Origin of the sequence: Microbacterium sp. RURRCA19A, assembly GCF_900156455.1 — a bacterium.
Classification (GTDB): domain Bacteria; phylum Actinomycetota; class Actinomycetes; order Actinomycetales; family Microbacteriaceae; genus Microbacterium.
Genome location: NZ_FTNQ01000003.1, coordinates 54,857 through 111,924, shown reverse-complemented (window position 1 = coordinate 111,924; position 57,068 = coordinate 54,857). Strand labels below are relative to the sequence as shown.

Below are 57,068 nucleotides of genomic sequence, written 5' to 3'. Positions count from 1 at the left end.
CCGGCCGGCACGGGACACGAGCCAGGCGCCCAGCACGCCCACGCCGAGGCACAGCACCGCCAGCCCGACCATCAGCAGTCCGAAGCCGTCGCGGTACGCCGCCACCGCCACGGCGAAGACGTCCTCCGACGGCCGGGTCGCGTCCTTGGCGTAGGTCCCCACGGCGTTCAGCGACGCGGTGATGTCGCTGTCGCTCATGCCCGTCGCACGCAGACGCGAGACGATCCCGCCGATGGTGACCTGGGTGACGACGACGGTGGACAGCGCGGTGCCCAGCGAGTAGAAGAGCTGACCGAACGTCGTCCGCGAACTCGTCACGGGACCGTAGAACTCCGCGGGCGCCTCGCTCAGGATGAGTGTCCCGTACGGCAGTGCCGAGGCCGTCACGCCGAGGGCGATCAGCACCCCCGCCGGGACGAACGCCACCGGGCTGTCGACGTTGCGCGCGAGAGCGCCCGCCAGGAACCCTGCGGCGGAGAGCACCCCGCCCAGCAGCAGCGACGTCCGTGTGCTCATTCCCCGCGTCATCAGTCGCCCGAGCAGGACGGCGCCCGCGATCGAGGTGACCGTGATCGGCAGCTGCCACAGGGCGACCTCGGCCGGCGCCAGGCCCAGCACGTACTGCCAGAGGTTCGTCAGCTGCAGGAAGGATGCCGCGACGCCGAAGTTGAAGACGAACCCGGCGCACAGCGCCGCGAGGAACGACGGACGCCGGAACAAGGACACCGGGAAGAACGGATGGCGCACACGCGTCTGCGTCCACGCCGCGAGGGCCAGCACCGCGATTCCCGCCGCCGTCAGCGCCCAGGTGAGGGGCGAGGTCAGCGACGTGGCGAACTGGGACACGCCGTAGAGGAAGGTGACCATACCCAGGACGAGGAGCACCTGCCCCACGACATCGCGCGGCTCGGAGACGCTGGGGGGCACGACGGGCAGGACGGCCAGGACGGCGAAGATGCTCACGACCGAGAGGAGGGGCACGAGGAGGAAGGCCGTGCGCCAATCGACGCCGGCCAGCATGCCGCCGCCGAAGGTGATCGCGACCGAGGAGGCTCCCGAGACCGCGGCGAAGGTCGCCACCGCGGCGGGAAGACGACCGGGCGCGGCGAGCACCTGGATGTAGGCGAAGGCGGCCGCGTACACGGCGCCCAGACCCACTCCCGACAGGCCTTGGCCGGCGATGTAGACCGCCGGCACGGGCGCGAACCCCACCACCAGCTGGCCGACCGTCGCGAGGGCCAGCGCCCACACCAGCATGCGGCGGCGCCCGATGCGGTCGGCCAGCAGCCCCGTGCTGATGACGGATGCCGCGATCGCCAGGGTCTGCATCGAGGCCGCCAGCGCTTGATCGCCCGCCACCATGTCCAATCCCCGGCTGGCCCCCACCAGCGCGGTCGCGGCCACGTTGGGGGCCGCCCCCTGGATCGCGGCAAGGACGCCGAGCAGAGGCAGACCCCACCGCCTGGCGCGCGAGGAGAGGACGGACGAGGGGGAGGTGGACACGGCGGGCCCTTTCGCGGAGGTCATCAGGCGGAGAACGCCGGAGTACCGGCGATCCGGGTCTCGTGGATGCGGATGTCGTGCCAGCGCTCGGGGTCGGAGCTCCACGGATCGGCGTCGGCGACCACGAAGTCCGCGCGGGCGCCCACCCGCAGGACACCCCGGTCGTCGGCGTGGATCTGCCACGCCGCATCCGTCGTGATCGCGGAGAGGGCCTGCCCCGGCGTGACGCGCTCGTCCGGACCCAGGACACTGCCGTCGGCCTCGAGCCGGCGCAGGACCGCCGTCTGCGCGCTGCGCAGGGGGTCCGCGGTCGTGACGTTGTCGTCGGAGTGGATGCTCGGCCGCAGTCCCGCCCGGAGCGCCGACGCTAGGCGGTCCAGGCGGACGGCGCGGTACGGACCGAGGATCGAGTCCCGGAACGCCGCGCCCCAGTACCGCACGTGGTCCATCAGGAAGCTCGGCGAGACCCCCGCCGCGGCCATCCGGGCCAACTGCGCGTCCGTCGTCACGGAGGCGTGCTCGAGCCGGTGCCGGAGATCGCGCGAGTCCCCCGCGAGGAGACCCTCGAGCGTCGTGAGCGCCAGGTCCACGGCGGCGTCGCCGTTCGTGTGGATCATGAGCTGCCAGCCGTCGTCGAGGCCCGTCGAGAGGGCGTCCCGGAGACCCTCGGCGGTCCAGTTGGCGTGGCCGCGACCGGGGCGACCGGAGCTGTCGTGACCGAGATACGGGTCCTCGAAGAACCCGGAGCGGCCCTGGTTGGACCCGTCGACGACCACCTTCCACGCGTCCGCGCGCACCATGTCGTCTCCGCTGAAGGGCGTCACCCCGGCGGCGCGCCAGGCCGCCGCCGCCTCGCGCGGGGTCGTGAACCCGGGCAGGGCGGAGAACTGCGCGGTCGACACGCGGACGGGAAGCCGTTCGGTGTCGTTGAGCCGGTGCAGGAGGGCGATCTCGCTGACCCCGGCGATCGTCCCGGTCATCGCCTCGCGCACCGAGGTGATGCCGCGGGACGCCCACCCGGTGAGGATCGTGCGCACGCCGCGGTCGATCTCGGCGGCATCCGGTCGAGGCAGCGCGGCCAGGAGCATCGAGACCGCCGGGGCTTCGCCCACCACGCCCGTGAGGCGACCGTCGACGCGCCCGAACGTGCCGCCCGACGGCACCGGTGTGCCGTCGGTGATGCCCGCGGCTTCGAGTGCCCGGCTGTTGGCGTAGGCGAAGTGCATCGAGGCATTCAGCACGACGACGGGTCGATCGAGGGAGACGCGATCGAGGATGTCGCGGGTGAGGTCGGGCTCGCCGGGATACAGGCTGGGGTCGAAGAGCTTCGCGAGCAGGTACTCCCCGGGGGCACCGGAGCCGGCTGCCGTCTTCAGCGTGGTGACCACGTCGTCGAAGGTGGCGCAGCGCGGGTGCGACACGTCGACCCAGTCGAGCATCAGCAGAGACACCCAGACGTGGGCGTGCGGCTCGATGAGTCCCGGCAGCACGACCCCGTCGGGCCGGAGCGTCTTCGTCCCCGGACCGATGAGGCCCTCGACGTCGTCGCGCGTGCCGAGGCCGACGATGCGACCGTCCGCGATCACCATCGCCTCGGCCGTCGGCGAGTCGGCGTCGCCCGTGGAGATCGCTCCGATCACGACGAGGTCGGCGCGGCCGTCGCCGCGAGGACCCGTGTCGCGCGGGGCGCCCGAGATGTGCGTGCCGGATGCCGCGATCGCGGGGGCGATCCGGTCGTGCAGGGCGGGGGTGGAGGCGGAGCAGGCGTCGGTCATGGTTCTCCCGTCGGGGAAGGGCGAGGAGCCGGGTCGTCCGTGGATCTCCTCGCCCGAGCGGATCACAGGGGCAGGTGGCGCAGGACCGCCGCGGCTTCGTTCGCCGCGAGGATCGCGAAGACGACGGTCATCATCTGCGCGTTGTACGCGATCATCTCGGTCTTCGCGCGCTGCAGCGATCGGGTCACCGCGGGGCTGCGGAACAGGGCCACGGCGGCGGGCACGATCAGGGGCAGCGAGCCGCCGATCGCGACCCCGAGACAGAGGATCACCGAGAGGACGATCGAGAGGTGGGCGTCGGCGATGATCGCCCCGCCCTTGAGGGCGAGGGGGAGGTTCTTGGAGTTCGCCGCCGCCATCATCAGCCCCAGCCCGAGCGCGCGGACGGGCGTGATGGCGTCGATGGCCGCGAGCCAGGCGGGTGTCTTGGCGGGGTGACCGTCACGCGGACGCGAGCGCCAGCTCAGGACCGCGAACACCGCGAAACCGATCGCGATGAGCGCCGACAGGATGAGGGTGACCTTTCCCGTTCCCGCCGCGCTCGACGCGCGCGAGGCTCCCGCCGCGCCGAGGAGCAGCAGCGCGAAGGAGACCGCGGTGAAGGTCGCCACGTACACCGCCGCGGCCGCCCGCCCGCGCGGCGCGAGCACGATCGCCACGATCGCGACGATCGGGAGCGGTGAGATCGCCATCCCCACCGTGAGGGGGAGGAGTTCGCTCAGTGCGTCCACGCGGGGTCCTTCCGTCCGGCCCGGGATGACGCTGTCGTCTCCCGTGGCCCGAACGGAGGCTATGACGCCGGTGTTCGCGGACGGACGCGATGTTCGGTCAGCACGACGAAACGGCCACGCGGCACCGGCGGCGCGACCGGACGCTCAGCCCTTCAGCGCCTTCGCCAGACGTTGCGGCGAGACGGGCTCGGCCGTGCCCAGGCGCTGCGCGAAGAGGCTCACGCGGAACTCCTCCAGCAGCCACCGGGTCTGCACCAGGTTCGCCGGCGCGTCGGCGGGGAGCGGCATCACCCCGCCGGCCTCGACGAAGCCCGCGGCTCCGCGCTCGTACTCGGTCATGCGCTGACGATCGCGGCCCGGGTTGTCGGGCAGCGTCTTCACGCGCTCCAGCGCCCCCGCGAGGTACCGCGGCAGGTGGGCGAGGCGGGCGAGGCCGGTTCGCGCGATGAAGCCGGGGAAGATCAGGCCTTTCAGCTGCCCGCGCACGTCGTTGAGTGCTCCGAGCAGCGTGATGGATGAGGCATCCTTCATCGCCCGATCCACCTCGCGCTGCGCCAGGAGGATTCTCGCGACCAGCGACACGGCCTGGAAGGTCTGCTCCACCGACGCGGCCGAGAACGCATCGCGCACGCGCTCGAATTCCGCGCGCGTGCGGACGATCCCGGTGGACGCCGCGCGCTGCAGCACGTCGTCCGCGACGGCGACCCGCGCGTCCTCGATCAGGGCCTTGGCGTTCTGGTACGGCGAGGCGGCGAGCGCGAGCTTCTCGTTCGCGGTGAGGTGGTCGAGCACGTACGACGCGGGGGAGGGGACGGCCAGCAGCAGCAGCCGCCGGATGCCGGCCCGGGTGTGCCGCGCGGCGTCCTCGGGCGTCGCCTCGACGCGGAGGGCGACGCTGTCGCCCTCGTCCACGAGCGCCGGGTATCCGCGCACGACGCCACCGGCGACGGGGGTGTCGACGACCTCGGCGAGGTCGTCGAAGTCCCACGTCGTGAGCTTCGTCCGCGAAGCGAAGGCGGGGGATGCCTCGGCGACCCGCGCCGCGGCCGTCCTCGACGGGGGGCGCGCGATCGTCGACTCCACGCTCGAACGCGCGCGGTCGGCGAGGCGTCGCTGCAGCGCTCCGAGATCGCGGTCCGAGCCCACGGCCCGCCCGCGGGGGTCGACCGCGCGGAAGGACATCATGAGGTGACCGGGCACGCGGTCGAGTTCGAAGTCGGCGGCGCTGACGCGCTGGTTCGCCACGCGCTGCACCTGCGCCGCGAGCGCGTCGACGAGCGTCGACTTCGGCAGACCGTTCGCGTGCTCGGGACCCTTCTCCGCCAGTTCGGCGCTGAACTTCTCGGCCCAGTCGGCGGCGGGCACGACGTTGCGTCGGATGGTCTTGGGGAGGGCGCGCAGCAGCGCCGTGACGAGTTCGTCTCGCATGCCCGGCACCTGCCAGTCGAAGCCATCGGGGCGCAGTTGCGCCAGCAGGGGCAGCGGGACGACCACCGTCACCCCGTCGTCGGGGGCACCGGGTTCGAAGCGGTAGGCGAGGTTCAGCGTCTGGTCGCCCTGGCGCCAGCGCGCGGGGAACGCACGGTCGTCGCCCTGCGCGCGGTCGCCGGTGAGGTCGGACTCGCGCAGATCGAGCAGGTGCGGCGTGCGGGCCGAGGCATCCTTCCACCACGTCTCGAACGAACGCACGTCCGTGACGTCGGCGGGGATCCGCGCGTTGTAGAACGCGAACACCGCCTCGTCGCCGACGAGGATGTCGCGGCGGCGCTCGCGCTCCTCGATCTTCTCCAGCAGCCGACGCTGCTCGAGGTTGCGACGGAGGAAGGCGGTCAGGCGCTTGTCGAGCACCGACGGGTCCCACTCGCCCTCGACGAGCGCGTGCCGCACGAACATCTCGCGGGCGAGTGGACGGTCGAAGCGCGCGAGCTGGACGCGGCGCCGACCGACGAGCTCCACCCCGAAGAGCGTGACCTTCTCGTACGCGGCGGCGGAGCCGGCATCCTTCGACCAGTGCGGCTCGCTGAGCGAGCGCTTCACGAGGCCGGGGGCGAGGTCTTCCGCCCACGCCGGGTCGACGGCGGCGACCGTGCGGGCGAACAGGCGTGAGGTCTCGACGAGCTCGGCCGCCATGACCGCCGAGGGACGCTTCTTCTTCAGGCCCGACCCGGGGAAGATCGCGAACCGCGCCCCGCGCGCGCCGATGTACTCGCCCTTGGCGGTGCGGGCGTCGCCGGGGGCCTTGCGGTCCTTGGTCTGCGCGAGGGTGCGGGGATCCAGGATGCCGATGTGCGACAGGAGTCCGGACAGGATCGCGCGGTGGATGGCATCCCCCTGGGCGTGACCCTCGGGGGCGTCCCGCTGCGAACCTCGTCCCACTTCTGACGTGGCGTGTCCCGATCGTTGCGGTTTCGAGCGGCCCGAAGCCGCCATTTCTGGGACACGGTTCCTCGCCCCGCGGCCCTCGCGCCCCGCGCCGAGCAGCGACTGCAGCTGCCGATGCACGTCGACCCACTCGCGGACGCGCACGTAGTTGAGGTGCTCGCTGCGGCACAGGCGCCGGAAGGCGCTGGAACCGAGCTCGGCCTGCTTCTCCTGCAGGTACTCCCACAGGTTCAGCAGCGAGAGGAAATCGCTGGTCGGGTCGGTGAAGCGCGCGTGGAAGCGGTCCGCCTCCTCACGGCGCTCCTCGGGGCGTTCGCGGACGTCCTGGATCGACATCCCGGCGACGATCGCCATCACCTCGGGCAGCACGTCCGCGTCCCGCGCCTCGATCAGCATGCGGGCGAACCGCGGGTCGATCGGCAGACGGGCGATCTCGCGGCCCACCGCGGTGAGACGCGGACCGCGGTCCTCGTCGCGGTCGCTGCGTCGCCGGGACGGGTCGCCGTCCTGCCGGACGTCGCGGCGCTCGGACCCCGGTGCGGGCAGCGTCACCGCGCCGAGCTCGACGAGCAGGTCGAACGCCGCCTTCACGCCGCGGGAATCCGGCGGCGTCAGGAACGGGAACGCCTGGATGTCGCCGAACCCGAGCGACAGCATCTGGAGGATGACGGATGCCAAGGACGTCCGCAGGATCTCCGGCTCGGTGTACTCCGGGCGGCGGAGGAAATCGTCCTCGGAGTAGAGCCGGATCGCGATACCCGGCGAGGTGCGTCCCGCACGCCCGGAGCGCTGCTGGGCCGACGCCTGCGACACGGCCTCGATCGGCAGCCGCTGGATCTTCGACCGGTTGCTGTAGCGCGAGATGCGCGCGGTGCCGGTGTCGATCACGTACCGGATGCCGGGAACGGTGAGGCTCGTCTCCGCGACGTTCGTCGCCAGGATGACGCGGCGGCGGACGCCGGCGACGGTGGAGCGCTCGAACACCCGGTGCTGTTCGGCGGCCGAGAGACGCCCGTACAGCGGCAGCACCTCGGTGGGGGAGGCATCCTTCTGGTACGCCCCGCGGATGGCATCCGCGGCATCCCGGATCTCGGCCTCGCCGGGGAAGAACACGAGAACGTCGCCGGCCGACTCGCGATCGAGCTCGCGGAGCGCGTCGACGACGGCGCCGACCTCGTCAGCGTCGTCGTTGTCGCGCTTGCCCTGTGCCGCGCTCCGGATCTTCTTCGGCTGCGGCGTGGGTGTACCGGCATCCGGGTCGGAATCGCCGGATTCTTCCGGAGCCCGGTCCGCCCCGTCGACCGGACGGTACCGGACCTCGACCGGATACGTCCGGCCCGACACCTCGATGACCGGCGCGGGCACGGGCTCCCCGCCGGGCGCGGCGGGCGGGCCGGCGAAGTGCCGCGCGAAGCTCTCGGGGTCGATCGTCGCCGAGGTCACGATGACCTTCAGGTCGGGGCGCTGCGGCAGGATGCGGCGGAGGTAGCCGAGCAGGAAGTCGATGTTCAGCGAACGCTCGTGCGCCTCGTCGACGATGATCGTGTCGTAGCGGCGCAGCAGCCGGTCGCGGTGGATCTCGTTGAGCAGGATGCCATCGGTCACGAGCGCGACGCGGGTGTCGGCCGACACCTTGTCGGTGAAGCGCACCTTGTAGCCGACGGTGGAGCCGAGCGGCACCTGCATCTCTTCCGCGATGCGTTCGGCGATCGTGCGCGCGGCGATACGACGGGGCTGCGTGTGCGCGATCGAGGTGCGGCCCAGCTCGAGGCAGATCTTGGGCAACTGCGTCGTCTTGCCCGAACCGGTCGCGCCGGCCACGATCACGACCTGGTGGTCGCGGATGGCGCGCGCGATCTCGTCCCGCGCGGCGCTGACGGGCAGCTCGGGCGGGTAGACGATGACGGGTTCGACGGACACAGCCTTCCAGCCTATCGCGCCCCCGAACGCGGAGCGTCAGTGCCCGAAGGCCGCGCGTGAGTCCCGAGCACCGCGCGTGATCGCCCGATAAACGCGATCCACGGCGAGACACGCCTTGCCGCGCAGTGTCTCGCCGTGGATGCCGTTTATCGCTGAAGCGGCGCAGGGGTGCGGCGGGGGCGCAGGGGCACGGGGACGCGCGGGCGCGGGCGCGCGGGGAGCAGGGAGCGGGGAGCGGGGATGCCGGAGATCAGGGCATCGACGCCTTCTGCGCCACGACCCGGCGGGCGGCGGCATCCACCTTCGCCGCGAACGCCGGGTCGGCTTGCGCCTTCGTGAGCACCGCCTGGTGCATCTCGGGGTACACCGTCGGATCGGCCGACACGAGCAGCAGGTCGATCCCCGCCTCGACCGCGAGCGTCGCGCGGTCGGCGGGCGACCATTGCTGCACCTGCTGCGCGGCGGAGAGGTCGTCGGTGGTCACGACGCCGTCGAAGCCGACCGTGCTCCGCAGCACGCCGACGACGGTCGGGGAGAAGGCGGCGGGCGCCGAGGGGTCGATCTTCGCGTAGATCGCCGTCGACAGCATGACCACGGCCGGGCCCTGCGCGACCACCGTCGAGTAGACGCCCACGTCGGGTCCCTCGGCGGTGACGAAATCGTCCGTCACGCCGGAGGCGGTGTCGGTGTTCTCGCCCACGTGGCCCAGGCCCGGGAAGTGCTTGAACGTCGGCAGCACTCCGCCGTCGCGCATCCCCTGCGCGAACGCGCCGGCCTTCGCGGCCACCGTCGCCGCGTCGTAGCCGTATTCGCGGTCGAGCTGGCCGATCGGCGGGTTGCTCCGCGCGGTCTCGGGGCTGGTCACGACGTCGGCGACCGGGGCGAGGTTCATGTTCACCCCGGCCTGCGCGAGCTGCCCGCCCCACGTCGCGGCGTTGCCGCGGAGGTCGTCGTCGCTCTGCCGTCCCTGATCGACGGCCGACGGGATGCCGTCGAACCCGGGCCCCGAGAGAACCTGGACGTCGCCGCCCTCCTGGTCGGTCGCGACCCACAGTTCGGGGCGTCCGGCGGCGACGAGCGAGGTGAAACCGCCGACGAGGGCGGCCATGGCCGGGATGCCGGCATCCGAACGCCCGTGCAGGAAGACGCCGCCGATGTGGTCGTCGCGGACGGCGGCGACGGTGGTCGGGTCGGCGCCGCCCACGGAGGTGCCGACCATGAACATCTGACCGACCTTGTCGGCGAGGCTGAACCCGGCGAGCGGATCGGGAGTGGGCGTCGGCGTCGGAGTCGGCGACGCCGTCGGTGTGGCGCTCGTCGTGGGGACGGGCGCGGGCTCGGGGACGCAGCCGGCGAGCGCCACGGCGATCAGCAGCAGCGGGATCGTCGACCGTGCGATGTTCCTCACCCCTCGATCGTGACGTATCCGGCGTCCGGTCGGACGGTTCCGATCCGGGCTTGACTCTGCCGCTGCGTCAACCGCCAGGGTGGATGCCATGAACGAATGGCCCATCGCCGAGGTCGCCCGCGCCGCCGGGGTGACCAGCCGCGCCCTCCGGCACTACGAGAGCGTGGGGCTGCTGCGCCCGTCCCGCGTCGCCGCGAACGGGTACCGCTTCTACGGCGAGCGCGAGATCGCGCGTCTCTACCGCATCCTGTCGCTGCGTGCGCTGGATGTGCCGCTGCCCGAGATCGCGCGGGCACTGTCCGACGAGCGCTCGCTCGTGGACATCATGCGAGCGCATGTGACGGCGCTCGAGGAACGGCGTTCCGCTCTGGAGCGCCGCATCACCGCGGTGGGGAAGACCCTCGCCGCACTGGAGGAAGGAAAGACCATGGACATCGATGACGTGCTCGCGGGGGTCGACGACTCCCGGTGGGAGAGCGAGGTGCGGGCGCGCTGGGGCGACGCCGCGTGGGAGGAGGCGCAGGCTCGTCGTGACGCGTTCACCGACGGGGAGCGCCGCGCCGACGACGAGCGCAGCCGCGACGTGAATGCCGCGCTGCGGGATGCCGCGGCGCGGGGCCTCCCGGCGGACGGCGCCGAGTTCCAGGCCCTGATCGCCGTGCACCACCGGTGGGTCGGAGACCAGTGGGGGCGGGTCCCGGATGCCGCGGCCTACAGGGGCCTCGGCGAGCTCTACGTCGCCGACGAGCGGTTCGCGGCCGTGTACGGCGGCGCGGACGGCGCCGTCGCGGTCCGCGACGCGATCGCGGTCTTCGCTGCGGCCCGGCTGCCTAAGGCTGTCGTCTGCGGAAGATCGTGACCGCGCCCCCGCGGGAGGGGGTGAGCCCTGCGGCCTCGAGGTGCTGCACGGTCCGGCGCGAGAGGGACGGGAGCTCGGCGGTGCGTCCCGGTGCGGGGCGCGCCTGACCGACCAGCAGCGTCCGGCGGTGTCCGGCCGATCGCACCTCGAGCCGGGCGTACTCCGTTCCCTCGCGCCACCGCAGTTCGTCGATGTCGCCGTAAGGGAAGCGCTCCGTGCCACCGGGCCCGTCGATGCGCAGCTCCGACCGCCCGAAGCCGATCGCGTGGCCTACGGCGCGGCCCCGCACGAGCGCGCGGAAGCCGAGGAAGACCGGCAGGACGACCACGAGTCCGACGGCGAGGATCACGACGCGGGCGCCGCGCAGCAGGTCCAGGCGGTCGAGCCAGATCATCAGGAGAATCGTGGCGGCCCCGGCGACCGTCGTCGCGGCGATCAGGAGCACGATCAGTGTCGCGAGGTGCAGGCGGACGGCACGTACGCGCACGAGCGCGCCGTCCCGTTCGTCGTCTGCCTCCCACGCGGGAGCATGACGTTCCTCACCGGTTGTCCGGACGAGCGACAGCAACCGCCCGAGGAGGGTCAGCGTCAGCCATGCCGCCGCGGGCAGGGCGGCGAAGGCTATGACGGCCCCGAACGGACCGGCATCCGCCCGTGCCAGGACGACCGCGAGAGCGATCGCGGCCGCCGCGACGAGGACGTGCAGGAGGAGTGCGCCGCGGCGGAGCAGGGCGATCGCCCGCACGCCCGCGATCCCCACGCCCCATCCGCCGAGGAGCGCGGCGAGGAACGGCGCGAAGTCCGTGGCCGAGCCCGCGCCGGCGAGCACCAGCGCGAGGACGAGCAGGATGCCGGCTCCCGCGAGGACCCACACGAGGGAGCGCGCGCGATGGTCGGCGGGGGCATCCGTCACGATCGACCAGCCTACGAGGAGCGACCGCGTGCTCAGCCGTTCCCGGCCGAGCAGGTCGGCTGGTTCGCCTTGGAACCGCTGATGGTGCTCGGCAGCTCCACCGCCTCGGGCGCGGGCGTGGCGGAGGTGGCATCCGGAGCCGGCGTGCTCGCCTCGGGCGCCGGAGCGGACTCGGTCGGCTGCGGCGCGGACGGGTCGGCGAAGACCCCCTCGTTGGCGCCGAGCTCGCCGGTGAGCACGATCGGCGCGTTCGTGTCGATCGCCTCCCACAGCACGCTCGCCGCGTTCTCGTTCGGGATGACGCGGTTGCGGTCGGCCGGGTCTTCGAGCACGGGATACTGCACGAAGGTGATGTCGTCGAACGGCACGTCCTTGAGCGTGTAGGCCAACTGGGCGATGCGGATCGGGTCGGCGAGGCTCTGACTGGGCTGGATGTTGTTCACCGCGGTGTTCGCGAGACCGATCAGCGTGCCGGGGTTGGAAAGCACCTCGGCGCTGCGCAGCTTGTTGATCAGGCGCGAGAGGTACTGCTGCTGGTTGCCGATGCGGGCGAGGTCGCTGCCGTCGCCGACGCCGTGACGGGTGCGCAGGAACGCGAGGGCGTCGTAGCCGGTGACCACGCGGGGACCGGCCGGCCAGTCGATTCCCGCATCGGGGTCGTTGATGCCGTCGCCGCCGATGCAGACCTCGACGCCGCCGATCGCGTCGGTGATGTTCACGACGTTGCCGAAGCTCACTTTCGCCGCGAACGGGATGCTCTGGCCGCTGAGCTCCGACACGGTGTCGGCGACGCAGGTCAGCCCGCCCTTCTCGTAGGCGGTGTTGATCTGGGCCTTCGACCACGCCGACTCCACGGTCCCGTCGGCGCCGGTGCATTCGGGGATCGGAACCTGCAGGTCGCGGGGGAACGACACGACCGTGACCCGGCGGGGGTCGGCCGAGACGCTGACGAGCATGTTGACGTCGTTGCGGGCGCCCTCGTTCTCGGGGTCGCTGCACCGGGCTCCGAATGCCTGCTTGACCTCGTCGTCGCATTCGTCGGTGCCGACCACGAGCACCGAGAAGGCCTCGTCGTAGGCGCTCAGTGCGGGCGGCTGCGCCGGGGCGTCCTTCAGCGGGACCGCCGCCTCGGCCAGGCGCTGCGTCAGTGACCAGGCGTAGAAGCCGCCCACGGCGACCGCGGCGACGACGGCGACGGTCAGCGCGATCGCGAGGGCCTTGGCTCCGCGGCGCCACCCCGACTCGGGCGTGCGGCGCGCGTGCTGGGCGGGGGGCTGCGTCATCCGGGTAGTCAACCACGCCGTTCCGGGAAAGAGGTGGGCCGCGGGGCGGTCGGGTGTCCGACCGCCCCGCGGGGAGTTACTGGCCGCCCTCGGTGAGGGTGACGTCGATCGGCGTGTAGTCGCCGTCCACGGTGACGCCCTCGTCCTTCAGAGCCGTCAGCGCCTTCTCGATGTAGTCGTTCGAGTAGGCGGATGCCGGGGGTTCGGTGGTGATGAGGTTGAGCCCGTCCTGGTTCTTCGCCGCGAGGGCGCCCTTCACGGTCTTGTCCCAGGCGGCGGAGTCGATGAGACCGAAGTCGCCACCGGTCCAGATGAGCTTGTTGACCTCGTTCATCTGCCACAGCTGGTGCGTCGGACCCACCGGGAACGCGCTGACACCCGGGGCGGTCGCGGCCTTGTACGTGATGTCGGCGGCCTCGGTGGGGTTGTCGCGCGCGAAGACCCAGCCCTTGATGACGGCCTTCAGGAAGCGCGTGGCGGCATCGGCGTACGCGGGGTCGTCGGAGAGGCGCTTCGTGTCGGCCCAGATCGCGTCCTGCAGCATGGCGCCGGCGGTGTCCTCGTACGAGATCACGTTGATGTCGTCCATCGTGTACAGCTTCCCGGTGGCGGGGTTCACCGTCTCCAGCAGCTGCGCGAGCTCGTTGTAGGTCATCGCCTGGGCGGCATCCACGTCCTTGTCCAGGAGCGCGTTCATGGAGAAGTCCTGGGTCGTGATCTTGACCGTCGAGGCGTCCAGGCCCTTGTCGGCCATGGCGGCGAAGATCTCCCACTCGTTGCCGAAGCCCCACGAGCCGATGCGCTTGCCCTCGAAGTCGTCGACCTTCGTGATGCCGGAGTCCTTCCACGACACCTGGGTCGTGCCGGACTTCTGGAACACCTGCGCGATGTCGGTGAGTTCGACGCCCTGGTTCTCCATGGTCCCGAGGACCTTCGGCACCCAGGCGACGGCGAAGTCGACGTCTCCGGCGACGAGGGCGTCCTGCGGCACGATGTCGCCGCCCGAGGGGACCACGTCGACCTTGTCGAAGCCCTCCTCCTGGAAGTACCCCTTGTCGAGGGCGACGTAGTAGCCGGCGAACTGCGCCTGCGGCAGCCACTGCAGCTGCAGCTTCACGGAGGTGAGCGGCGTGAAGTCCCCGCTCGACTCGGCGGGAGCGCTGGAGCCGCCGGCGCAGGCGGAGAGGGCGAGGGATGCCACGGCGATCCCCGCGAGTGCGCCGAGGGCGCGGCGTGTGCTGTGTGTCATGGGAGTCCTTTCGGGTGCGGGTGGTGCAGGTGTGGTGCGGTGGAACCTGTTCTGTCGAGGGCGGACGGGAAGGATGCCGGTCAGGCCGGCGGACGCCCCGCGCCGAGGCGCCGTGCGACGGCGCGTTCGAGCAGCGAGGTGACGAGGAAGAAGACGAGACCGATCACGATGCCGCCGCCCACGAACGCCCAGGCGAGGGCCGCGCGTCCCGACTTGGCGTAGGTGGCGATCGCGGTGCCGATGCCGTCCGAGGGGCCGCCGAAGTACTCGGCGACGAGAGCGGAGATCACCGCGAGCGAGGCGGCGACGCGGACGCCGGTGAGCAGATACGGCAGCGCGGTGGGGAGGGTGAGGAGGCGGAACGTCTGCGCGCCCGACGCCGCGGTCGCGCGGAAGAGGTCGCGTTGCACGGGACGCGTCTGCCGGAGCCCCCGGAGCGTGTTGACGAACACCGGGACGAAGGCCGCGATCGCGGCGACCGCCGCGCGGCCGAACTGGCTGGAGGCGCCGAACATGGTGTTGAGGATCGGCGTGATCGCGACGATCGGCACGACGGCGAGCGCGGCGACCAGCGGCGCGGTCATTCCGTCGACGGGGCGCCAGGTCGCGGCCAGGGCGGCCAGCGCGACGGCGATGACGGTGCCCGCGACGAGACCCACCAGGGCGTTGGTGCCCGTGATCGCCGCGGCCTCCACGATGAGCGGGAACCGGCCGACGAAGTCCCCCAGGATCGCGGCGGGGTCGGGGAGCATCCGCGGGGCGCTGCCCGAAGCGACGTAGGCGAACCACGCACCGAGCCCGAGGAGCCCGACGGCGACGGGCGCGGCGACGCGCAGCCAGGAGGGGAGGCGGGCCGCGGTCATCGTTCGTTCGCCCGCTGCAGGGGAGCGCCGTGGAGCGCCTCGCGGACGGCGGTGACGCGCGCGAAGTACTCGGGCGATTCGCGGAGGGCCTCGTCGCGTGGACGTCCGGGGCGGGTGTCGATGACCTCGGTGATGCGGCCGGGCCGCGGGCTCATCACGACCACGCGGTCGGAGAGGAACACCGCCTCGGGGATCGAGTGGGTGACGAAGACGACCGCCGCACCCGTCTCGGCGGCGATGCGCGCGAGTTCGGTCTGCAGCCGCTCGCGGGTCATCTCGTCGAGCGCGCCGAACGGCTCGTCCATGAGGAGCAGCTGCGGGGAGGCGGCGAGCGACCGGGCGATCGCCACGCGCTGCTGCATGCCGCCGGACAGCTGGTCGGGGTAGCGCCCGACGAACTCCGACAGCCCGACGAGCTCGGCCAGTTCGGCGACGCGGGCGTCGCGGCGGGCACGGCTCCAGCGGTGCAGCTCGAGCGGCAGCGCGATGTTCGCCGCGACCGTGCGCCAGGGGAGGAGCCCCGCCTGCTGGAACGCGATGCCGTAGTCCTGGTCGATGCGGGCCTGACGTGCGGCCTTGCCGAAGATGGCGAGGTCGCCCGCGCTGGGCGTGTCGAGGTCGGCGATGAGGCGCAGCAGCGTCGATTTGCCGCAACCCGAGGGACCGATGAGCGAGACGAACTCTCCGGTGGCGACGTCGAGGTCGACCCCGGTGAGGGCGGTCACCTCGCCTCCGGTCGAGGGGAACACCTTCCCCACGCCGGCGGCGTGGACGGCGGGTGCGGTCATCGGATCTCCTCTCCGCGACGGAAACGGTGCAGGGTCGCACCGATGAGCGCGACGCCCGCGGCGGCGACGAGCCCGATGGCGACGGTGCCGAACGTCGGCGCCCAGGGGGCGGCCGGGTCGGACGAGGCTTGACCGGCGAGCTGGATGAGCATGCGCCCGATCCCGCCGCGCAGCCCGATCGACACCTCGGCGACCACCGCGCCGACGACGGCGGAGGCGGCGGCGAGACGCAGGGCGGGCAGTAGGTGCGGCACGGCGGCGGGGAGCCGCAGGTGGATCAGCGTCGCCCACCAGCCGGCCGCTCCCGCGTGGAACAGGTCGAGGTGCAGCCCGTCAGGGGCTTCGAGGCCCCGCAGCATGCCGATGGCGACGGGGAAGAACGCCAGGTACGACGCGATCAGCGCGACCGAGAACCACTGCGGCCACGGGAAGACGCCCGCCCGGTCGATCTGATTGCCGAGCGCGTTGACCACCGGGGCGAACGCGATGAGCGGCACGATCTGGCTCACGACGATCCACGGCAGCAGGCCCCACTCCACGAGCCGCCACCGCTGCATCGCGATGCCCAGGATGCCACCCACCACCACGCCGATGACCCACCCGAGGGCCGCGAGACCCAGCGTCGTCCCGGCGGCCTCGAGCACCGAGACGATCAGCGGCGGGGTGTCGCCGCCGCTCGTCGGCGCGAACATGCGCGCGACCATGTCCCACACGTGCGGCATGGCCCGATCGTGCGTGCGGGGGAGGAGGATGACGCCGGACCCGGCGGAGCCGTCGCCCCCGATCGTGACGCCGTCCGCGGGCCCGAGCAGCTTGTACAGCTCCCAGACGGCGACCACCGCGGCCACCCCGGCGACGCCCCAGCCGACGCGGCCCATGCCGACACCGCGAGGGCGTCGCCCGCGTGGCATCCCCGCGTCGTCGGGGACGAGCGATGTCACCGACCCCGGGGCGAGCGCCTGATCGGTCACCGCTTCGCCGTCACCGGGGGAGTGAGGGCGGGGATCACGGTCTCGCCGTAGACCCGCATCGTCTCCTCCTTGTTGTCGTGCTGGAGGTAGCCGGCGAACTGCGTGACGCCGAGCGCACGGAGTTTCTCGAGCTTGGCGATGTGCTCCTCGGCGGTGCCGAGCACGCAGAACCGCTCGACGATCTCGTCGGGGACGAAGTCGACGTGGTCGTTGTTGCTCTTGCCGTGCGAGTTGTAGTCGTACCCGGTGCGCCCCGCGATGTAATCGGTGAGCGCGGCGGGGACGTCGGAGCCCTCGCCGTACTTCGCGACGATGTCCGCGACGTGGTTGCCGACCATGCCGCCGAACCAGCGGCACTGCTCGATCATGTGCGCGCGGCTCTCGGGGGTGTCGTCGCCGATGTACATGGGGGCGGCGACGCAGAACGCGATCTCGTCGGGATCGCGCCCGACGTTCTCGGCCGCCTGGCGGACCGTCGCGATCATCCACTCGGCGATGTCGAGGTCGGCGAGCTGCAGGATGAAGCCGTCGCCGACCTCGCCGGTCAGCTTCAGCGCGAGCGGACCGTAGGCGGCGACCCAGACGTCCAGCTTCGACCCGCGGCTCCACGGGAACTGCAGCGTCGCGCCGTTGTACTCCACCGCGCGGGAGTTGCCGAGCTCGCGGATGACGTGGATCGACTCGCGCAGCGCCTTCAGCGTCGTGGGACGACCGTTGGTGACGCGCACCGCCGAGTCGCCGCGGCCGATCCCGCAGATCGTGCGGTTGCCGTACATCTCGTTCAGGGTGGCGAACGTGGATGCCGTGACGGTCCAGTCGCGGGTCGCGGGGTTCGTGACGAACGGGCCGACGGTGACCCGTCGTGTGGCCGCGAGGATCGCCGAGTGCACCACATACGGCTCCTGCCACAGCAGGTGCGAGTCGAAGGTCCACACGTGGCTGAAGCCGTGCGCCTCGGCGAGCTGCGAGAGCTGCACCGTGCGGGCGGCGGGCGGGTTGGTCTGCAGGACGACGCCGAAATCCATGGGGTCTCCTCTCAGACCAGGTACTGGCTCAGGCCACGCTTGACGAAACGCCCGTCGCCCTTGGCACCGAGGTACGCGCCGTCGTCGACGACGACCTTGCCGCGGGAGATGACGGTGTCGACGTGCCCGTCGATCTCGAAGCCCTCCCACGCGGAGTGGTCCATGTTCATGTGGTGGGTCTTGCCCACACCGATGGACGTGTGCCCGGCGGGGTCGTAGACGACGATGTCGGCGTCGGCGCCGGGGGCGATGACGCCCTTCTTGCCGTACATGCCGAACATGCGCGCGGGCGTGGTGCTGGTCAGCTCCACCCACCGTTCGAGCGTGATCTGGCCCGTCACGACGCCCTGGTACATCAGGTCCATGCGGTGCTCGACGGATCCGATGCCGTTGGGGATCGCGCGGAAGTCGCCCTGGCCGAGCGTCTTCTGGTCCTTCATGCAGAACGGGCAGTGGTCGGTGGACACCATCTGGATGTCGTTGGTGCGCAGCGCCTGCCACATGTGGTGCTGGTGGCCCTCGTGCTTCGACCGCAGCGGCGTGGAGCACACCCACTTCGCGCCCTCGAAGTCGCCCCACTCCTCGCTCGAGGCGCCGAGCTGATCCTCCAGCGACAGGTAGAGGTACTGCGGGCACGTCTCGCCGAACACGTTCTGTCCGTTGTCGCGCGCCCACGCCAACTGCTCGACGGCCTGCTTCGCGCTCACGTGCACGACGTACAGCGGAGCACCGGTGAGGTTCGAGAGCATGATGGCGCGGTGCGTTGCCTCCTCCTCCATCTGCCACGCGCGGGCGACGCCGTGGAAGTACGGGGACGTCTTCCCCTTCTCGATCAGCTGCTCGGCGAGCACGTCGATGACGGGGCCGTTCTCGGCGTGCATCATCGTCAACAGCCCCGTGTCGGCCGCGACCTGCATCGCGCGGAGGATCTGCGCGTCGTCGGCGTAGAAGACCCCGGGGTACGCCATGAACATCTTGAAGCTCGAGACGCCCTCGTCGATGAGGCCGGGCAGGGCCGCGAGGGAGTCGGCATCCACCCCTCCGACGATCTGGTGGAAGCCGTAGTCGATCGCGCAGTTTCCCGCCGCCAGCTCGTGCCAGTGCGCCAGGCCGTCCTGCACGCGCTCGCCGGTGCGCTGCACGGCGAAGTCGACGATCGTCGTCGTGCCGCCCCAGGCCGCGGCGCGCGTGCCGGTCTCGAACGTGTCCGAGGCGCTGGTGCCACCGAACGGCAGCTGCATGTGGGTGTGGGCGTCGATGCCCCCGGGGATCACGTACTTCCCGGTCGCGTCGATGACCTGATCGACGGATGCCGCGAGGTCATGGCCGAGCAGCGTCGAGCCGGGCTGCAGCACGGCGGCGATCGTCTCGCCGTCGAGGAGGACGTCCGCGGCGGAGCGTCCGGTCGCCGAGACGACGGTGCCGCCGGTGAGGAGCGTGGTCGCCATCTCAGGCCTCCACGATCTCGCCGTAGGTGTCGGGCCGGCGGTCGCGGTAGAACTGCCAGTCGTCGCGCATCTGCTGCACGAGATCCATGTCGAGGTCGCGCACCAGGATCTCCTCGTGCTCCGACGAGCCCACGGCGCCCACGTGGTTGCCGCGCGGGTCGATGACCTGGCTCGTGCCGTAGAAGGTGACGGCATCCTCGCCGTATTCGTTGTCCTCGCGGCCGACGCGGTTGGGCTGCAGCACGAAGTAGCCGTTGGCGACCGCGGCGCACGGGCCCTCGACCTCCCAGAGGCGGTTGGAGAGTCCGGGCTTGGTGGCGTTGGGGTTGAACACCATGTGCGCGCCGTTGAGGCCCAGCTCCCGCCACCCCTCGGGGAAGTGCCGGTCGTAGCAGATGTACATGCCGACCTTGCCGACGGCGGTGTCGAACACGGGATAGCCGAGGTTTCCGGGGCGGAAGTAGAACTTCTCCCAGAACTTGTCGAGGTGCGGGATGTGGTTCTTGCGGTAGCTGCCGAGCACTGAGCCGTCGGCATCCACCAGGACCGAGGTGTTGTAGTACACGCCGGTCTGGGCCTCTTCGTAGATCGGCAGCACCGTGACGAGCCCCAGCTCCTTCGCGAGCGCGGCGAAGCGCTGCACGATCGGACCGTCGACGGGCTCGGCGTACCGGTAGTACTTCTGGTCCTGGGTGATCCCGAAGTAGGGGCCGTAGAACAGCTCCTGGAAGCAGAGGACGTCGGCCCCCTGCGCCGCGGCGTCCCGGGCGAACTGCTCGTGCTTGTCGAGCATCGACTCCTTGTCGCCGGTCCAGGTGGTCTGCGTGATCGCTGCGCGCACCGTCGTCATCGGGATCCCTCGTTCCTCCGGCTCTTCGCCGGTTCTGTTACTGTCGCGCCTGAACATTTCTCGACGATTTCCACGAGTGACGCCCCCGTAAATTGGAGGACCGGATGCTGGCGCCCGACACCCTCGTCGAACGCACCGCCGCGGGACTCGCCGCTGAGATCGCGCGTTTGGTCAGTGACGGTACGCTCCCGCCCGGCGATCGGCTACCGACGGTGCGTCAGGTCGCGGCGGCCCTCGAGGTCTCCACCGGCACGGTCGCGACCGCGTGGCGGGCGCTCGCCGACGCCGGGGTCGTCCTCTCGCGCGGCCGCGCGGGCACGTTCGTCCGCGCCGAGAAGCGCGAGTGGCTCAGTCCCCGCGTGCAGGGGATGTCGGCCGAGCGCGTGCCCGGTGCGCCGCGGGGCCTCGGCACGGGGCGCGATGTGCGGGCGCTCCGCCTCGACCTGTCGCTCGGGACTCCCGACCCCGCGATGCTGCCCTCGATCGAGCGCGCGCTGGCCCTCGCCCGCCCGCGCGCCGACACCGGTCGCTATCACGACCTGCCGGTGCTCCCGGACCTCCACGACGTGCTGCGCGATCAGTGGCCGGTCCGGGGCGTCGAGGCGCTCACGGTGGTGGACGGTGCGCTCGACGGCATCTCCCGCACGCTCGACCAGGTCGTGCGGTTCGGCGACCGTGTGGCGGTGGAATCGCCCGGGTTCCCCTACTTCTTCGACCTCATCGAAGCGGCGGGAGCCGTCCCGGTGATGCTCGAGACCGACGCGGACGGTGTCGTGCCGGCATCCCTGGCGCGCGCCCTCGCGCTGGGGCCCTCCGCGGTGCTGCTGCAGCCGCGGGCGCAGAACCCGACGGGAGTGTCGATGTCGGCGGAGCGGGCCCGGCGGCTCGCGAACGTGCTGCTGAGCGTTCCGGGCGGCACACGGGTCACGGTCATCGAGGACGACCACTCGGCGCTCATCGCGAGCGCTCCGCCGGTGACGCTGGCGCTGTGGCTGCCGGGCCAGGTCGTCCACGTGCGCGGATTCTCGAAGTCGCACGGCCCCGACCTCCGCATCGCGGCGCTCGGCGGGCCCTCCGCGATCGTCGACCGTGTCGTGCGCCGCCGCATGCTGGGCCCCGGGTGGACCTCGCGGCTCCTGCAGTCGGTGCTGTACGAGCTGCTCACCGACCCTCGCTCGACCGCCCCGGTGCGGACCGCGCGCCTCATCTACCGCGACCGTCTCGACCGTGTGGCGGCGTCGCTGCGCCGACTGGGCATCGACGTCGGCGACCCCGACGGCATCAACCTGTGGATGCCGGTGCGCGACGAACGCGCCGCCGTCGTGCACGCGGCGGCGGAGGGCATCGGCATCGCCGCCGGATCGCCGTTCGTGATCGACCCGGCACCCGGCACGGGTCGCGTCCGGGTCACGGCGGGATCGGTCGTCGAGAACGTCCGTCTGGTCGCCGAAGCGCTCGCCCGGGCCGCGTCCGCCGCACCGCCGGTCTGAACGCGTCAACCCCGGAGCCGGTGTCGGCGGGGGCTTCTAGGCTGGATGCCATGACCGTTCCCTCTGTCCAGCTCAATGACGGAAACTCCATCCCCCAGCTCGGCTACGGCGTGTTCCTCGTGCCGGCCGAGGACGCCGAACGCGCCGTGTCCGAGGCCCTCGAGGTCGGCTACCGCCACATCGACACCGCCGCGATCTACAAGAACGAAGAGGGCGTCGGCCGCGCCATCGCGTCCAGCGGCATCCCGCGCGACGAGCTCTTCGTCACGACCAAGCTCTGGAACTCGCGCCACGACGGCGACGACCCGCACGCCGCGATCGACGAGAGCCTGCAGAAGCTCGGCCTCGACAGCGTCGACCTGTACCTCGTGCACTGGCCGACCCCGAAGGCCGACAACTACCTCAACGCCTGGCAGAAGCTCATCGAGATCCGCGAGGCGGGCAAGACGCGCTCGATCGGCGTCTCGAACTTCCTGGTGCCGCACCTCGACCGCATCGTCGCCGAGACGGGGGTGACGCCGGTCGTCAACCAGATCGAGCTGCACCCGGCGCTCAGCCAGCGCGAGATCCGCGCGTGGGGCGCCGAGCACGACATGCACATCGAGTCGTGGGGCCCGCTCGGCCAGGGCAAGTACGACCTGTTCGAGATCCCCGCGATCAAGGACGCGGCCGAGGCCCACGGCAAGAGCCCCGCCCAGGCGGTGCTGCGCTGGCACATCCAGCACGGCCTCATCGTCTTCCCGAAGTCGGTGCGCCGCGAGCGCCTGGAAGAGAACTTCGACCTGTTCGATTTCGAGCTCTCCGCCGACGAGATGGCCGCGATCGACGCGGTCGACCCGGGCGACGGTTCCGGCCGCGTCGGCTCGCACCCCGACGACGTCGAGTGACGGGTCGCTGAACTGAACCGCCTCGCGAACGCCTCGAGCCCCTACCTGCGGGCCCACGCCGACAATCCCGTCGCGTGGTTCCCGTGGGGGCCTGAGGCGTTCGCCGTCGCAGCCAGGCGCGACGTGCCCGTGCTCGTCTCGATCGGCTACAGCACCTGCCACTGGTGCCACGTCATGGCGCGGGAGTCGTTCCAGGATGCCGAGACCGCCGCGCTCGTCAACGACGGGTTCGTGGCGATCAAGGTCGACCGCGAGGAGCATCCCGACGTCGACGCCGCCTACCTCGACGCCGCCTCCGCGTTCACGCCCCACCTCGGCTGGCCGCTCACGGCGTTCGCCACACCCGAGGGGCGCATCTTCTACGCCGGCACGTACTTCCCGCCCGCGCCCCGCGGTCAGCTGCCGTCGTTCCGGCAGGTGCTCGCCGCCGTCCGCGAGGCGTGGACCGAACGTCGGGGAGAAGTGGATGCCACCGGTGCCTCGCTCCGCGAGGCCCTCGCGTCCGCGGCCCCCGCCGCCGCCGACGCGATCCCCTCCGGCGAGGTTCTGGCGGCGGCCGTCGCCGACGTCATGTCCCGGGAGGACCGGGAATTCGATGGGTTCGCGGCCGGTGCGGCGCCCGACTCCCCGAAGTTCCCGAACACCCCGGTCCTGCGGCTGCTGCAGCACCCCGCGCTGGCGTCGCTCGTCCCGGAGGCCGCGGGCGTGGCATCCCGTGCTCTGACCGCGATGACGACGTCGGAGCTGCGTGATGCCGTCGAGGGCGGGTTCTTCCGCTACGCCACGCGCCGCGACTGGACCGTTCCGCACTACGAGCGCATGCTCACCGACAACGCCGGCCTGATCGAGGTCGCCCTCGCCGCGGGCGACGACGCCACGGCCGCCGAGACCGCGGGGTTCCTCGTCGACGTGCTGCAGCTGCCCTCCGGCGGGATCGCGGCCGCGCAGGACTCCGAGTCGGTCATCGACGGGCAGCGCTCGGAGGGCGGGTACTACCGCATCACCGACCGCGCGCAGCTCGTGCCGCCGGCCCTGGACGCCAAGGTCGTCACCGGCTGGAACGGGCACGCCATCGCGGCGCTCGCCGCCGCCGGCGCCTGTACCGACCCGCGGTTCGTCGAGGCCGCGCGCTGGGCCGCCGACGCCGTTCTCGAGGCGAACGTCGCCGACGACGGCACTCTCCGCCGCGCCTCGCTCGACGAGATCCGCTCCGGGGCTCCCGCGACGCTGGAGGACTACGGCGGTCTCGCCCGCGGCCTGCTCGCCCTCGGTCGCGTCACCGGCGAGGTCGCGTACGCCGAGCGCGCGCGGGCCCTGGTCGACGCGTGCCTGTCGGCCGAGGGCATCCGCCCGCCCGGGGGCGGCGACCCGGTGCTGGCGCTGCAGGGCATGCAGCCGCAGGGCGTCCCGAGCGACGGGGCCGCACCGTCGGGTCCGTCGGCGTTCGCCGCGGCCGCGCTCGACCTGTGGCGTCTCGGGGCGGGGGAGGGCTATCGCGAGGCGGCGGAGACGCTCGTCCGTGCCGCCGCCCCCGCCGCGCTCGCCGCGCCGCTCGCGTACGGCGCGATCCTCGACGTCGCGCTCGGCCTCGCGACGCCTCCGCGTCAGGTGGTCGTGGTGGGCGAGACGGATGCCGCTCTCGCCGACGCCGCGCGGCGGGTCGCGGCCGATGTCGTCGCCGTCGTCACGCCCGCGCAGGCCGCGGACTTCGCCCGCGCCGGCTTCGAGCTCTTCGAGGGAAAGGTCGCACAGGGAGGCGCGACCACGGCCTACGACTGTCGCGCGTTCACGTGCGCCCTGCCGACGACCGATCCCGCCGCTCTGGTCTAACGGCCGTCGTGCGGGGTTCGGGACGCCGCTCCCACTCAGTGAGCCCGTGGTCGCCATTCCCACGCCGCGGTGTCCGCACTGCCGCCATTTCCTCTCGCTCGACATTCGACACCAAGGCCCGGGTCTCGCTCACCGCAATGGCCGAAGGGACTGCCGCGCACGCGCCCGCAGTTCCGAAACGAAGCAGACGAGCACTACGCCTTAGCGCGAGACGCGATTTTGCGTGAGGCTGTGGAACGTCGCGTCACGGTTGAGTGGCGGTCCTAATCAGCTCCCGGCTCGACAAACACGGTGAGGCCCTCCTTGCCATTCGGGTTCTGAATCCGCACAGACACCTTGTACTGCGCAAGTACTGTGATTGCGCTCGCCAAGACCTGCAAATCCGCGACTTGCATCTGCTGGATGGACTCGCGCGGACCCCAGGATAGAGCCGTCAACTCAGCTATAGCAGGGAAGTTGTCACCGTTCGATGGCTGCGTGGTCTGATTGCGGAGACGGCTTTCCTTCGCGGCGAGGCGCTCCTCCTTCTTGCCCAGCCGTTCCTCACGCTTGAGGCTCGCAGCCTGGAACGTATCCCATGACTTTGCCACGCTCTCAATGAGCTGGCCGAGCGGGCGCAGAGCGACTCCAACCGCGCCCGCAATCACGACGATGGTCAAGAAGTCGCTGCCGTACTGCACCTTTCGGACCTCAGCGTCCGGGAGGTCACGGTCATCCCAGCGCGTCTGCCCGGACCCGGCGTAGTACCCGAAGGATATGAGGACGCGAAGCGCCTCAGAGATTTCGGTGAACTCATGAAACGTCAGGTCATCCGGGAGCTTTGCGTGGGCGATCAGCTGAAGCTCTGCGGTGTCGGTTGCCGTGCCCGCTCGCGGAGTGAAGGAAGCCACAGGCTCACCATATCGGCGCGCCGAGGCCGATTCTGTGGAAGCACCGTCAAGCGTCTGAGGGTCAGGAGTCGGCAGTCCGCTCGGCGATCGGCCTTTCAGTTGTCAGATGCGTGCAGCTCCCCTCTGCGAGTCATACGGTCCCGCACTGGTCGCGAGATACGGTCTGCCCGTTTGCGGTGAATACCCATCCGGGTGTGTAGCATGCAGCCACAACGGAATCCCGGGGGGACCTATGGCCGACGACGACTTCGACGAACGACTGGATCAGATCGAGCGTGCCATCAAGGTAATCAACACCATTGAGAACAACCCCGACTTGCAGGCTGCGGCCTTCAGCCACCTATTCGGCCCCCTTCCCTCGCTGCCAGTCGAAGCCCAGGACGACGGCTCCCAGCACGTCGCCCCGTCCGTTGAAGAGGAGTCGGGTGCCAAGCCGGGTGACGAGAGTGGCAGTCCTCGCGCTGGGGCGCGAGTACCGCGCGAGCGCAAGCGCGCCGGCAAGCCTTCGGTGAGCCAAGACAAGGCTCTCGACCCGGCTCCGCCGAGTGTGCAGCCATGGAAGGAATTCGTGGCGGAAAAGAAACCAGCCTCCCAGCCAGAAAAGAACACCGCAGCGGTCTACTGGTTGAAGGAGATTGCCGGACACGAAAAGGCCACGGTCAGTCAGGTGTTCACGCTGTATATCGACGCGAACTGGAAGCCTCCGGCCGACCCTCGCAACTCCCTGCAGGTAACGGCGTCACAAGGCGCCACGTTGGACACTGCGGACATGTCGGACATCAAGTTGACGCCCCGCGGCATCGGTCTCGTCAAAAACGACCTTCCTCGTCCTGAGAAGAAGACGAAGTAGCGCGGCCCACCTGTGAGCATGTCGCTCGTCGAGTTCCTCAGCGTCGTAAAGGGCGCGAAGCGAGAGACTCTTGCACTGTCCGTCCTGTATTGGCACGAACGATACGGCTCGAAACCGAGCATGACGGCAGCCGAAGTGAGGGCGGCGCTGGTGCAGGCGCGCATCACGAACGCGAAGAACATCAACGCCCCGGACGTTCTCGGCAGGGCCGGGGCGAACGTCGACGTGGCTGGAAACGCGCCCGGAGGCGCAAAGCTCTGGGCGCTGACCGAGACCGGGCGCAAGGCTGTTCGCCTCGCTCACGGACTCCCGGAGGACGAGCCCGAGCTCGAGCACGGCGTCGGTGAGTTGGAGAAGGTTGCAGCCAAAGTCACGAACGCGGGAGCGAGGAAGTTCCTAGACGAGGCGATCCTCTGCCTGAGCGTCGGAGCACTACGCGCCGCAATCGTGTTCGTCTGGGTTGGCGCTATCGCGGACGTCAAGGAACGAATCTGGCAGCGCGGTGCGACAAACGTTACGACCGCATTCCAGAAGTACAACTCAAGAGCGCAGCTGAAGTCCCACGACGACCTGCTCAAGTTCCAGGAGTCCGACATACTCAACGTCGCCCAGGACCTGGGAGTGATCGACAAGGCACAGAAGATCGTTCTGGGACAGGCGCTAGATCTACGGAATCAGTGCGGTCACCCAAACAAGTACTGGCCTACAGTCGCCAAGGCTAAAGCTCACATCGAGGACATCGCTGGGATCCTCTGGGTATGAGACCGTACAAGCGCCTCTGGGTATCTGAAGGTTGAGAGTCGACAGATCACTCGACTCCCGACCCTTCGGTTCATGAGATGTGCCCAGGACGCCTGTGCGAGTGTCATCCGCCGATGTCCGCTCTTGTCGATAACCTACAAGGGTGGACGAGGGGGACGCGTTGGATCCGATTATCACGGGGGCGGTACTCAAAGCGGGGCAGTTCGCCGACAAGGCTGGCGACTCCGTTGCAAAGGAGGCTGGGGGGATCCTAGTGCGTCTGTTCGGACCATCAGCGGACGTCATGGGCACGCACTGGGCAAATCAGCTGCGCGAGAAGAACCTCAACCGCCTGCTTAGGAAGACCGAGAAGCGAGCCAAGAAGGTCGAAGACACCGGCGAGGACCCCGGCTTCGCGAACCCCCGCGTAGCGTCCCAGGTCTTCGAGTCTGCGCAGTATGCCGACCAGGAAGTAGTCGCGGAGTATCTCAGCGGCGTCCTGGCGTCGTCGAGGGATGCGTCTGGTAAAGATGACGCGGGGGTGGCGTGGTCGAACGTCGTCGCGCGTCTGTCCAGCGATCAGCTCCGGCTCCACTTCGCCATCTACGCGAGTATCCGGCCTGTGATTCTCAGCGACCCGCCGGACAGAACAAGCGCACTCCACGGGCTCGAGATTGTCATGCCAACAAATCCGCTCGCCGATGCTTGCGGATTCTCCAGCATCGAGCGTTATGACGATGCGGTAGATGGCCTTTTGCGAGAGGGCCTGATCGACGACGGGTACCGGTACGGCAATCGCGTGTACGTCTGGACGGAAGTGGGTCCGACCCAAGAGATATCGTTTCCGCACGACCACGCAACGACGTTCCACCTATCCATTCATGGCATTCGGTTGTTCCTCTGGGGAACCGGCGCAGGGCGCCTTCCCACGACTTCATATGTCGACCCAGCAGTGGTACTGAACCCGGTCGATCAGAACGATCTCCCCCAGCCCATCCAGGACGTCAACTTCAAGAATTTCTACCTGGTGGACAAAGCGACGGAAGCCTCACCTGCGCAGGCCGAGACGCCCTAGGCGTTCAGTGTGGCAACGCGCTTGATCAGCTTGGCAGTGGTCGACGGATAGAACCGGTTGCCCAGCGAAGTGGTGTGGCCGGCCCCGTTGACCTCGCGTGCGATCTCTGAGATTCGAACACCCTCGTCGCGGCGCATAGTGATGTAGTTGACGACCTCATCGCGGAGGTCCGTCTTCGAGGGGCGTCCGATGTGCTTGCCCTGTCGCTTCAACTCGGCAAGCGCGGCACGGGTGCGGTCGCCGATCTGTCACCTCTCCCACTGAGCGAGCGCCATCAGGACATGCGCGATCATCTCGCCATTCGGAGTCGCCGTGTCGATGTCGAGATCGAGCGTGGCAACGCGCGCGGACTTGCTCGGCGGTCGCGTCGCGAAGGAACTTGCGCATGTAGTGGAGACCGGAGTCGGACCAGTCGAGCGGGAAACCCATACGGGTGTAGTCGGGCTTCACACGACTGGCCTGCGGAACGCCGAACTCCGACTGCTTCTCGAACTTGACGTTGCTCGAACCCAACGGAAGCTGTGCGAACGACTCCGTGGTGGTTCGGCTGGAGAGCGCCGAGATTGCGACTCGCGTCTTGTTCCACTCGGCGAGAGCGGTCGAGAATTCGTTCCACAGGGGGTTGAGGGAGACACCGTCTGCGGTCTGGGTGAGGATATCGACGGAGACGTTGAAGCCGCGGTCTGCGCCGACGATGTCGCAGTTGATGTCCGCGATCTTGAGGCTGTCCATTGCAGCGCTCCCATCGGTCAAGGGTGGGTGGTGAACCCGGCCCCTGGCCGCGGCGGCTGGATCCTGAGGGAGCGAATTCGAACCTCAGCGCCTCTAGCTAGGCGACGACGCGCCCTGTGGGGCGGTGGCGATAGTCAGGTTGTATATCGACCTGAGTATCCGCGCACGTTGGGGTAACTCCTAGATTATTCGAATCGCCTCGACAGTTCGCGACAGGAGCAGGAGATCGTCGCGCTCACCGCTGTCGAGGTCGACGACTGACGCTCAGTCCAGCAGGTGTCGCAGATACCGCCCGGGTGACTCGAGGAACCCGCGGTGCAGGCGCACGACCTCGAGTTCGTCCCACGTGGTCTCGCGGATACCCCACTCACCGAGCTCGAGGATCGTGGCGCCGGGCAGGGCCGCGAGCACGGGGGAGTGGGTCGCGCAGATCACCTGCGTGCCTCGCGAGCGCATGCGATCCAGGGACGCCAACCACCGCAGGGTGGACGAGAACGAGAGTGCCGCCTCGGGCTCGTCGAGGCAGGCCAGCCCGGCGACGTACCGCGGGTGATCGAGCGCCTCGTCGAGGAGGGCGTTGAAAGACTCGCCGTGGCTCATCGGGTGCAGGCTCGGCGGGGAGTTCGGGGTACGCGGCAGGTCATCGCGCCACGAGTAGTAGCCGTGCATCGTCTCGGCGCGCAGGAAGAACCCGAACCGCGGCGCCCGCGGGCTTCGTTCCAGCCGCAACCACTCGCCGAGGGGGCTCTCGGTTCGGCGGGTCTGTCCGCCGCCGTTGGACGATCCGCCTTCGGCCGGCAGCCCGTACGCCTCCGCGATGCCCTCGATGAGCGTGGACTTGCCCGACCCGTTCTCGCCGACGAGGAAGGTGACGCCGGGTCCGAACTCCCATCCGTCCCGTCCTGCGACCTCCAGGAACTGCGCGACCGCGGGGATGTTCGCGGGCCACGCGCCGTGGTCGATGGTGGCGTCGGCGAACAGCTTCGCCCGCTGCACGGGGCGCGGGTCGTGCAGCCACTCCTCGCCGTGGGCCACGGTCAGATCCAGGTCGGCAGCCAGTTGTGCAGGCGCCAGAATTCGTAGGGCACCGGCAGGCCCGTCCACACGGGGTACCAGAACGCCGACAGCAGCACGCACACGGCCAGGAAGACCACGACCCACGCCTGCCCGGCGGCGCGGGTCATCGATCTCGGCCCGCGCGCCAGGTCACGAAGCGCGAAGGTCAGCGCGAGCACGAGGAACGGCACCATCGCGACCGTGTAGAACTGGAAGATCGTCCGCTCGGGGTACAGCAACCAGGGCACGTAGGTCGCGGCCAGACCCAGGAGGACGAGGCCGTGACGCCCGTCGCGGAGCACCACGAACCGCACCAGCAGGTAGACCGAGGCGGCGATGCCCGCCCACCACAGCAGGGGGTTGTCGATGCTCGAGACGGCCTCGGTGCAGCCGCTGGGGAGCTGGCATCCGTTCACCCCGAAGTCGTCCTGGTGCCAGTACATCGAGGTGGGGCGGATCATCAGCGGCCACTGCCACGCGGGACTCGCGTACGAGTGCGGCGTGGACAGCCCGACGTGGAACGCGTACATCGACTGGTGGTAGGCCCACAGGTTCTGCAGCGGCAGCGGCACCCACGACCAGAAGCCGGTCGCGGGGCTCGCGTCGAGAACGTGCCGGTCGTAGCCGCCGTCCGTGAAGAGCCAGCCCGCCCAGCTCGCCAGGTACACGACGACGGCGACGGGCACGAGGAGGACGAACGACGCGAGGCCCTGACGCGCCGCGTCCATCGGCCACTGCGCGATCCCGGCGCGGCGGCGGGCCAAGGCGTCCGCGATCACGACGTAGACGCCGATTCCGGCGATGACGTAGAGCCCCGACCACTTCACAGCGGTCGCCGCGCCCGCCGCGGCACCGGCCGCGAGGAGCCACGGCCGGTTCCAGAAGACCGGACCCCACGTCGTCTCGCCCGGTGCTCGGGCGGCCCAGCGCGAGAGCGCGGCCCGACGATCCAGCGCCACGAACCACAGCGCCAGCACGATGAAGAAGGTCAGGAAGACATCGAGCAGCGCCACGCGGCTCAGCACGATCCCGAGCCCGTCGATCGCCATCAGTCCGGATGCCACGGACGCGAAGACGAGCGAACCGGTGAGCGTCTTCGCGAACAGGTACACCAGCAGCACGATGCCCGTGCCGAACACCACCGCGGCGATACGCCATCCGGTTGCGGAGTCGGCTCCGAACAGCGCCATCCCGGCGCCGATGAAGAAGCGCCCGAGCGGCGGGTGCACCACGTAGCTTCCGACGCCGGTGAAGAAGTCCGTGTCGCCCGCGACGAAACGCTCGTCGGCGCCCCCGGGCCACTCCGACGGGAAGCCGAGCAGCCACTGGCTCCACGAGTCCTTGACGTAGTACGTCTCGTCGAACACGAGCGCGTGCGGGTCGCCGACGTTCACCAGGCGTAGCACGAAGGCGAAGAGGGTGATCAGGGCGGGGGCGAGCCACCGCCACACGCGCGTCCGTCGGGGATCCGCCAGGAGACTGTCGCGCCAGCGGTCCAGGCGCGTCCGTTCGTCCGAGGGGATCAGCGAGGGGACGGCGGTCACGGCCCCCAGCATAAGGTGGGGCGGTGATCATCCTCGCGGCGACCCCCATCGGCAACCTGGGCGATGCCTCGCGACGGCTCGTCGAGGCGCTCGAGAACGCCACGGTGGTCGCCGCCGAGGACACCCGCACCACGCAGCGCCTGCTCGCCGGACTCGGCGTCGAGAACCGGCCGCGTCTGATCGCGCTGCACGACCACAACGAGAAGGAACGGGCCGCCGAACTCGTCGAACTCGCGCGCGAGGACGACCTCCTCGTGCTGAGCGACGCCGGGATGCCGACCGTCAGCGACCCCGGCTACGGGCTCGTCGCCGCCGCGGCGGCGGCGGGCGTCACGGTCACCGCGATTCCCGGCCCGAGCGCCGTCGTGGCCGCCCTGGCCGTCGCCGGGCTCCCGACCGACCGTTTCGCCTTCGAGGGCTTCCCGCGTCGCAAGCCCGGCGAGCGTCGGCGGGCCTTCGCCGAGCTCGCCGCCGAGACCCGCACCCTGGTGTTCTTCGAGTCGCCGTCGCGGTTGGCATCCACTCTCGACGACCTCGCCGCGGCGTTCGGCGCCGACCGCCCCGCCGCCGTGTGCCGCGAGCTGACGAAGCTCCACGAAGAGGTTCGGCGCGGCAGCCTGGCGGAGCTCGCCACCTGGGCGGCCGAGGGCGTGCGCGGCGAGATCGCGATCGTCGTCGGCGGCGCGTCGGCACGTGAGGTGGTGTTCCCGGATGCCGTGACCCAGGTGCTCGAACTGGTGCGCGACGGCGCGCGGCTCAAGGAGGCCGCCGCCGAGGTCGCCTCCCTCACCGGGCACTCCTTGCGCGAGCTGTACCAGGCCGCGCTCGCGGTCAAGCGCTGACGCGTCACACCGACCGGCGCCCCGGCGTCACCCCCGTAGAATCCTGGGGTGACTTCCGGCCGTTCGTTCTACATCACCACGCCGATCTACTACCCCAGCGACGTGCCCCACATCGGGCACGGCTACACGACGGTGGCGGTGGACGCGCTCGCGCGGTGGCACCGGCAGTCCGGCGACGACACCTGGATGCTGACGGGCACCGACGAGCACGGCCAGAAGATGATGCGCGCCGCCGCCGCGAACAACCACACCCCGCAGGAGTGGGTCGACAAGCTCGTGAGCGAGTCGTGGTTCCCGCTGCTGAAGACCCTCGACGTCGCCAACGACGACTTCATCCGCACGAGCCAGCCGCGCCACGAGGAACGCGTCGAGAAGTTCGTGCAGGCGCTGTACGACCGCGGGTACATCTACGCGGGCGAGTTCGAGGCGCTGTACTGCGTCGGTTGTGAGGAGTTCAAGACCGAGGCCGAGATCGTCGACGGCACGGGCCCGTTCGAGGGTCTCAAGGTCTGCGCGATCCACTCCAAGCCCCTCGAGCTGCTGCAGGAGAAGAACTACTTCTTCAAGCTCAGCGAGTTCCAGGAGCCGCTGCTCGAGCTCTACCGCTCGGTGCCCGACTTCGTGCGCCCCGACTCGGCGCGCAACGAGGTCGTGTCGTTCGTGAAGAACGGGCTCAAAGACCTGTCGATCTCGCGGTCGACGTTCGACTGGGGCATCCAGGTGCCGTGGGACGACTCGCACGTCATCTACGTGTGGGTGGACGCGCTGCTGAACTACGCCACGGCGGTCGGCTACGGCAGCGACCCCGAGGAGTTCGCGCGCCGCTGGCCGGCGTACCACGTGGTGGGCAAGGACATCCTCCGTTTCCACGCCGTGATCTGGCCCGCGATGCTGATGGCGGCGGGGCTCGAGGTGCCCCGCGGCGTCTTCGCGCACGGCTGGCTGCTGGTCGGCGGCGAGAAGATGTCGAAGTCGAAGCTCACCGGTATCGCGCCCACCGAGATCACCGACGTCTTCGGCTCCGACGCGTACCGCTTCTACTTCCTCTCCGCGATCGCGTTCGGCCAGGACGGGTCGTTCTCGTGGGAAGACCTCTCGGCCCGCTACCAGGCCGAACTCGCCAACGGCTTCGGAAACCTGGCATCCCGGTCGATCGCGATGATCGAGCGGTACTTCGAAGGGATCGTGCCGCCGGCGGGGGAGTACACCGAGGCCGACCTCGCGATCCAGAAGACGGTGGCGGATGCCGCGACGAACGCCGACGCGGCCATCGAGCGGTTCCGCATCGACGAGGCGATCGACGCGATCTGGACGATCGTCGACGCGCTGAACCAGTACATCACCGAGAACGAGCCGTGGGCCCTCGCGAAGGATGACGCGCAGCGCGAGCGTCTCGGCACCGTCCTGTACACGGCCGCCGAGGGGCTGCGCGCCCTCGCGGTGCTGCTGTCGCCGGTCATGCCGGTCGCGACCGAGAAGCTCTGGGTCGCGCTGGGCGCCGCCGAGAGCATCGGACGTCTGCAGGACCAGCCGCTCCGCGAGGCCGGCGCATGGGGCGTGCTGCGCCCCGGCACGTCGGTGAACGGCCTGTCGCCGCTGTTCCCACGCGTCGAGCAGGCATGAGCACGCCCGTCGAGCGTCCCCGCGGCACGATCGAGGGCGGCGATCCCAGCCAGTACGTGCGCGAGCGGTCCGCCGATGGCCGCCGCGACGTGAGCTACCCGCCCGCACCCGAGCCGCTCGGCATCCCCGTCTACGACAACCACACGCACCTCGAGATCGAGGACGGCGAGACCGGTCTCTCGCTCGACGAGCAGCTCGAACGCGCGCTGGCCGTCGGCGTGCACGGCGTCGTCCAGGCCGGGGGAGACGTCGACTCCTCCCGGTGGTCCGCGTGGGCGGCGGCGACCCACCCGCGCGTGCTCGCCGCCGTCGCGATCCATCCGAACGAGGCCCCCGCGTACGCCGTCGCCGGCGAGCTGGATGCCGCGATCGCGGTCATCGACGAGCTCGCGGCCGAACCGCGCGTGCGGGCCATCGGCGAGACGGGCCTGGACTTCTTCCGGACCGAGGCCGACGGCATCCCGGCCCAGCGGTACTCGTTCGAAGCGCACATCGCCCTGGCGAAGAAGCACGGCATCGCGATGCAGATCCACGATCGCGACGCCCACGACGCCGTGCTCGAGACGCTCGAGCGTGTCGGCGCCCCCGAGAGGACGGTGTTCCACTGCTTCTCCGGCGACGCCGACATGGCGCGCATCGCCGCCGACCGCGGGTACTACCTCTCCTTCGCGGGGAACGTCACGTTCAAGAACGCCCAGAACCTGCGCGACGCCCTCGCCGTGACCCCGCGCGAGCGGATCCTCGTCGAGACCGACGCCCCGTTCCTGACGCCCGCGCCGTACCGCGGCCGCCCCAACGCGCCGTACCTCATTCCGGTGACGCTCCGCTTCCTGGCGGCGGAACTCGGAACGGATGCCGACGAGCTCGCCGCCCAGGTCGCCGCGAACACCCTCGAGGTCTACGGAGAGTTCTGACCCGCGGATACGACGGAGGCCGGCACCCCGCAGGGTGCCGGCCTCCGTCCGTCCTCAGGCCTTGCTCTTGTCCTTGCGGACGAAGAGCGTCTCGGTCTGCTCGAGTTCCATGCCCTTCGTCTCCGGGATGCGCAACGCGACGTACAGGAACGACAGTGCCGCGAACAGCGCGTACATGCCGTAGGTGAGCGGGAGCGACCAGCCGGCCATCGCGGGGAACGACACGGTGATCGCGAAGTTGGCGATCCACTGCGCACCGGCGGCGACGCCGAGGGCCTTGCCGCGGATGCGGCTGGGGAAGATCTCGCCGAGCAGCACCCACACCAGCGGACCCCACGAGGCGCCGAAGCCGATGACGAAGATGTTGGCGGCGACGAGGGCGATCCCACCCCACGGAGCGGGGAGCGCGACGTCGTCGCCGCTTCCCTGGGCGAAGGTGAACGACAGTGCCATCGCGGCCAGCGACACCGTCATCAGGACCGAACCGGTCAGCAGGATGGGCTTCCGGCCGACCCGGTCGACCAGGAAGATCGCGACGAACGTGACCACGACGTTGGTCACCGAGGTGATCACCGAGATCAGCAGCGAGTTGCTCTCGTCGAACCCGACGGCCTTCCACAGCGTCGTGGAGTAGTAGAAGATCACGTTGATGCCCACGAACTGCTGGAACATGGAGAGCAGGATGCCGGTCCAGACGATTCCCTGGAGTCCGAGCACCGGCCCCCGCAGGGACACGTTCTTGTTCTTCCGGTCGGCCTCGATGGCGCTGGAGAGCTCGTTCATGGTCTTGTCGAGGTCGGCCGGCGGCACGAGGCGCGAGAAGATCGCGCGCGCCTCGTCCGTGCGTCCCTTCGCGAGCAGGTACCGGGGAGACTCGGGAACGGTGAACGAGAGGATGCCGTAGACGGCGGCGGGGACGACGCCGACGAGGAACATCCAGCGCCAGGCCTCCATGCCCAGCCACAGCTGGTTCGCCGCCCCGCCGGCGGAGGTGGCGAGGAGGGCGTCGGAGAGCAGCGCCCCGAAGATGCCGAGCGTGATCGCGAGCTGCTGCAGCGAGGCGAGCGAGCCGCGGATCTGGCGCGGGGCGACCTCCGCGATGTAGGCCGGGGCGACGACCGAGGCGATGCCGATCCCGAGGCCGCTCAGCACGCGCCACAGGATGAGATCGGGGACGCTGAAGGTCAGGGCGGCACCGATCGACGAGACGAAGAACAGCACGGCGCCCAGCAGCATGACCTTCAATCGGCCCCAGCGGTCCGACAGCGCGCCGGCGATCACGGCACCCACCGCGCACCCGAGCAGGGCGACGGCGACGACGAAACCGGTGAGGACCTGGCTCAGCTCGAAGTTGCCCTGGACGGCATCCACTGCTCCGTTGATGACGGACGAGTCGAATCCGAAGAGGAAGCCGCCGACCGCCGCGGCGAGGGACAGACCGACCGCTCGTCGCCCGTAGGGGCCGCGGAGGGTGAAGGCGTTGGCGGGAATCGACTGCGTCTGGCTCACCCATCCACGCTACTCCCGCCGGTCCCGGCAGGCGGCGGCTGGCGGTCGCCCTGGTTACAGTGGAACAATGCCCGTTTCGCTGCTCGGTGCCTCCGAGATCCGCCGGCTCGCCGCCGACCTCGACGTCACACCGACCAAGAAGCTGGGCCAGAACTTCGTCGTCGACGCCAACACGGTCCGCAAGATCGTCCAGGCGGCGAAGGTCGTGGCATCCGATCGTGTGGTCGAGATCGGGCCGGGGCTCGGATCGCTGACCTTGGCGATCCTCGAGACGGGCGCCTCCGTGCTCGCCGTCGAGATCGACCACCGACTCGCGGCGCGCCTGCCGGAGACCGCGGCCGCCCACGGCGTTCCGGCGGATCGGCTGAGCGTGATCGACGCCGACGCCCTGCAGGTGCGCGAGCTGCCCGGCGCTCCCGAGGTGCTGGTCGCCAACCTGCCGTACAACGTGTCGGTTCCCGTCCTGCTGCACTTCCTCGAGACGTTCCCGTTCCTGCAGCGCGGCGTCGTCATGGTCCAGGCCGAGGTGGGCGAGCGCCTCGCCGCCCCTCCCGGGTCGAAGGTGTACGGCGCTCCGAGCGTCAAAGCCGCGTGGTACGGCCCGTGGCGCCTGGCCGGAACGGTCTCGCGCCAGGTGTTCTGGCCCGTGCCGAACGTCGACAGCGTCCTGGTCGGATTCGAACGGGATGCCGAGCCCCGCGGCGACGAAGAACTCCGGCGCCGCACCTTCGCGATCGTGGATGCCGCCTTCCAGCAGCGCCGCAAGATGCTGCGGCAGGCGCTGTCGAGCGTCCTCGGCGGGTCCGCCGCCGCAGCATCCGAGGCTCTGGAGGCGGCGGGGATCGACCCGACGCTCCGCGGCGAGCAGCTGTCGATCGACGACTTCGCGCGCATCGCCCGCGGCTGACCCTCTCGTTGCGCGAGTCGCCCTGATCTGTCGCTTCTCAGCGGGGCTCAGGCGACGATTCTCGGCGCCTCGTGCGGATCGCGGCGACGTAACTTCTTGCCGTGTTCATCACATGTTCTCGAAACATGCCGGTAACATTTCAGCCCAACCGGGAGCATCACGCCGGTCAGAGGTCGCACCCGACGACCCGAAGGGAACGAGATGCGCTACGCCGAATACCCGCGTGCCGAACGCGTGCTGCTGCACCTGAGCGACACCCACCTGCGTGCCGGCGGTGCCCCGCTGTACGACCGCGTCGACTCCGAGGCGCACCTCGCGCAGGCGGTCGAGGCGATCGAGGCATCCGGCATCCGTCCCGACGGTCTCATCTTCACGGGCGACCTCGCCGACTTCGGGGAGGACGACGCCTACGCCCGCGTGCGCGCCATCGTCGAGCCCGCGGCGGCACGTCTGGGTGCCCCGGTCATCTGGGTCATGGGCAACCACGACGACCGCGCGACGTTCCGACACCATCTGCTCCCGGGTGAGCACGGGCACCCCGACGCGCCCGTGGATCGCGTCGACGAGCTCAACGGCCTCCGCATCGTGACGCTCGACACCACCGTCCCCGGCTTCCACCACGGCGAGACCACCGCCGCGCAGCGCGAATGGCTCGCCGACGTGCTGTCGGTCCCCGCCCCGCTCGGCACGATCCTCGCGATGCACCACCCGCCGGTCCCGAGCGTGCTCGACCTCGCCGCCACCGTCGAACTGCGCGATCAGCGCAGCCTCGCGGCCGTGCTCCGGGGCACCGACGTGCGCACGATCCTCGCCGGGCACCTGCACTACTCGACGTTCGCCACGTTCGCCGGGATCCCCGTGTCGGTGGCTTCGGCGACCTGCTACACGCAGGATCTCATGGTGCCCGTCGGCGGCACGCGGCCCCAGGACGGTGCGCAAGGGTTCAACCTCGTGCACGTGTACGACGAGACGGTCGTGCACTCGGTCGTGCCGGTCGGCGCGGCGGAGGTCCTCCAGTACGTCGACGCCGCCGAGTCGCAGGAGCGGCTCCGATCGGCCGGCATCGCCGTGCCGACCGCGAGCGAACTCAGCGGGCGGGTGTCACCGCCGACGACGCCGCTGCCGATCCTGCGCTGACGGGTTCCTTCTCCCACGGCGCGGTCACCGGGAAGTACCGTTCGAGGCACGCGCGCAGCGCGGGCACCCGCACCTCCTCGGGGATCTCGGGCACACTGCCGTCGTTGAGGCAGAACATGTCGGTGTCGCGGCCGGTGACGAGACGCTCCATGCGACGGAGCGAGTCCAACTGCGTGGTCTGGACGTAGCGCGTCCGCGGCTCGGTCGTGATGACGGCCCGCCCGGTGGCCAGCGCGTAGTAGTGGTACAGGCTGTTGGTGACCGAGATGTCGGTCGCCGAACGGAAGCGGCTCGCCGCCGTGCGGGCGTAGTCCTCCGCGAATTCGCGCTCCAGTTCGTACGCCACCGAACGCCGCAGCGGCGTCGCGCAGTGCTCGAGATCGAGCGTGATGACGCGTCCGAACCTCTCCTCGAGCAGCGCACGGTTCACGCGCAGCCCGTTGTCGTGGCCGGAGCGGCCGACGTGCGCGGCGCCGCTGCCGATCCGGATGCCGCTCTCGACGAACCGACTGATCCCGGCTCCGCTGAAGAAGAGCTCCGGGGTGACCGGACGGCCGAAGAACATGTCGTCGTTGCTGTAGAGGAAATGCTCGGCGAGGCCGGGGATGCGGTGCAGCTGCGCCTCGACCGCGTGCGAGTTGTGCGTGGGGAGGACCGACGGGTCGGCGAAGAACTCCTCGCTCCGCACGATGGTGACCTTTGGGTGATCGGCCAGCCATTCGGGCGTCGGAGAGTCCGTGGCGATGAAGATGCGACGCACCCACGGGGCGTACATGTGGACGCTGCGCAGGGCGTAGCGCAGCTCGTCGACCTGACGGTAGCGAGCCGCGTTGTCATCGCCGTCGCCGACGACGTACCCCTTCATGCGCGCGGCGCGCTGACGCTGGAACTCGCTGGAGGACCCGTCCACCCAGGAGAAGACCATGTCGACGTCTTCTGTGAACTCGTTCGGGTGCGGATCGAACATGCCCGCCACGCTGCGCCACCGACGGCCGTAGCGCTCGACCTCCACCACGTCCAGGTCGGCCGTGGCGAACTTCCGGCGGGTCAGAGCGCTCGGGCGCGGGGCCTCGATGGTCTCGGTTCCGAACCGCCACAGCTCCAGACGCGGCGCCAGCGCGGCGCCGTAGCGGTAGGAGCCCTCGGACGAGGTGCGCGGGCGGAAGACCGCGTACGCCTCCACCGCGTTGCGGCTCGGGACCACGCTGTGCGCGGGAACCGGCTCCTCGCCCCGCGCCTTCAGGTAGACGGGGCCGAGGTCGGGATCGCGCAGAGCCGCCAGGGCGACGTCGGCGTGCGCGGTGTCGACGACGATCTTGGGTCGGCGGTTGGCATCCCGCACGAGCATGACCGGAACACCTGCCGCCTCGATCGCGGCGGCGACCGTGAGCAGGTCGTCGCGCTCGGCGTCGGCGGGGGTGCGGGTGTCGTCGACGACGTGCAGGATGCCGTCCACCATGCGGATGTCATCCCGCGAGAGGAGGGCGCGCCACGGGTCGGTCTCGAAAGAAAGGGGGACCATCGATCGCATACTGTGCCTCCTCGGGGGATGTGGGGACGGGTTCGTACACCGTAGGGAGCCGGCGTTACGTCCGCGTTTCGGCGACGGCGCCGAAGCGCGGTGAAGGGGGCGCTACTGTCGAAGAGTGACTGAGATCGCCCGTTCCGGACCGGCCGCCGTCGACCCGTCGTCAGCGGGCCGGGGGATGTCTGTCCGACGTTCCAGTTTCGCACACGGCGGAGCATGCGGACTCCCGGTGGGGCGAGGTCGGCGATGAGCGGCCACGAGCCCGCCGCGGTGCGCGTGCGCGCGCCCGGCAAGATCAACGTCTTCCTCGAGGTCGGCGATGTGGCCGACGACGGCTACCACGAGGTCGCCACCGCCTACCAGGCGGTGTCGCTGTACGAGGAGATCACGGCCACACCGGCCGACGACATCACGATCGAGATCGTCGGCACCTCGACGGTCGACGTCGAGGGCGTGCCCACCGACGAGCGCAACCTCGCGGTCCGCGCCGCGCGGCTTCTGGCGCGCGTCGGCGGAATCGATCGGGGCGCCCACCTGTCGGTGCGGAAGGCCGTGCCGGTCGCCGGGGGCATGGGCGGCGGGTCCGCGGATGCTGCGGCCGCCCTCGTCGCGTGCGACGCGCTGTGGGGGATCGGGATGCCGACCGCCGACCTCGCGCGTCTGGCGGCGCAACTGGGCGCCGACGTGCCGTTCGCCCTCCTCGGTGGAACCGCCGTCGGGACCGGTCGCGGCGACGAGCTGAGCCCGGCGCTGGCCTCCGGCCGTTTCGATTGGGTGCTCGTGCCCAATGACCAGGGGCTGTCGACCCCGGTGGTCTACGGCGAACTCGACGCCCACCGCGAGCGCCATGCGGTCGACATCGGACCGGCCCCGCGCGTCCCGGCGGTCGACCCCGATGTGCTGCACGCGATCCGTCAGGGCGACCCCCGCATGCTGGCCGCGACCGTGCGCAACGACCTCCAGGCACCCGCCCTCCACCTGCGTCCCGACCTCGCCCGCGTCCTCGAACGGGGCGAGCGTTCGGGTGCGCTCGCGGGATTGGTGTCCGGCTCGGGCCCGACCCTGGCGTTCCTCGCCGCCGATGAGACCGCCGCGATCGACCTCCAGGTCACGTTGAGCGCCGCCGGGTTCCCCGCCCTCCACGTCCACGGCCCCGTCTCCGGCGCGCGTGTGGTCTGACCGCGGCGCACCATAGCCCAGGTCGTCACACGGGGCAATCTTGCGTTTCGTGTCGGTGGCCCTCACTAGCCTCGAACGTGGTGGACCTGCACCGGCGGGCGCTCTGCCCGCGAGCGGCCACGAAAGGGGAAGTCCCATGAAGGCAGTACTCGACGGCGTGGTGATCGCCGAAGCCGAGCGCGACGATCTCGTCTCGATCGAGGGCAACTGGTACTTCCCGCCGAGCGCCGTCCGCGCCGGCGCCCTGTCGCAGAGCCCCACCCCGTACACCTGCCCGTGGAAGGGCGCGGCCCAGTACTGGAACGTCGCCCTCGACGGTGCCGAGCTCACCGACGGTGCGTGGTCGTACCCCGATCTGCGCCCCGGCGCGGTCGATCGAGTGGGCACCGACTTCGCGGGATACGTCGCCTTCGACCGGAAGGTCGTGGTCTCCGACTGAGTCGGGCACGCGCATGATCGAGTTCTCGGCCGTCTCGAAGGTCTTCCCCGACGGCACCCGCGCCGTCGACGATTTCAGTCTCGTCATCCCCTCCCGCAAGACGACCGTCTTCGTGGGCTCTTCGGGCTGCGGCAAGACGACGCTCCTCCGCATGATCAATCGCATGGTCGAGCCCTCGGCCGGCACGATCACCATCGACGGCGACGACATCGCGTCGCGGCCGCCGGTGCAGCTCCGCCGGAGCATCGGATACGTCATGCAGAACTCGGGGCTGCTGCCGCACTTCACGGTGGCCGAGAACATCGCCACGGTTCCCGTGCTCCAGGGCGAGAATCGCAAGAAGGCGCGCACCCGCGCCCTCGAACTCATGGAGACGGTGGGCCTCGACACCGCCATGGCCGACCGCTACCCGAGCCAGCTCTCGGGCGGCCAGCAGCAGCGCGTCGGCGTCGCCCGCGGTCTCGCGGCCGATCCGAACATCCTGCTCATGGACGAGCCGTTCGGCGCGGTCGACCCGATCGTGCGCGACGAACTCCAGCAGGAGCTCATCCGGCTGCAGAACGACATCGGCAAGACGATCGTGTTCGTCACCCACGACATCGACGAGGCGTTCCTGCTCGGCGACCAGGTGGTGCTGCTCGAGAAGGGCGCCCACGTCGCCCAGGTCGGGGCACCGAGCGAGATCATCGAGAATCCGGCGAGCGACTTCGTGGCCAGCTTCATCGGTGCGGTCAAGGGCAAGCGGGCCTTGCGCCTGAAGGCGACCGAGCACGGCACGGTCGTCGTCGACGCCGAGGGGCGCACGCAGGGCGCCCTCGTGGAGGAGCCGCGCCCGTGACCTGGGTCCTCAACAACCTCGGGCTGATCGGGGAACTGACGGTGGCCCACCTCCGACAGAGCCTGATCGCGCTCCTGGCCGGGTTCGTCCTCAGCGTCCCCCTCGGCTGGGTCGCCTGGCGCTACCGACTCGTGCGCAGCAGCGTCATCACGATCACGGGTCTGCTGTACACGATCCCGTCGCTCGCCCTGCTGATCCTCATGCCCGTGGTCACCGGCTGGTACTCGATCGTCAGTGAGACCAACCTGATCGTGGCGCTCGCGATCTACGCCGTCGCGATTCTCGTGCGCGCCGTCGCCGACGGCCTCGACTCGGTCGACGCGGGCGTGCGGCAGGCGTCGACCGCTGTGGGATACGGCTCGTTCCGCCGCTTCTGGGCGGTGGAGTTCCCGCTCGCCGGGCCCGTGATCCTGGCGGGGCTCCGTGTCGCGTCGGCGAGCACGATCGCCCTGGCGACGGTCGGCATCCTCGTCGGCATCCAGAACATCGGCTACCTGTTCACGAACGGTCTGCAGCGACGGATCATCCCCGAGGTCTTCACGGGTGTGCTCGCCGTCGTCGTCATCGCGCTGGTGATCGACCTGTTGCTCGTTCTCGCGGGCCGCCTGCTCATGCCCTGGACCCGGGGGACGAAGACCGTCTCGCGACAGGCCAACCGGACGTTGGTGAAGGCATGAACCTCATCGGCGACGCGCTCGGCTGGATCTTCTCCGGCAACCCCGGGACCGGGTTCGACTCCATCCCCGCGGCGATCGGCGTGCAGTTGCTCTACACGCTCGTCTCCGTGGTCGTGGCCGGGGCCATCGCCATCCCGCTCGGCTGGTACATCGGCCACACGGGTCGGGGTCGTGAGACGGCCGTCGCCATCTCGGGCGCGGCGCGCGCGATCCCGTCGTTCGGTCTGCTCATCCTGCTGACGCTGTTGCTCGGTGTGCTGCACAAGCCCGAGGCGGCCGTGATCTCGTTCGTCGTTCTGGCGATCCCCTCGCTCCTGGCGGGGGCGTACACCGGCTTCGAGGCGATCGACCGTCGCGTCATCGACGCCGGACGCTCCATGGGCATGACCGAGGCGCAGATCCTGTGGCGCATCGAAGTGCCGCTCGGCCTGCCTCTGCTCGTCGGCGGCATCCGCGCCGCCACCCTCCAAGTCCTCGCGACCGTGACGATCGCGGCCTACATCGGGCTGGGCGGCCTCGGGCAGTACATCATCGCCGCGATCCCGCTGCGCCGCTTCGACATCCTGATCGGCGGTGCGATCCTGGTCGCGGTCCTCGCTCTCGTGATCGACGGCCTGTTCGCCCTCCTGCAGCACCTCGTGGTCCCGCGCGGCATCCGCGCCGCGGGCGCCGCCTCGCCCCGGACGCGCTCGGCGCGGGAGCGGCGCGCCGAGGCGATCGCGGTGGGAGCCCCCGCCGCGCCCCCGGGCAACGCCTGACTCACCCGACTCTCCACCACCAGAAAGAGGAACCCATGTTCACAGCACGAACTCGCAAGGGTCTCGGCGTCCTCGCCGGGCTCGCGGTCGCCTCGCTCGCCCTCGCCGGTTGCGGCGCCTCGAGCGACCCCCTGAGCAACAACGGCGGCGACGCCAGCGCGTCGTCGGCCGAGATCGTCGTCGGCTCGCAGGCCTACTTCTCGAACGAGATCATCGCCGAGATCTACGCGCAGGCTCTCGAGAACTCCGGACTGACGGTCAAGCGCCAGTTCCAGATCGGTCAGCGCGACGCGTACATCCCGCTGCTCGAAGATGGCACCGTCACCGTGTTCCCGGAGTACAGCGGCAACCTGCTGCAGTTCTTCGACAAGGAGACCACCGCGCGCACCGCCGACGAGGTCTACGCCGCCCTGCCCGCGGCTCTGCCCGAGGGGCTCGAGGTGCTCGACCAGTCGTCGGCCACCGACCAGGACTCGTACACCGTGACGGCGGCGTTCGCGCAGGCCAACGGCCTGACCTCGATCGCCGACCTTTCCAAGGTCACCTCGGGGCTGACTCTCGGCGGCAACGCCGAGCTGGCCGAGCGCCCCTACGGCCCGCAGGGCCTGAAGTCCACGTACGGAGTCGACGTGCAGTTCTCGCCCACGGGTGAGACCACGGTCGACGACCTCGTCGCGGGCACGATCCAGGTCGCGAACGTCTACACCGCCGACCCGCGCATCAAGACCGACGACCTGGTCACCCTGGAAGACCCGAAGGGCCTCTTCCTGGCCTCGAACGTCGTTCCCGTCGTGAACTCCCAGGTCGCGTCGCAGGTGTCCGACATCCTGAACAAGGTCTCCGCGGCCCTCACCCCCGAGGGACTCGTGGAACTGAACGTGAAGTCGACCGTCGACCAGCAGTCGTCGGCCGACATCGCGAAGGCCTGGCTCGCCGACAACAACCTCTGAGCCGACGCCACACCAGCGGGGCCGTCCGGGATTCCGGGCGGTCCCGCTGCGCGTTCCGGTAGCAGGGCGCTCTGCGCGAGCGGTCCCCGCGAGACTGCACGCGCCTGACAACCCCACTGCAGGGTGCGCGGGTTTCGTCAGCCGGATGCAGTCTCGTGGTTCGCCCCCGCCGGACCCGCGTAGCCTGGAACGGATATGGCACATCTGCTCGGGGGCGAAGCCCTGCACCTGGAATACCCGACCAAGGTCGTGTTCGACTCCGTCTCGCTCGGGGTGAACGAAGGCGACCGGATCGGCATCGTCGGCCGCAACGGCGACGGCAAGTCGAGTCTCCTCGGCATGCTCGCCGGCATCCGCGAGCCCGACGGCGGGCGCGTCACCGTGCGCGGGGGAGTGACCGTCGGCGTCCTCGACCAGCAGGACACCCTCGACGACGACGACACGATCGGCCACGCCGTCGTCGGCGACCGCGCCGAGCACGAGTGGGCGGGCGACGCGCGCACGCGCGACGTGATCGCCGGGCTCCTCGGCGACCTGCCGTGGGAGGCGCGACTCGGCGATCTGTCGGGCGGCCAGCGCCGCCGCGTGGCGCTCGCGAAGCTGTTGTCCGGCGACTGGGACGTGCTGTTCCTCGACGAGCCCACCAACCACCTCGACGTCGAGGCGATCACCTGGCTCGCCGGACACCTCAAGAAGCGGTGGGCGCCGAACGCGGGTGGGCTGCTGGTCGTGACGCACGACCGCTGGTTCCTCGACGAGATCTGCACCGCGACGTGGGAGGTGCACGACCGCATCGTCGAGCCCTTCGAGGGCGGGTACGCCGCGTACATCCTGCAGCGGGTCGAGCGCGACCGGCAGGCGGCATCCATCGAACAGCGGCGTCAGAACCTCGCCCGCAAAGAGCTGGCGTGGCTGCGCCGCGGGGCGCCGGCACGCACCTCGAAGCCGAAGTTCCGCATCGATGCGGCGAACGAGCTCATCGCGGACGTCCCCGAGATCCGCGACAAGGTCGCGCTGCAATCGCTCGCCGTCGCGCGCCTGGGCAAAGACGTGGTCGACCTGCTCGACGCGGGAGTGAGCTACGGCGACAAGACCGTGCTGAAGGACATCGAGTGGCGTATCGCGCCGGGGGAGCGCACCGGCATCCTGGGGGTCAACGGTGCCGGCAAGTCGACGCTGCTGAGCCTGGTCACGGGCACCCTCGAACCGACCAGCGGCCGAGTCAAGCGCGGCAAGACCGTCAAGGTCGCCACCCTCACCCAGCGCCTCGACGAGCTTGAGCAGCACCTCGACGACCCGGTGCGCGTGGTCATCTCGAACCTCCGCACCACCTACGCCTTCGGCACCGGATCCAAGGCGCAGGAGCTGACCCCCGGACAGCTGCTCGAGCGCCTCGGGTTCTCGAGCGCCCAGCTGTCCACCCCGGTCAAGGACCTCTCCGGCGGGCAGAAGCGGCGGCTGCAGCTGCTGCTCGTCATCCTCGACCAGCCGAACGTGCTGATCCTCGACGAGCCGACCAACGACCTCGACACCGACATGCTCGCGGCCATGGAAGACCTGCTCGACTCGTGGTCGGGCACCCTCATCGTCGTCTCGCACGACCGGTACTTCCTCGAGCGCGTCACCGACCAGCAGTTCGCGATCCTCGACACGAAGCTCCGCCATCTCCCCGGGGGAGTCGACGAGTATCTGCGTCTGCGCGCGCTTCAGGATGCCGAGCCCTCGAGGCCCGCGGCATCCGGATCCGCCTCCGCGGCTCCCGGCCTGCAGGGCGCGGATCTCCGCGCCGCGCAGAAGGAGGCCTCGGCCGCCGAGCGCAAGATCGAGAAGCTGCAGCAGCAGATCGATCGCGCCAAGGCGGCTCTGGTCGACCACGACCAGGCGGACTACGTGGGGCTGGGCAAGGAGATGGAGCGCATCTCGCAGTGGGAGGCCGAGCGCGATGACCTCGAGCTGCGCTGGTTCGAGCTCACCGAGGCCATCGGCTGAGCGGAGTCCGCTCGAGCGGACACGGTGTCAGTGGACCGCGATCTCCAGGATCACGATCACGATCCCGAGGAACGACGTCGCGAGTGCTCCCATGATGCGCCCGAAGACGCGGTAGCCTCGGCGCCGGAATGCCTGGTATCCGAGGATCGCGAGGACGACGAACATCGCGGTGATGCAGTTGTCGACGGCGTCCGACACCGACTGGTTCATGAGGATGCCGAACACCAGGGCGAGGATCGACGGCACCGAGGCGTACAGCATCCCGGCGGCGTGGCGAATCGCGTGACGCGTGGAGCCGCGGAGCCCGTGTTCGCCGTGTTCGGTCAGGGTGTGCGCGAACACGTGCGCGATGAAGAAGACGATCAGCGTCGACGTCGAGTTGAAGAGCACCTCCGCGACGTCGTGGGCCTCGTCGTCGGCGAGGGTCACGAACGTCGTGAAGACGATGAGGCCGTAGATGGCCGCGGGGGAGCGGAACCGCACATCCAGCCACGCCGTGACCCGCTGCCACGGCGTCGGGGTCGCCACCGTCTCGCTCACGCGTCGAATCCCAGGCTGAGCTTGCGGAGCAGCGTCGCCAGGCGATCGCGGTCGCCGCGCGAGAGCCCGTCGAGCAGCAGGGCCTCGGCGTCGACGAGGCGGGTGATCGCGGCATCCACGCGCACGCGTCCGTCGTCGGTCAGGGTCACCAGGATGCTCCTCCCGTCGCCCGGATCGGCTTCGCGCCGGACGAACCGGCGGGCGACGAGCCGGTCGATGCGATTGGTCATGGTGCCGCTGGAGACGAGCGTCTGCTGCAGCAGCTGTTTGGGGCTGAGCTGGTAGGGCTCGCCCGCACGGCGGAGGGCCGAGAGCACGTCCCATTCCCACGACTCGATGTCGCTGCGACGGAACGCCTCTTTGCGCGCGATGTCGAGGTGACGGGACAGCCGTGCGACCCTCGAGAGCACCTCGAGCGGCGAGAAGTCGAGGTCGGGCCGCTGGCGCACCCACGCCTCGACGATGCGATCGACTTCGTCGCTGTCCCGGCTCACCCGTTCATTATGTCGAGAACGCCGTCGGGCCGCCGTCTGGCAGACTTGACCGGTGCCCGCGGGCACGGTCCGCCGTGGTGTAACGGCAGCACGACAGCCTTTGGAGCTGTTAGGTCCAGGTTCGAATCCTGGCGGCGGAGCATGACCTCATCGACCGAGCTCGCCGTCGTCGTCCTCGCCGCGGGCCAGGGCACCCGCATGCGATCGCGCACCCCGAAGATCCTGCACGCGGTCGGCGGTCGGCCGCTGGTCGGGCACGTGCTCGACACCGCGGCATCCCTCGACCCGGCCCGCATCGTCGTGGTCGTCCGGCACGAGCGCGACCGCGTGGCCGAGACGATCACCGAGCTGGCGCCGGGCGTCGTGATCGTCGATCAGGACGAGGTCCCCGGTACGGGACGCGCCGTCGAGGCCGCCCTCGGGGCCCTGGAGGACTTCGCGGGCGACGTGCTGGTCCTCAGCGGTGACGTGCCCCTGCTCGAAACGCACACCCTCGCCGGGCTCCTCCAGGCGCACCGGTCCGGCGGCACCGCGGTCACCCTGCTCACCGCGGAGGTGGACGACCCGCAGGGCTACGGCCGGGTCATCCGTGACGATGCCCGCGCCGTCCGCCGGATCGTGGAGCAGAAGGATGCCACGGCCGACGAGGCCGCGGTCACCGAGATCAACGTCGGGGTCTACGTCTTCCGCGCCGCGCCGCTGCGCGACCAGCTCGCGCGGATCGGCACGGCCAACGCCCAGGGCGAGAAGTACCTCACCGACGTCGTGGCGTTGCTGCGCGACGCGGAGCTGGGCGTCGCCGCCTCCGTCACGCCCGACGCCGCCGCGGCGCTCGGGGTCAACGACCGCATCCAACTGTCGGAGGCGGGGCGCACGCTCAACGCCCGCACGGTGCGGCACTGGCAGCGCGAGGGCGTCACGGTCGTCGACCCGGCCACGACGTGGATCGACGTGACCGCGGTGCTCGCGCCGGATGTCACGCTCCTCCCCAACACCCACGTGCGGGGGGCCACGGTGATCGCCGCGGGCGCGACGATCGGACCCGACACGTCCCTCGTGGACTGCGAGGTGGGCGAGGACGCCGCGATCACGCGGACCGATGCGACGCTCGCGGTCGTCGAGGCGGGCGCGACGGTCGGCCCGTTCGCGTATCTCCGACCCAACGCCCGCGTCGGTGTGAACGGCAAGGTCGGCACGTTCGTCGAGGTGAAGAACTCCTCGATCGGCGAGGGCAGCAAGGTGCCGCACCTGTCGTACATCGGAGACACCGAGATCGGGCGCAACGTCAATCTCGGTGCGGGCGCGATCACCGCCAACTACGACGACATCGCCAAGCACCGGACCGTGATCGGCGACGAGGTGCACAGCGGTTCGCACAACGTCTTCGTCGCGCCCGTTACGATTGGGGATGGCGCCAAGACCGGTGCCGGCGCCGTGATCCGCAAGGACGTCCCCGCCGGTGCCCTGGCACTCAGCGTCGCCCCCCAGCGGAACATCGAGGGGTGGGTCGAGAAGAATCGACCGGGCACCGGAGCGGCCGATGTGGCCGTGCGGGCCCGGGGTGAACAGGAAGCGCGCGATGGCTCGTAAGAAGAACCGTGTAGATCTCGACCGCGACAACGGCATCGCCCCCGGGCTCGTCGCCAAGACCAAGAAGCGGCTGGTCGTCGCCTCGGGTCGGTCGCACCCCGAGCTCGCGCACGAGGTCGCGCGTCACCTCGGCACCGAGCTCGCGCCGACCGAGCACCGGACCTTCGCCTCGGGCGAGATCTACACGCGCTTCGAGGTGTCGATCCGCGGCTGCGACGTGTTCGTCGTGCAGTCCTTCGGTCCGCCGGTCAACGAGTGGCTCATGGAGCTGCTCATCATGCTCGACGCCCTGAAGCGCGCCTCCGCCAAGCGCATCACTGTGGTGGCCCCCTACTACCCCTACTCGCGTCAGGACAAGAAGGGCCGCGGTCGCGAGCCGATCAGCGCCCGTCTCATCGCCGATCTGTTGAAGACCGCCGGCGCGGATCGCATCATGAGCGTCGACCTGCACGCCGCGCAGATCCAGGGCTTCTTCGACGGTCCCGTCGATCACCTGTTCGCCAAGCCCGTGCTGCTCGAGCACTTCGAGCAGGGGCTCACCGGCGAAGACCGAGAGACGCTCACGGTCGTCTCGCCCGACATGGGTCGGGTCCGCGTCGCCGACACGTGGTCCGACAGCCTCGGCGCCCCGCTCGCGATCATCCACAAGCGTCGTGACCCGAAGGTCGCGAACCAGGTCTCGGTGCACGAGATCGTCGGTGACGTGAAGGGGCGCACGTGCCTCCTCGTCGACGACATGATCGACACGGGCGGCACGATCCAGAAGGCCGCGCAGGCCCTCAAGGCGAGCGGCGCTCGCAAGGTCATCGTGGCCGCGACCCACGCCATCTTCAGCGACCCCGCGACCGAGCGTCTCCAGGACCCGGCGATCGACGAGGTCGTCGTGACCGACACCGTGCCACTGCCCCCCGAGCGCCGGTTCGACCGCCTCACGGTCCTGCCGATCGCCCCGCTGCTCGCGCGCGCGATCCACGAGGTCTTCGAGGACGGTTCGGTCACGAGCATGTTCGGCGGAGACGCCTGAGATTCAGGGCGCGCTCATAGGTTCGGTGAGGTCTGAACCAGGTCCGTTTCGAGATCGTGTGTTCATCGTGAGCACGATCGCTCCGCGAGGCACGACCGAAAGAGGACCCTCATGATCCGCACGACCGCCGTCCCCCGCCCCGTCCGCATCGGCACCGCCCTCCTGGGCGTCGCCGGTGTGGTGACCCTCGCCGGATGCTCCGGCGGCAACGCCGACGCCGCCGCGCCGGCCGCATCGGCCTCCTCCCCCGCCGCATCGTCGGCGCCGAGCGGGAGCGCCACGACCGACTCCTCGTCGGGGGCCGCGGCGTCCAACGGCGTCTACTCCGACGGCACGTACGAGGCCACCGGCCAGTACGCCACCCCCGAGAGCGTCGAGACGGTCGACGTGACCCTCACGATCGCGGGCGACACGGTTACCGACGTCACGGTCACCGGTGACCCGCAGGCGGCGGAGTCCCGGCGCTATCAGAGCGAGTTCATCGGGGGCATCAAGGACGAGGTCGTCGGGAAGAAGGTCGACGAGATCTCGGTCAGCAAGGTCGCGGGATCCTCGCTCACCAGCGGCGGCTTCATGAAGGCCCTCGACACGATCAAGTCCGAGGCGAAGGCCTGACGTCGTGACCGCGGCGACCGCCGCCAGGGCGGCGTGGACGTTCGACGCGATCGGCACCGCGTGGGCGATCGAGACCGCGCAGCCGTTGTCGGCGGCCGCGCGTGCCGCGGTCGCCGACGTCGTGGACGCCTTCGACCGCGAATGGTCGCGTTTCCGCGCTGACTCGCTGGTGTCCTCCCTGGCGGAGGGACGCGTGGCATCCGTCGAGGCGCCTCCGGACACCGACGCGATGCTGGCGCTGTACGACGAGCTCGATGCGGCGACGCACGGCGCGGTGAATCCCCTGGTGGGCGATGCCCTGGCCCGGCTCGGGTACGACGCCCGGCTGACGCTCGCCCCGTGGGGGGCTCCGGCGGCGGCGCCGAACTGGCGCGACGTCGTGACGTGGGGGAGCGGTGTCCTGTCGCTGTCCCGCCCGGCGACGCTCGATGTGGGGGCGCTCGGCAAGGGGCGGTTGGTGGACCGCGTGCTTGACGTCGTCCGCGCCGAGGCCGAGGGCGACGTGATCGTCGACGGCTCGGGCGATCTCGCCGTGCGCGGCGCACCGGTGCGGGTCGGCCTCGAGCACCCGTACGACCCCACCCGCGCGATCGGCGTGGTGGAGGTGCGGGACGCCGCCCTGTGCGCGTCGGCCATCACCCGGCGGGCCTGGGGCGACGGACTGCACCACGTGCTGGACGCCCGCACGGGGACGCCCGTACAGGCGTACGCGGCCACCTGGGCGATCGCGGACACCGCGATGCGCGCGGATGCGCTGGCGACCGCCCTGTTCTTCGACGGCGGCCCCGAACTGGCGGCCGCCTGGACCGCACCCTGGGTGCGGATGCGTACGGACGGCCGCGTGGAGTGGTCGCCGGGATTCGAGGGAGAGATCTTCTGATGAGTGCGACCCTGACCGCGGGTTCGACCCGCGTCCGCGGAGTCCTCGGCCGCGTCTCGATGTATCGGCTCGTGCTGGGGGCGCTGGGCGTCCTGACGCTCCTCGCGCTGGCCTTGGCGTTCGCCGGCCTCGTGGTCCCCGACCCGCTCGAGATCCTCGTGAGCGCCGTGGTGCTCGCTCTCGCGTGCGGCGTCACCGACTTCGTCGCGCAGAGCGTGCTGCGGATGCCACGGCGCCTGGAGTCCTCGCTGATCACGGCCGCGATCCTGCTGTTCGTCGTGCGCCCGACGGTGGAGCCGCTGGGCCTGGCGGGTCTCGTGCTCGCCGGGGTCGCGGCATCCCTGTCGAAGTACCTGCTCGCCTGGCGCGGACGGCACATCTTCAACCCGGCGGCGGTGGGGGCGACCGTGCTGACCGTGGTGAGCGTGTGGGCACCCGATCTCGGCGCGTCCGCATGGTGGGTCGGGTCGCCGTGGCTGGCTGCGCCGGTGCTGCTCCTGGGACTGCTGCTCCTGGCACGCACCGACCGTCTCGCGGTGGTGTTCGTGTTCTGGCTCGTGGCCGCAGCGGTCGCGTTCGTGCGCACGACGGTGCAGTTCCAGGCGGCGGGGTTCCCCGTCGACGTTCCGGCGGTGCTGCTGCAGGTGGCGTTCTCGTCGCCGTTCCTGTTCCTCGGGGCGTTCATGCTGTCCGAGCCGCTGACCCTGCCCCCGCGTCGCCGGCAGCAGTTCGTCGTGGCGATCCTCGTCGGTGTGCTCGCGGGGTGGCCGATCGCCCTCGGCGGGATCACCCTCGGCCAGGAGCGGGCGTTGCTCGTCGGGAACCTCGTGGCGTTCCTCTTCTGCCTGCGCGCCGCCGTGCGACTCCGCCTGGAGGGGCGGCGCGATCTGACCCCGACGGTGCGCGAGCTGACGTTCCGTGCCGCGCGGTCGTTCACGTTCTCGCCGGGGCAGTATCTCGAGCTCGACGTGCCGCACCGCCGGCCCGATGCCCGCGGCACGCGGCGGGAGTTCTCGATCGCCTCGGCGCCCGAGGACCTCCCGACGGTGCGCATCGCGTTCAAGGACGGTTCGCAGTCGTCGTACAAGCGGGCACTCGCCGAGGTCCCGGTGGGCGGCACGCTCGCTGTCACGGGGGTGTGGGGCGACTTCATCCTCCCCGCGCGCCCGACCTCGCCGGTGCTCCTGGTCGCCGCCGGCATCGGCGTGACCCCGTTCGTCTCGCAGCTACGCCATCTCGCGGCGACCGGTCAGACCCGCGACGTCGTGCTGGTGTACGTCGTCTCGGAGGCGAACGAGCTCGCGTTCCGCGACGACATCGCCGCCGGCGGCATCCCGGTGGTCGTGTTCAGCCGCGACGAGCCGGATGCCCTTCCCGCGGGGTGGGTGTGGGCCGGTCCGGATCGGGTGGATGCCGAGGCGCTCCTGCGTGCGGTCCCCGACATCGCGCAGCGCACGGCGTACGTGTCGGGTCCGCCGCGGCTGATCGCGGCTCTCGCCCCCGCGCTGTCCCGCGCGAAGTCGCTGACGACCGACGCCTTCGCGGGCTATTGACGACGGCTCGCGTTCGGCGGGACTGCCGCGCCGGGCCGCCGATCGTGGGCGGCGCGGACGATCAGATCGAGAAGCCCCACAGCGCGTAGCCGATCATCACGACGCCTGTCAGCACAGCGAACGCACCCATGACGGCGACCGGCAGAGGGCTCCGGAGTCGCCGAGCGCGGTCGGCGGAACCTCTCGCGAACAACCGCGCCTCCGCCCTCGCCGCGGCTGCGGAGACGGGTCGGCGATAGCCCATGATCGCCACTCCGGCGCCGAGCAGCATGATTCCGATGATCAGACCGGGCACGCCGGGCACGGGCGATCTCTGCGCCGACGACGTCGGCTCGGCCGTTCCGGGTTCCCCCGATCCTTCCCGCGCAGCGGTGGGGGAGGGCGATGCGGTGGGAACCATCGGGGAGGGCGATGCGGTGGCGGTCTCCGCGGGCTCCTCCACCGGCTCGACACCCCGAGGAGCGGGGGCGATGTCCTGCGGCACCTCGTCGTCCGTGCCGCGATACGTCGTCGTGCCGCCTCTCGAGGGGAAGTACGGCAGGGCGGTCTCGGCGGGGTGGCTCGACTCGAAGGTGCCGGTGCCGACGGGTGCCTCGGGCGGCACCGTCGACACCGCGGTCGGCCACGGCTCCGTCGGCATGGGGTCGAAGGTGCCTTCGGGTACCGAAGGATGGATGATGGAAGGGTCGCCGCCCCCGGGCAAGGCCGGCTGGTCGACGAAGCCGCCGGAGGGCACCGGTGCGGGTACGGTCTCCGCGCGCGCCGCCCCGGCGGCCGAGATGACCGATGCGATGACGGCCACGGCGAGGAATCCGCACACGCGGGCACGAACCATCACATACCTCCGATTGCTCGATCCCGACTTCCGCGGGAAGGCCCCGGGCCCCCAGGTGATGCTCAGCCTAGCGAGACGAACGTTTCCGAGAAGTGACGGCGAATGGCCGGTCTCGAACGCCGGGTGTCATCGGTCTCCCGGGGCCCGCCTCAGACCGGATCGGTGGGCTTCGCCGGGAGTCGCATCTCGAAGGTCGTGTCGCCCGGCGTGCTGTCCACAGTGATCGTGCCGTTGTGGGCCTCGACGATGGCCTTCGCGATGGAGAGCCCGAGGCCGGTGCCGCCCGTCTTCCGGTCGCGGGAACGGTCGGCGCGGGCGAACCGTGCGAACAGTTGCGCGGCCACGGCCGGATCGATCCCCGGGCCGTCGTCGTGCACTCGGAGCACGGCGTCGTCACCCTCGCGGGTCACAGACACCGTGACCTCCGTGCCGGCGGGCGTGTGGGTACGCGCGTTGGCGAGGAGGTTCGCCACGACCTGGTTGAGCCGCGCCGAGTCGCCGGCCAGCTCGACCGGCTCGTCGTCCACGTCGATCGACCACGCGTGATCGGGACCGGCGGGGCGCGCGTCGCCGACCGCTTCGACTGCGAGACGGGTGAGGTCGACGGTGCCGTAGACGAGCTCCTGTCCCTCGTCCAGGCGCGCGAGGAGCAGCAGATCCTCGACGAGGGCGGTCATCCGCAGCGACTGCGCCTGGATGCGCTCGAGCGACTGCTCCGTCGTCTCCACGGCCATCGCGATGCGCTGGCGGCTCTCGTCGTCCTGCGACTGGCGAATGGCGCGCAGCGACAGTTCGGAGAACCCCCGGATGGATGCCAGGGGAGTGCGCAGCTCGTGGCTGGCATCCGCGACGAATCGGCGCATGAGCTCCTCGTTGCGCTGGCGGGCGGCGAGCGAGGCGTCGACCTTGTCGAGCAGAGAATTCAACGCCGCGCCGACCTGACCGATCTCGCTGTGCTCGTCGACCTGCTCCGCCGGTACGCGTTCGTCGATGGAGACGTCGCCCTGATCCATCCGGATGGAGGCCACCCGGGTCGCGGTCTCGGCGACACCGCGCAGCGGCCGCAGCCCCACGCGGATCACGACCGCGATGATCGCGGAGAGCAGCAGCAGGCCGCCCGCGGTGACGAGGGCCACGGTGGTCAGAATGGCGCCGATCGTCGCGGTGATCTGGCTGAGCGGGAGTCCCAGTACCGCGACGGTCCCGAACTGGTTTCCTCGCACGCCGATGCGGTAATCCCCGAGGCCCGGCAGATCGACGGTGTCGGACGAGGAGGCCCCGGTCGTGACGGCGTTCGCGACGGCGTCGCGGATCTCACTCACCTGCTCGTCGTCGAGGGCCTTCACGGACCGTCCGTCGACGTAGGCGCCCGTGTCGCCCGTGCTGGTGCTGCGCAGCACGAGCACGGTGCCATCGGGGAACGGGCCCCCGGCGAGCACGTCGCTCGCGGTGCTCGTCGGCCCGACCACCACGTTGTTGCCGGCGGCCGCGACCTGCGCCGTGAGGTTCGTCTGCAGGACACCCGTGATGATCGCGCTCGTGGACACCGCGATCATCACCAGGATGAACGCCACCATGCCGATCACCGCGACCATCAGGCGCGACTGCAGCGTCCAGCGGTGGCGCGCCTTCTCTCGGGTCACTGAGGCGCTTTGATCATGTAGCCGACGCCGCGGACCGTGTGGATGAGCGGTTCGTGACCGGCGTCGATCTTCTTGCGGAGGTACGAGATGTACAGCTCCACGACGCTCGAGCGCCCGCCGAAGTCGTAGTTCCAGACGCGATCGAGGATCTGCGCCTTCGACACGACGCGGCGCTGGTTGCGCATGAGGAAGCGCAGCAGCTCGAACTCGGTGGCGGTCAGCTCGATCTCGGTGCCGGCGCGGACCACTTCGTGGCTGTCCTCGTTCAGCGACAGGTCGCCGACACGGAGGATCGGCTCGGAGTCGCGCGTGGCCGCGGTGCCGGCGCGGCGCATCAGGCCGCGCAGCCGCGCCACGACCTCTTCGAGGCTGAAGGGCTTGGTCACGTAGTCGTCGCCGCCCGCGGTCAGCCCCGCGACGCGGTCGGCGACAGCGTCCTTCGCGGTCAGGAACAGCACCGGGACGTCGTTGCCCGAGTGGCGGAGCCGTTGCAGCACGGCCATGCCGTCGAGGTCGGGCATCATGATGTCGAGCACCATGGCATCCGGTTCGAAATCCCGGGCCGACTGCAGCGCGTCGAATCCGGAGCCCGCGGTGCGGACCTCCCAGCCCTCCATGCGGAGGGCCATCGACAGCAGGTCGGTGAGCATCTGCTCGTCGTCGACGACGAGGACGCGGAGGGCGCTGCCGTCCGGGCGGGTGAAGGCGGGAGCGCTGGCGGTCGCGGTCATGTGGTTCATTGTGCGCCGGTATCTATGAGCTTTCTATGGCGTCGGCTATGCGCTCGCTGTGAAGTCTGACCGCGCGGGCGAGGAGCGCGGCGACGGCGACGCCGACGGCGGCGCCCAGAGTGTTCGCGACCAGGTCGCGCACGTCGGCGACGCGCGTCGGGAGGAACAGTGCCTGGGTCGTCTCGATCGCGGCGCTCACCGCCAGACCGCTCAGGATGCCGACCCCCCACGTCCCGCCCCACAGGAGCACCAGCACCCCGAGGGGAACGAACATCACGACGTTCGCGGCGAACTCGACCACGTCGAAGGTGACCCACGCCGTCACCGGTGAGGAGGCGAGCAGCGCGAGGAACGCGCGGAGCACTCCCGCCGTGCCGTCGTCGTACGGTGTGGGGCGGAGCGTCATCCACCAGAGCCCGACGGCGTACAGCGCCGAGGCGGCGACGAGCAACGCCCGCCGCCGCCTCGTGAACGCTGTCGTCAGTGCGTGTCCTCGGCCTCGATCTCGGTACGGTCGCTCGACCAGAGGGTGTGGAACGTCCCCTCCTTGTCGATGCGGCGGTACGTGTGCGCACCGAAGAAGTCCCGCTGGCCCTGGATCAGGGCGGCGGGCAGGCGCTCGGCGCGCAGGCCGTCGTAGTACGCCAGTGACGAGCTGAAGGCGGGTGCGGGGATGCCCGCGGCGGCGGCGAGCGAGACGATGCCGCGCCACGAGTCCTGCGCGCGGCCGAGTGCCTCGACGAAGTACGGGGCCGTCAGCAGCACCGGCAGCTCGGGCTCGGCGTCGTAGGCGTCGGCGATGCGGTTCAG

Annotated in this window: 51 protein-coding genes and 1 tRNA gene (2 of these 52 running past the window's edge); 25 read left to right on the top strand and 27 right to left on the bottom strand. The window is 70.4% G+C overall.

What is annotated here, in order from left to right:
• From BW982_RS12905 to BW982_RS12885, 5 genes are all read right to left on the bottom strand, one after another.
• Positions 1-1,503, bottom strand: the 5' portion of a protein-coding gene (locus BW982_RS12905; RefSeq protein WP_254845593.1) for an MFS transporter. The gene continues 45 nt to the left of window position 1, outside the view; the window shows 1,503 of its 1,548 coding nt (coding positions 1-1,503); it begins with the start codon at positions 1,501-1,503; its stop codon lies off the left edge, out of view.
• 23 nt (positions 1,504-1,526) lie between these two features.
• Positions 1,527-3,278, bottom strand: coding sequence for an amidohydrolase (locus BW982_RS12900; RefSeq protein ID WP_076494341.1), 1,752 nt, complete (start codon positions 3,276-3,278; stop codon positions 1,527-1,529).
• A gap of 62 nt (positions 3,279-3,340) precedes the next feature.
• Positions 3,341-4,009 carry a GAP family protein gene (locus BW982_RS12895; RefSeq protein WP_076493927.1) on the bottom strand — a complete coding sequence of 223 codons (669 nt, stop codon included), beginning with the start codon at positions 4,007-4,009 and terminating at the stop codon, positions 3,341-3,343.
• Between the two features lie 144 nt (positions 4,010-4,153).
• On the bottom strand, positions 4,154-8,311 hold the full coding sequence (gene hrpA, locus BW982_RS12890; protein WP_076493925.1) for an ATP-dependent RNA helicase HrpA: 4,158 nt from the start codon (positions 8,309-8,311) through the stop codon (positions 4,154-4,156).
• A gap of 250 nt (positions 8,312-8,561) precedes the next feature.
• Complete coding sequence (locus BW982_RS12885) at positions 8,562-9,719, bottom strand: glycoside hydrolase family 3 N-terminal domain-containing protein (protein WP_076493924.1); 1,158 nt, start codon at positions 9,717-9,719, stop codon at positions 8,562-8,564.
• Positions 9,720-9,807: 88 nt separating this feature from the next.
• Here BW982_RS12885 and BW982_RS12880 point away from each other — a divergent pair, with 88 nt between their 5' ends.
• The gene (locus BW982_RS12880) at positions 9,808-10,578 is read left to right on the top strand and encodes a MerR family transcriptional regulator (RefSeq protein WP_076493922.1); all 771 of its coding nucleotides are present in this window, start codon (positions 9,808-9,810) and stop codon (positions 10,576-10,578) included.
• Here the strand turns inward: BW982_RS12880 and BW982_RS12875 are convergent.
• The 9 genes from BW982_RS12875 to BW982_RS12835 all read right to left on the bottom strand — a co-directional run bounded on the left by BW982_RS12875 (position 10,550) and on the right by BW982_RS12835 (position 19,968).
• Positions 10,550-11,491, bottom strand: coding sequence for a hypothetical protein (locus BW982_RS12875; RefSeq protein WP_076493921.1), 942 nt, complete (start codon positions 11,489-11,491; stop codon positions 10,550-10,552). The genes BW982_RS12880 and BW982_RS12875 overlap by 29 nt on opposite strands.
• A 32-nt stretch (positions 11,492-11,523) precedes the next feature.
• Positions 11,524-12,774: an LCP family protein gene (locus BW982_RS12870; protein ID WP_076493919.1), complete on the bottom strand. Its 1,251-nt coding sequence runs from the start codon at positions 12,772-12,774 to the stop codon at positions 11,524-11,526.
• 76 nt (positions 12,775-12,850) lie between these two features.
• Entirely contained in the window at positions 12,851-14,023 is a 1,173-nt protein-coding gene (locus BW982_RS12865; protein WP_076493918.1) for an ABC transporter substrate-binding protein, read from the bottom strand.
• Between the two features lie 80 nt (positions 14,024-14,103).
• Positions 14,104-14,886 carry an ABC transporter permease gene (locus BW982_RS12860; RefSeq protein WP_076493916.1) on the bottom strand — a complete coding sequence of 261 codons (783 nt, stop codon included), beginning with the start codon at positions 14,884-14,886 and terminating at the stop codon, positions 14,104-14,106.
• Positions 14,883-15,674, bottom strand: coding sequence for an ABC transporter ATP-binding protein (locus BW982_RS12855; protein ID WP_076493915.1), 792 nt, complete (start codon positions 15,672-15,674; stop codon positions 14,883-14,885). The genes BW982_RS12860 and BW982_RS12855 overlap by 4 nt, the downstream gene beginning before the upstream one ends.
• Positions 15,671-16,645: an ABC transporter permease subunit gene (locus BW982_RS12850; RefSeq protein ID WP_083696688.1), complete on the bottom strand. Its 975-nt coding sequence runs from the start codon at positions 16,643-16,645 to the stop codon at positions 15,671-15,673. Before BW982_RS12850 ends, BW982_RS12855 begins: the two co-directional genes overlap by 4 nt.
• The gene (locus BW982_RS12845; protein ID WP_076493913.1) at positions 16,642-17,670 is read right to left on the bottom strand and encodes a TIGR03842 family LLM class F420-dependent oxidoreductase; all 1,029 of its coding nucleotides are present in this window, start codon (positions 17,668-17,670) and stop codon (positions 16,642-16,644) included. Before BW982_RS12845 ends, BW982_RS12850 begins: the two co-directional genes overlap by 4 nt.
• Positions 17,671-17,681: 11 nt before the next feature.
• Positions 17,682-19,118, bottom strand: a complete 1,437-nt coding sequence (hydA, locus tag BW982_RS12840; protein WP_076493912.1) for a dihydropyrimidinase — start codon at positions 19,116-19,118, stop codon at positions 17,682-17,684.
• 1 nt (position 19,119) lies between these two features.
• Positions 19,120-19,968: a nitrilase-related carbon-nitrogen hydrolase gene (locus BW982_RS12835; RefSeq protein WP_076493910.1), complete on the bottom strand. Its 849-nt coding sequence runs from the start codon at positions 19,966-19,968 to the stop codon at positions 19,120-19,122.
• Positions 19,969-20,072: 104 nt separating this feature from the next.
• Between BW982_RS12835 and BW982_RS12830 the strand changes: the two genes are divergently transcribed.
• From BW982_RS12830 to BW982_RS12820, 3 genes are read left to right on the top strand one after another with little or no spacing between them, the layout of a single operon-like run.
• Positions 20,073-21,458 carry an aminotransferase class I/II-fold pyridoxal phosphate-dependent enzyme gene (locus tag BW982_RS12830; protein WP_076493909.1) on the top strand — a complete coding sequence of 462 codons (1,386 nt, stop codon included), beginning with the start codon at positions 20,073-20,075 and terminating at the stop codon, positions 21,456-21,458.
• A gap of 50 nt (positions 21,459-21,508) precedes the next feature.
• On the top strand, positions 21,509-22,345 hold the full coding sequence (locus tag BW982_RS12825; protein ID WP_076493907.1) for an aldo/keto reductase: 837 nt from the start codon (positions 21,509-21,511) through the stop codon (positions 22,343-22,345).
• A gap of 12 nt (positions 22,346-22,357) precedes the next feature.
• Entirely contained in the window at positions 22,358-24,175 is a 1,818-nt protein-coding gene (locus BW982_RS12820; protein ID WP_076493906.1) for a thioredoxin domain-containing protein, read from the top strand.
• A gap of 263 nt (positions 24,176-24,438) precedes the next feature.
• On the opposite strand, the gene BW982_RS12815 is transcribed toward BW982_RS12820, so the two are convergent.
• Positions 24,439-25,065 carry a hypothetical protein gene (locus BW982_RS12815; RefSeq protein WP_076493904.1) on the bottom strand — a complete coding sequence of 209 codons (627 nt, stop codon included), beginning with the start codon at positions 25,063-25,065 and terminating at the stop codon, positions 24,439-24,441.
• Between the two features lie 232 nt (positions 25,066-25,297).
• On the opposite strand from BW982_RS12815, the gene BW982_RS12810 reads away from it, so the two are divergent.
• The 3 genes from BW982_RS12810 (at position 25,298) to BW982_RS12800 (ending at position 27,731) form a co-directional block, all read left to right on the top strand.
• Positions 25,298-25,915 carry a hypothetical protein gene (locus BW982_RS12810; protein ID WP_076493903.1) on the top strand — a complete coding sequence of 206 codons (618 nt, stop codon included), beginning with the start codon at positions 25,298-25,300 and terminating at the stop codon, positions 25,913-25,915.
• Between the two features lie 18 nt (positions 25,916-25,933).
• Entirely contained in the window at positions 25,934-26,677 is a 744-nt protein-coding gene (locus BW982_RS12805; RefSeq protein ID WP_076493901.1) for a hypothetical protein, read from the top strand.
• Positions 26,678-26,819: 142 nt separating this feature from the next.
• Positions 26,820-27,731, top strand: coding sequence for an Abi-alpha family protein (locus BW982_RS12800; RefSeq protein WP_076493900.1), 912 nt, complete (start codon positions 26,820-26,822; stop codon positions 27,729-27,731).
• A gap of 156 nt (positions 27,732-27,887) precedes the next feature.
• On the opposite strand, the gene BW982_RS17830 is transcribed toward BW982_RS12800, so the two are convergent.
• The 3 genes from BW982_RS17830 to BW982_RS12780 form a co-directional block, all read right to left on the bottom strand.
• Positions 27,888-28,463, bottom strand: a complete 576-nt coding sequence (locus BW982_RS17830) for a hypothetical protein (RefSeq protein ID WP_139327447.1) — start codon at positions 28,461-28,463, stop codon at positions 27,888-27,890.
• A gap of 264 nt (positions 28,464-28,727) precedes the next feature.
• Complete coding sequence (locus tag BW982_RS12785) at positions 28,728-29,498, bottom strand: AAA family ATPase (protein WP_076493895.1); 771 nt, start codon at positions 29,496-29,498, stop codon at positions 28,728-28,730.
• A 2-nt stretch (positions 29,499-29,500) separates the two neighbouring features.
• Positions 29,501-31,063: a dolichyl-phosphate-mannose--protein mannosyltransferase gene (locus BW982_RS12780; RefSeq protein WP_254845592.1), complete on the bottom strand. Its 1,563-nt coding sequence runs from the start codon at positions 31,061-31,063 to the stop codon at positions 29,501-29,503.
• A gap of 23 nt (positions 31,064-31,086) precedes the next feature.
• Between BW982_RS12780 and rsmI the strand changes: the two genes are divergently transcribed.
• From rsmI to BW982_RS12765, 3 genes are read left to right on the top strand one after another with little or no spacing between them, the layout of a single operon-like run.
• Positions 31,087-31,905 carry a 16S rRNA (cytidine(1402)-2'-O)-methyltransferase gene (gene rsmI / locus BW982_RS12775; protein WP_076493892.1) on the top strand — a complete coding sequence of 273 codons (819 nt, stop codon included), beginning with the start codon at positions 31,087-31,089 and terminating at the stop codon, positions 31,903-31,905.
• Between the two features lie 48 nt (positions 31,906-31,953).
• On the top strand, positions 31,954-33,528 hold the full coding sequence (metG, locus tag BW982_RS12770) for a methionine--tRNA ligase (protein WP_076493891.1): 1,575 nt from the start codon (positions 31,954-31,956) through the stop codon (positions 33,526-33,528).
• Entirely contained in the window at positions 33,525-34,442 is a 918-nt protein-coding gene (locus tag BW982_RS12765; RefSeq protein ID WP_076493889.1) for a TatD family hydrolase, read from the top strand. Before metG ends, BW982_RS12765 begins: the two co-directional genes overlap by 4 nt.
• Positions 34,443-34,496: 54 nt before the next feature.
• Here BW982_RS12765 and BW982_RS12760 read toward each other — a convergent pair whose 3' ends face one another.
• Positions 34,497-35,951, bottom strand: coding sequence for a sugar porter family MFS transporter (locus tag BW982_RS12760; RefSeq protein WP_076493888.1), 1,455 nt, complete (start codon positions 35,949-35,951; stop codon positions 34,497-34,499).
• Between the two features lie 67 nt (positions 35,952-36,018).
• On the opposite strand from BW982_RS12760, the gene rsmA reads away from it, so the two are divergent.
• Positions 36,019-36,858, top strand: coding sequence for a 16S rRNA (adenine(1518)-N(6)/adenine(1519)-N(6))-dimethyltransferase RsmA (gene rsmA, locus BW982_RS12755; RefSeq protein WP_076493886.1), 840 nt, complete (start codon positions 36,019-36,021; stop codon positions 36,856-36,858).
• 201 nt (positions 36,859-37,059) lie between these two features.
• A complete protein-coding gene (locus BW982_RS12750) occupies positions 37,060-37,995 on the top strand; it encodes a phosphodiesterase (protein ID WP_076493885.1) in 936 nt (311 codons plus the stop codon).
• On the opposite strand, the gene BW982_RS12745 is transcribed toward BW982_RS12750, so the two are convergent.
• A complete protein-coding gene (locus BW982_RS12745; protein ID WP_076493883.1) occupies positions 37,946-39,526 on the bottom strand; it encodes a stealth family protein in 1,581 nt (526 codons plus the stop codon). The two genes, BW982_RS12750 and BW982_RS12745, sit on opposite strands and share 50 nt — an antisense overlap.
• A gap of 243 nt (positions 39,527-39,769) precedes the next feature.
• On the opposite strand from BW982_RS12745, the gene BW982_RS12740 reads away from it, so the two are divergent.
• The 7 genes from BW982_RS12740 (at position 39,770) to BW982_RS12710 (ending at position 46,353) form a co-directional block, all read left to right on the top strand.
• The gene (locus BW982_RS12740; protein WP_076493881.1) at positions 39,770-40,702 is read left to right on the top strand and encodes a 4-(cytidine 5'-diphospho)-2-C-methyl-D-erythritol kinase; all 933 of its coding nucleotides are present in this window, start codon (positions 39,770-39,772) and stop codon (positions 40,700-40,702) included.
• Positions 40,703-40,838: 136 nt separating this feature from the next.
• The gene (locus tag BW982_RS12735; RefSeq protein WP_076493879.1) at positions 40,839-41,141 is read left to right on the top strand and encodes a DUF427 domain-containing protein; all 303 of its coding nucleotides are present in this window, start codon (positions 40,839-40,841) and stop codon (positions 41,139-41,141) included.
• Between the two features lie 13 nt (positions 41,142-41,154).
• Positions 41,155-41,979: an ABC transporter ATP-binding protein gene (locus BW982_RS12730; protein ID WP_076493878.1), complete on the top strand. Its 825-nt coding sequence runs from the start codon at positions 41,155-41,157 to the stop codon at positions 41,977-41,979.
• A complete protein-coding gene (locus BW982_RS12725; RefSeq protein ID WP_076493876.1) occupies positions 41,976-42,656 on the top strand; it encodes an ABC transporter permease in 681 nt (226 codons plus the stop codon). The genes BW982_RS12730 and BW982_RS12725 overlap by 4 nt, the downstream gene beginning before the upstream one ends.
• On the top strand, positions 42,653-43,414 hold the full coding sequence (locus tag BW982_RS12720; protein WP_076493875.1) for an ABC transporter permease: 762 nt from the start codon (positions 42,653-42,655) through the stop codon (positions 43,412-43,414). The genes BW982_RS12725 and BW982_RS12720 overlap by 4 nt, the downstream gene beginning before the upstream one ends.
• A 35-nt stretch (positions 43,415-43,449) precedes the next feature.
• Positions 43,450-44,364 (top strand): ABC transporter substrate-binding protein, encoded by a 915-nt coding sequence (locus BW982_RS12715; RefSeq protein WP_076493873.1) that lies wholly within the window; start codon positions 43,450-43,452, stop codon positions 44,362-44,364.
• A gap of 195 nt (positions 44,365-44,559) precedes the next feature.
• Complete coding sequence (locus BW982_RS12710) at positions 44,560-46,353, top strand: ABC-F family ATP-binding cassette domain-containing protein (RefSeq protein ID WP_076493871.1); 1,794 nt, start codon at positions 44,560-44,562, stop codon at positions 46,351-46,353.
• Positions 46,354-46,380: 27 nt separating this feature from the next.
• On the opposite strand, the gene BW982_RS12705 is transcribed toward BW982_RS12710, so the two are convergent.
• Together BW982_RS12705 and BW982_RS12700 are read right to left on the bottom strand one after the other, a co-directional pair.
• Positions 46,381-46,893 (bottom strand): hypothetical protein, encoded by a 513-nt coding sequence (locus BW982_RS12705; protein ID WP_076493870.1) that lies wholly within the window; start codon positions 46,891-46,893, stop codon positions 46,381-46,383.
• The gene (locus BW982_RS12700; protein WP_076493868.1) at positions 46,890-47,387 is read right to left on the bottom strand and encodes a MarR family winged helix-turn-helix transcriptional regulator; all 498 of its coding nucleotides are present in this window, start codon (positions 47,385-47,387) and stop codon (positions 46,890-46,892) included. The genes BW982_RS12705 and BW982_RS12700 overlap by 4 nt, the downstream gene beginning before the upstream one ends.
• 68 nt (positions 47,388-47,455) lie before the next feature.
• On the opposite strand from BW982_RS12700, the gene BW982_RS12695 reads away from it, so the two are divergent.
• The 6 genes from BW982_RS12695 (at position 47,456) to BW982_RS12670 (ending at position 53,049) form a co-directional block, all read left to right on the top strand.
• Positions 47,456-47,527, top strand: a tRNA-Gln gene (locus tag BW982_RS12695).
• A gap of 1 nt (position 47,528) precedes the next feature.
• Complete coding sequence (gene glmU, locus BW982_RS12690) at positions 47,529-48,977, top strand: bifunctional UDP-N-acetylglucosamine diphosphorylase/glucosamine-1-phosphate N-acetyltransferase GlmU (protein WP_076493867.1); 1,449 nt, start codon at positions 47,529-47,531, stop codon at positions 48,975-48,977.
• Entirely contained in the window at positions 48,967-50,001 is a 1,035-nt protein-coding gene (locus tag BW982_RS12685) for a ribose-phosphate diphosphokinase (protein WP_076493865.1), read from the top strand. The genes glmU and BW982_RS12685 overlap by 11 nt, the downstream gene beginning before the upstream one ends.
• 111 nt (positions 50,002-50,112) lie before the next feature.
• A complete protein-coding gene (locus BW982_RS12680; RefSeq protein ID WP_076493863.1) occupies positions 50,113-50,616 on the top strand; it encodes a hypothetical protein in 504 nt (167 codons plus the stop codon).
• A 4-nt stretch (positions 50,617-50,620) separates the two neighbouring features.
• On the top strand, positions 50,621-51,496 hold the full coding sequence (locus BW982_RS12675; protein ID WP_076493862.1) for an FAD:protein FMN transferase: 876 nt from the start codon (positions 50,621-50,623) through the stop codon (positions 51,494-51,496).
• Positions 51,496-53,049, top strand: a complete 1,554-nt coding sequence (locus tag BW982_RS12670) for an FAD-dependent oxidoreductase (RefSeq protein WP_076493860.1) — start codon at positions 51,496-51,498, stop codon at positions 53,047-53,049. The genes BW982_RS12675 and BW982_RS12670 overlap by 1 nt, the downstream gene beginning before the upstream one ends.
• A gap of 61 nt (positions 53,050-53,110) precedes the next feature.
• Here the strand turns inward: BW982_RS12670 and BW982_RS12665 are convergent, their stop codons facing one another.
• From BW982_RS12665 to gndA, 5 genes are all read right to left on the bottom strand, one after another.
• On the bottom strand, positions 53,111-53,884 hold the full coding sequence (locus BW982_RS12665) for a hypothetical protein (protein WP_076493859.1): 774 nt from the start codon (positions 53,882-53,884) through the stop codon (positions 53,111-53,113).
• 149 nt (positions 53,885-54,033) lie between these two features.
• Positions 54,034-55,527: a sensor histidine kinase gene (locus BW982_RS12660; protein WP_368483030.1), complete on the bottom strand. Its 1,494-nt coding sequence runs from the start codon at positions 55,525-55,527 to the stop codon at positions 54,034-54,036.
• Positions 55,524-56,258, bottom strand: coding sequence for a response regulator transcription factor (locus tag BW982_RS12655; protein WP_076493857.1), 735 nt, complete (start codon positions 56,256-56,258; stop codon positions 55,524-55,526). Before BW982_RS12655 ends, BW982_RS12660 begins: the two co-directional genes overlap by 4 nt.
• A 22-nt stretch (positions 56,259-56,280) precedes the next feature.
• Positions 56,281-56,709, bottom strand: a complete 429-nt coding sequence (locus BW982_RS12650; protein ID WP_076493856.1) for a VanZ family protein — start codon at positions 56,707-56,709, stop codon at positions 56,281-56,283.
• 29 nt (positions 56,710-56,738) lie between these two features.
• Positions 56,739-57,068 carry the 3' end of an NADP-dependent phosphogluconate dehydrogenase gene (gene gndA / locus BW982_RS12645; protein ID WP_139327446.1) on the bottom strand. It continues 1,242 nt past the right edge of the window, so the window shows 330 of its 1,572 coding nt (coding positions 1,243-1,572); its start codon lies off the right edge, out of view; its stop codon occupies positions 56,739-56,741.

What these genes read in the sequence shown, in the direction of transcription:
- BW982_RS12900 (WP_076494341.1), bottom strand. Translation starts at nt 3,278, where the DNA reads ATGACCGACGCCTGCTCCGCCTCCACCCCCGCCCTGCACGACCGGATC.
- BW982_RS12880 (WP_076493922.1), top strand. Translation starts at nt 9,808, where the DNA reads ATGAACGAATGGCCCATCGCCGAGGTCGCCCGCGCCGCCGGGGTGACC.
- BW982_RS12870 (WP_076493919.1), bottom strand. Translation starts at nt 12,774, where the DNA reads ATGACGCAGCCCCCCGCCCAGCACGCGCGCCGCACGCCCGAGTCGGGG.
- BW982_RS12865 (WP_076493918.1), bottom strand. Translation starts at nt 14,023, where the DNA reads ATGACACACAGCACACGCCGCGCCCTCGGCGCACTCGCGGGGATCGCC.
- BW982_RS12860 (WP_076493916.1), bottom strand. Translation starts at nt 14,886, where the DNA reads ATGACCGCGGCCCGCCTCCCCTCCTGGCTGCGCGTCGCCGCGCCCGTC.
- BW982_RS12855 (WP_076493915.1), bottom strand. Translation starts at nt 15,674, where the DNA reads ATGACCGCACCCGCCGTCCACGCCGCCGGCGTGGGGAAGGTGTTCCCC.
- BW982_RS12845 (WP_076493913.1), bottom strand. Translation starts at nt 17,670, where the DNA reads ATGGATTTCGGCGTCGTCCTGCAGACCAACCCGCCCGCCGCCCGCACG.
- hydA (WP_076493912.1), bottom strand. Translation starts at nt 19,118, where the DNA reads ATGGCGACCACGCTCCTCACCGGCGGCACCGTCGTCTCGGCGACCGGA.
- BW982_RS12835 (WP_076493910.1), bottom strand. Translation starts at nt 19,968, where the DNA reads ATGACGACGGTGCGCGCAGCGATCACGCAGACCACCTGGACCGGCGAC.
- BW982_RS12830 (WP_076493909.1), top strand. Translation starts at nt 20,073, where the DNA reads ATGCTGGCGCCCGACACCCTCGTCGAACGCACCGCCGCGGGACTCGCC.
- BW982_RS12825 (WP_076493907.1), top strand. Translation starts at nt 21,509, where the DNA reads ATGACCGTTCCCTCTGTCCAGCTCAATGACGGAAACTCCATCCCCCAG.
- BW982_RS12810 (WP_076493903.1), top strand. Translation starts at nt 25,298, where the DNA reads ATGGCCGACGACGACTTCGACGAACGACTGGATCAGATCGAGCGTGCC.
- BW982_RS12805 (WP_076493901.1), top strand. Translation starts at nt 25,934, where the DNA reads ATGTCGCTCGTCGAGTTCCTCAGCGTCGTAAAGGGCGCGAAGCGAGAG.
- BW982_RS17830 (WP_139327447.1), bottom strand. Translation starts at nt 28,463, where the DNA reads ATGGACAGCCTCAAGATCGCGGACATCAACTGCGACATCGTCGGCGCA.
- BW982_RS12765 (WP_076493889.1), top strand. Translation starts at nt 33,525, where the DNA reads ATGAGCACGCCCGTCGAGCGTCCCCGCGGCACGATCGAGGGCGGCGAT.
- rsmA (WP_076493886.1), top strand. Translation starts at nt 36,019, where the DNA reads ATGCCCGTTTCGCTGCTCGGTGCCTCCGAGATCCGCCGGCTCGCCGCC.
- BW982_RS12750 (WP_076493885.1), top strand. Translation starts at nt 37,060, where the DNA reads ATGCGCTACGCCGAATACCCGCGTGCCGAACGCGTGCTGCTGCACCTG.
- BW982_RS12745 (WP_076493883.1), bottom strand. Translation starts at nt 39,526, where the DNA reads ATGCGATCGATGGTCCCCCTTTCTTTCGAGACCGACCCGTGGCGCGCC.
- BW982_RS12740 (WP_076493881.1), top strand. Translation starts at nt 39,770, where the DNA reads ATGAGCGGCCACGAGCCCGCCGCGGTGCGCGTGCGCGCGCCCGGCAAG.
- BW982_RS12735 (WP_076493879.1), top strand. Translation starts at nt 40,839, where the DNA reads ATGAAGGCAGTACTCGACGGCGTGGTGATCGCCGAAGCCGAGCGCGAC.
- BW982_RS12730 (WP_076493878.1), top strand. Translation starts at nt 41,155, where the DNA reads ATGATCGAGTTCTCGGCCGTCTCGAAGGTCTTCCCCGACGGCACCCGC.
- BW982_RS12720 (WP_076493875.1), top strand. Translation starts at nt 42,653, where the DNA reads ATGAACCTCATCGGCGACGCGCTCGGCTGGATCTTCTCCGGCAACCCC.
- BW982_RS12715 (WP_076493873.1), top strand. Translation starts at nt 43,450, where the DNA reads ATGTTCACAGCACGAACTCGCAAGGGTCTCGGCGTCCTCGCCGGGCTC.
- BW982_RS12710 (WP_076493871.1), top strand. Translation starts at nt 44,560, where the DNA reads ATGGCACATCTGCTCGGGGGCGAAGCCCTGCACCTGGAATACCCGACC.
- glmU (WP_076493867.1), top strand. Translation starts at nt 47,529, where the DNA reads ATGACCTCATCGACCGAGCTCGCCGTCGTCGTCCTCGCCGCGGGCCAG.
- BW982_RS12685 (WP_076493865.1), top strand. Translation starts at nt 48,967, where the DNA reads ATGGCTCGTAAGAAGAACCGTGTAGATCTCGACCGCGACAACGGCATC.
- BW982_RS12680 (WP_076493863.1), top strand. Translation starts at nt 50,113, where the DNA reads ATGATCCGCACGACCGCCGTCCCCCGCCCCGTCCGCATCGGCACCGCC.
- BW982_RS12670 (WP_076493860.1), top strand. Translation starts at nt 51,496, where the DNA reads ATGAGTGCGACCCTGACCGCGGGTTCGACCCGCGTCCGCGGAGTCCTC.
- BW982_RS12665 (WP_076493859.1), bottom strand. Translation starts at nt 53,884, where the DNA reads ATGGTTCGTGCCCGCGTGTGCGGATTCCTCGCCGTGGCCGTCATCGCA.
- BW982_RS12655 (WP_076493857.1), bottom strand. Translation starts at nt 56,258, where the DNA reads ATGACCGCGACCGCCAGCGCTCCCGCCTTCACCCGCCCGGACGGCAGC.